This is a genomic window from Mesorhizobium sp. LSJC285A00, assembly GCF_000503155.1.
In the GTDB taxonomy this organism is placed as follows: domain Bacteria; phylum Pseudomonadota; class Alphaproteobacteria; order Rhizobiales; family Rhizobiaceae; genus Mesorhizobium.
Genome location: NZ_AYVK01000021.1, coordinates 1 through 57,671, shown reverse-complemented (window position 1 = coordinate 57,671; position 57,671 = coordinate 1). Strand labels below are relative to the sequence as shown.

Below are 57,671 nucleotides of genomic sequence, written 5' to 3'. Positions count from 1 at the left end.
ACGCTAAGTGAGCATCCTCACCCTAAACCAGCCATAGCTAATCTATATTACAAGGTCCAATTGGATGCAACTTGTGGTTGTCCTGTAACTTTAGGTTTTGCCCTCAGCAGTTGTCATTAGCGCAACCATCTGGAAACATTTCAGGAATGCCGTTCGTGGCCAAGCTCGACGAAAGTACCGAAGAAGCCCGAAAATGAAAAACGTGGCGCCGGTGGCGTTGCACGGATCACTCGGCATGGTTGCATGCGGACACGATCTTTGTTGACGCCGGACGGCGTCCCTGAAAGATCAGCCTACCTTGCCGACAAACCAGCCCAGGGCCTGCAGCGACAGCCCCTCCTCCTGCAGGACGGCACCGCCACCCAGAGCGATCGCCTCGACAGGCTGGAGATCCGGCGGCAGTGGCCAGTCGGCCGGCTTGTCGGCGAAATTGAAGACGCAGAGCAATGTCTCGTCCTCGCCCTGCCGGATGAAGGCAAGGACATCGCCCTCGGTATCGAGAAAGCGGATCGGGCCCTTGACCAGCGCCAGGTGCGCCTTGCGCAAGGCGAGCATCGTCCGGTAGCCGGCGAGCACGGACTTGTCGTCGGCGTTCTGGATATCGACCGCCCGAGCGCGGTGGCTTTCCGGCACCGGCAGCCAGGGTTTTCCCGAGGAAAAACCGGCATTGTCGGCGCCCGCCTCCCAGACCATCGGTGTGCGGCAGCCGTCCCTGCCTTTGACCCCCGGCCAGAAACGGATGCCGACGGGATCGCGCAGATCCTCGAAGGTCAGTTCCGCCTCCTCCAGCCCAAGCTCTTCGCCTTGGTAGAGACAGATCGAGCCCCGCAGGCAGGAGAGCAAAGCGATAGCGAATGTCGCCACCGCATCTGGATCGCCGCCCGGCCGCGTCCAGCGGCTGACATGGCGCACGACATCGTGGTTGGAGAATGCCCAGCAGACCCAGCCGTCGGCGACAGCTGCCTCGAAGGCCTCGACGCAGCCGCGCACATGGGCGGCTGAGAATTGCTGACCGAGCAGGTCGAAGGTGTAGCACATGTTGAGCTTGTCGCCGCCGGATGTGTAGGCGGCCAGCGTCTGCAGCGAACGGCCTTCGTCGCCGACCTCGCCGACACTGGCGCGGCCGTCATATTCGTCGAGCAAAGCGCGGAAGCGCCTGAGGAAACCGAGGTTTTCCGGTTGCGTCTTGTCGAACAGATGCTCCTGGAAGAGATAGGTGTTGGTTTCGCCGTTGGTGCCGGCGACGCTCGACGCCAGCGGCGGATTGCTGCGCAGCCAGCGGTCGTGGACATAGTAGTTGACCGTATCCAGGCGGAAGCCGTCGACGCCGCGCTCGAGCCAGAACCGCACCGTCTGCAACAACGCGTCTTGAACCTTAGGATTGTGGAAGTTGAGGTCCGGCTGCGAGGCGAGGAAATTGTGCATGTAGTATTGCCGGCGGGTCGCGTCCCACTCCCAGGCCGGGCCGCCGAAGACCGACAGCCAGTTGTTGGGCGCGTTGCCGTCCGGCCTGGTGTCGGCCCAGACATACCAGTCAGCCTTGGGATTATCCTTGCTGGCACGGCTCTCTACAAACCATTCGTGCTTGTCGGAGGAGTGCGACAACACCTGATCGATGATCACCTTCAGGCCGAGCCTGTGCGCCTCGGCAACCAGCGCGTCAAAGTCGTCGAGCGTGCCGAACATCGGATCGACCGCCTGATAGTCGGAGACGTCGTAGCCCATATCGGCCATTGGCGATTTGAAGAAGGGCGACAGCCAGACGGCGTCGACGCCGAGCGAGGCGACGTGCGCCAGCCGTGAGGTGATGCCTGAGAGGTCGCCGCTGCCGTCGCCGGTGGTGTCCTGGAAGGAGCGAGGATAGATCTGGTAGATGACGCAGCCGCGCCACCAGTCGGCGCTCTGTTCGGGTCCCGGCTGGGCATTGTCGTCGGCCATCACGGACCCTTCCTGGCGCGGGCCTTTGCGGTCCGGCGCTCGATCATGAAACTGACACTGCGGCCGGGCAGCGGCCACGCGAGGTCGACCGCTTGCGCTTCAACAGCCGGCTGCCATTCAAACCCTTGCCGCGCGGGCAGCGTGAAGACGCATTGGCGGCGATCGCCATTGACGATCACAGCCAGGCGGCCTTCCCCGCCATCGCCGAGCAGCATGACGAGGCGATGGCGCGAGCCATCGTTCCAGTCGGCTTCGCCGAGCGGCGCGCCGGTCTCGGTCAGCCAGGCGACGTCGGGCGTTTCAGAACCGGGCGGCGGCTCTCCGGTCAGGAAGCGCGTATCGGAAAGCGCCGGCACCGCGCCGCGCAGAGCTGCGAGCGCGGACACATGGGCTTCCAGCCCGACGTCGCGCCCGGCCCAGTCGAGCCAGGTGATGGCGTTGTCCTGCGCATAGGCGTTGTTGTTGCCCCCTTGCGTGCGGCCGAATTCATCGCCCGCCGTCAGCATGATGGTGCCGCGCGTGGCAAACAGAGTGGCGAGCAGCGCGAAGCGATCATGGGAACGGGCCTCGGCAATCGCCTTGTCCGAGGTTTCGCCCTCGACGCCGTTGTTCCAGGACAGGTTCTCATTGTGGCCGTCGCGGTTCTTCTCGCCATTGGCTTGGTTGTGCTTGGCTTCATAAGCGACGATATCGGCCAGCGTCATGCCATCGTGCGCGGCGATGAAGTTGACCGTGCGGCTGGCGGATTGGCCCTCCCTGCCGAACACATCGGAGGAGCCGGCGAGCCTTGTCGCCAGCGCACCGACCGTGCCGGCATCGCCGCGCCAGAAGCGCCTGACGTCGTCGCGGTAGCGGTCGTTCCATTCGAGGTAAGGCGGCCGGAAATTGCCGAGCTGATAGCCATTCGGGCCGATGTCCCAGGGCTCGGCGATCAGCACCCTGTCGGCAAGGATGGGATCGGTTGCGATGGTTTCGAGCAACGGGGCTGCCGGATCGAATGCGCCATCGACGCGACCGAGGACCGGCGCCAGGTCGAAGCGGAAACCGTCGACGCCGGCTTGGCGGACGAAATGGCGCAGCGTGTCGAGTACCATGTCACGAACGACCGGATGGTCGCAGGCGATGGTATTGCCGGTGCCGGTATCGTTGGCCAACCTGCCGTCCGGCTCGCTGCGGTAGTAGGCTTGATTGTCGAGGCCGCGCAGCGACAGCGTCGGCCCGAGCCGGTCACTTTCGCCGGTATGATTGAAGACGAGATCGAGGATGGTGCCAATGCCAACCCTGCGCAGCACCCCCACAGTATCGCGCAACTCGGCGAGGCCGCCGGGCGCCAGGCGCGGGTCGAGCGCCATGAAGGTGACTGGGTTGTAGCCCCAGGCATTGCTGAGGCCCAGCGGCGGCAAATGGCGCTCATCGACCCATGCCGTCACGGGCATCAGCTCAACGGCGGAGACGCCGATCTTCTTGAGATGTTCGACGATAGCCGGATGGGCAAGGGCTGCAATGGTGCCGCGCTGCGCTTCGGGCACGTCCGGATGCAGCCTGGTGAAGGAGCGGACGTTCAGTTCGTAGATCAGGCCGCCTGGCTGGAACAAAGGCGGCTTGGCCGGCAGCGGCTTCGGTTGAGCCCGCGCGATGGTCTTCGGCATCAGTGGCGCGGTGTCGGCGCCTTCGTTGCGCCGGGCGGCAAGCCGCCAATGATGCTGGTAGGGCCGGTCTATCTCGACGGCGTAGGGATCAGTGAGCAGCTTGTCGGGATCGAACCACAGCCCGCGCTCCGGCGCATATTCGCCGTCGGCGCGAAAGCCGTAGCGCGTACCCGCGGCAAGGCCGGCGACGAACAGCGCATGGACGCCCTCGCTTTCCGGCTGAAGTTCGAGCCGGTCGATTTCACGGGCGCCGGTGTCGTCGAAGATCGACACCCACAGGCGCCGCGCGGATGACGACCAGGCGGCGAAGCGGATGCCTTCGGGAGTGACGGTTGCGCCGAGCTGGGTCATCGGCGCATCCTCCACTCTCCCCCTTGTGGGGAGGGTCGCGAACGAAGTGAGCGGGGTGGGGGTCGGCGCGGGGAAAGCGCTTTACGAGCACCCCCAACCCGATCCGCTGCGCGGATCGACCCTCCCCACAAGGGGGAGGGTAAAGACGTCACCACCCTCAAGTAATCACGCTCGGCTTGTTGCGCCCGGTGTGGCTCTTGATCCCGGCGATATCATCGGCAGCCGCGATCAGGTCAGCGAGCGCCTCTTGCGTGTCGAGATCATGCCGCGCTCTGTCCGGCTCGTAGCGCTCGATGTAGACGCGCAGCGTAGCACCCGACGTGCCGGTGCCGGACAAACGAAACACGACACGCGAGCCGCCTTCGAACAGGATGCGGATGCCCTGGTTCTTGCTCACCGAACCGTCGACGGGATCGTGATAGGCGAAGTCGTCAGCATTGGCGATCTTCAGTCCGCGCACGCTGGTGCCGGGCAGCGAAGCGAGCTTGGCGCGCAACTCGTCGACCAAGGCGTTGGCGCGCTCGGTTTCGACCTCCTCATAGTCATGACGTGAATAGTAATTGCGGCCGTAGGTCGCCCAATGTTCGGTGACGACGTCCTTGCAGCTTTCGCCGCGCACGGCCAGGATGTTCAGCCACAACAGCACCGCCCACAGCCCGTCCTTTTCACGGACATGGTTCGAGCCCGTGCCGGCGCTTTCCTCGCCGCAGATCGTTGCCATGCCGGCATCGAGCAGATTGCCGAAGAACTTCCAACCGGTCGGCGTTTCGTAGATGCCGATGCCGAGCTTTTCGGCGACGCGGTCGGCCGCGCCGCTGGTCGGCATCGAGCGGGCGATGCCTTTGAGGCCGTCCTTGTAGCCGGGCGCCAACTGCGCATTGGCGGCAAGCATGGCCACCGAATCCGACGGGGTGACGAAAATGCCCTTGCCGATGATGAGATTGCGGTCACCGTCGCCGTCGGAAGCCGCCCCGAAATCGGGCGCATCCGGTCCCATCATCTCGTCATAGAGATGCTTGGCGTGGACCAGGTTCGGATCCGGGTGATGGCCGCCAAAATCCGGCAGCGGCTTGTAGTTGCGGCAGGTGCCATTCTCCGCGCCGAGCCGGCGCTCGAGAATTTCCTTGGCATACGGGCCGGTGACCGCATGCATGGCGTCGAAGCGCATGCGGAAGCCGTATTTGAAATTGGCGCGGATGGCGTCGAAGTCGAACAGGCTCTCCATCAATTCGGCATAGTCGGTGACCGGGTCGATAATCTCGACCGCCATGCCGCCGGCGGTCACCGTGCCGATCTTGTCGATGTCGATCTGGTCGATGTCGGCGGTCTTGAAGCTCGAAATCGTCTTGGTCTTTTCGAAGATCGCGTCGGTCAGCTTTTCCGGCGCCGGGCCGCCATTGCCGGCATTGTACTTGATGCCGAAATCCTCGTGCAGGCCGCCCGGATTGTGACTGGCCGACAGGATGATGCCGCCGAAGGTCTTGTATTTGCGGATGACATGCGACGCCGCCGGCGTCGACAATATGCCGCCCTGCCCGACCATCACCTTGCCGAAGCCGTTGGCCGCCGCCATGGCGATGGCCTTCTGGATGACCTCGCGGTTGTAGAAGCGGCCGTCGCCGCCGATCACCAGCGTCTTGCCCTCAAAGCCCTCCAGCGCGTCGAAGATCGACTGGATGAAGTTCTCGGCATAGTGCTCCTGCTGAAAGACAGGCACCTTCTTGCGCAGGCCGGACGTGCCGGGTTTCTGGTCGAGATAGGGTTTGGTGGCGACGGTCCGGATCATGCTTCAGGCAACCCTTTTCGAAAGCAGCAGGCGGTAGAGTTCAACGTATTTGTCGGCGCTCTTGTCCCAGGAGACATCGGCCTTCATACCCTGGCGCTGGATCTGTTCCCAGACGGCCGGGCTCGAATGCGCATCGACCAGCCGGCGGATGGCGTGCAGCATGGCGCCGCCATTGTTGGGCGCGAACTGGAAGCCGGTGGCGACACCGGCCGAGATCGCTGCTTCATTGGCGTCGATGATGGTGTCGGCAAGGCCGCCGGTGCGGGCGACGACCGGCACGCAGCCATAGCGCAGGCCGTAAAGCTGGGTCAGCCCGCAAGGCTCGAAGCGCGACGGGATGACGATGGCGTCGCAGCCGCCCTGCATGGCGTGGGAAAGCCCCTCGTCATAGCCGACGACGACGCCGACACGGCCGCGATGGCGGGCGGTGGCAGCCAGCAGCGCGCCTTCCAGGCCGGCGTCGCCTGAGCCAAGGATCGCCAGCCGCGCGCCGGTGGCGACGACGCCATCGACCACAGCCGCCAGTATGTCCATGCCCTTCTGCCAGGTCAGCCGGCTGACGACGCAGACGATCGGACTGTCGTCGCGCTCGAGGCTGAAGCGGTCCTCGACAACCGCCCGGTTGGGAAGGCGAGCCTTCAGCGTCGCGGCGGAGTAGGCCGACACCAGATGCTTGTCAGTCTCCGGGTTCCAGATGTCGGTGTCGATGCCGTTGACGATGCCGTAGAGGTCGGAAGAGCGCATGTTGATGAGGCCGTCGAGGCCCATGCCGAATTCCGGCGAGCGGATTTCTTGGGCATAGGTGGGGCTCACCGTGGTGATCGCCCAGGCCGCCTGCAGGCCGGCCTTGAGGAAGCCGACGCCGCCATAATATTCGACGCCGTCAAGCGCCATCGCCGCGGCCGGCAAGCCGAGCTCGCCAAAAATGCCGGCGCCGAACTGACCCTGGAAGGCAAGGTTGTGAACGGTGATCAGCGACGGTACGCCGACCGCCTTGCCGTAGCGCATGTAAGCCAGCGTCATCGCCGACTGCCAGTCATGGGCGTGCACCAGGTCGGGCTGGTAGCCGGAGATGGCGCCGCCGGCGATATCGCCGCCGACCTGGCTCAACGCTGCGAAGCGCCGCCAATTGTCGGGCCAATCGGCGCCGGCCGCATTGCCGTAAGGGCCGCCGGGACGGTCGTAGAGATGCGGCGCGTCGAGCACGAACAGGTCGAGCCCGGCGATCTTGACGGCATGGACCGAAGCCTTGCCGCCCTGCAGCAGCGGGTATTGGTAGACAGCCTTCTTTTTCTTGAAGGCGTCCATCACCTGGGGAAAGCCGGGGATGAGCGTGCGCATGGTCACGCCCTTGGCGGCCAGCGCGATCGGCAATGCACCGGTCACATCGGCAAGTCCGCCGGTCTTGATCAGCGGGAATATCTCGGGCGTGACCGACAGAACCTGCATGCGTTTATGGTATCCCGTCTTACAGCTTCAGCTTGTCGATCATGTCCTGCGTGACCAGGCAGATGCCCTTTTCCGAGACCCGGAAACGCTTGGCGTCGAGAACAGGGTCTTCGCCAACCACCAGCCCCTCCGGTATCCTTACACCGTGGTCGATGACGACGCGCTTCAACTTTGCGTTCCGGCCGACATGAACGTCGGGCAGCATGACGACCTCTTCCAGCGTCGAATAGGAGTTGATGCGCGCCCCGGTGAAGATCAAGCTGCGCTTCAGCGAAGCACCCGAGACGATGCAATCGCCTGAGACCAGCGAGGACACGGCCGAACCGCGCCGGCCATCCTCGTCATGCACGAACTTTGCCGGCGGCTTCAATTCGGCATAGGTCCAGATCGGCCAGTCACGGTCGTAGAGGTCGAGTTCGGGGGTAATGTCGGTCAGGTCGATATTGGCTTCCCAGTAGGCGTCGACCGTGCCGACATCGCGCCAATAGGCCTCGTTCTCGGCCGTCGAGCGCACGCAGGATTTGGCGAAGCGATGCGCGATCGCCTTACCGTGCTGGACGATGTAGGGGATGATGTCCTTGCCGAAGTCGCGGCTGGAGCCTGGCTCGGCCGCATCGCGGCGCAACTGTTCCATCAGGAACTTGGTCTTGAAGACATAGATGCCCATGGAGGCCAGCGCGAATTCCGGCTTGTCGGGAATGCCGGGCGGGTCGGCGGGCTTTTCGACGAAGGCGATGATGTTGTCCTTGCCGTCGACATGCATGACACCGAAGCCGGTCGCTTCCATGCGCGGCACTTCGAGGCAACCGACGGTGACGTCGGCATTGGCATCGACGTGCTGGCGCAGCATCAACTCGTAGTCCATCTTGTAGATATGGTCGCCGGCCAGGATGACCATGTATTCGGGCCCATAGGCCTCGATGATGTCGATGTTCTGGTAGACGGCGTCGGCGGTGCCTTCATACCACTGGGTTTCCGAGACACGCTGGGAGGCCGGGAGGATGTCGAAGCTTTCGTTTCGCTCCGGGCGCAGGAAGTTCCAGCCGCGCTGCAGGTGGCGGATCAGCGAATGCGCCTTGTACTGGGTGGCGACACCGAGGCGGCGAATGCCGGAATTCAGCGCATTGGACAGCGCGAAATCGATGATGCGCGTCTTGCCGCCGAAATAGACAGCCGGCTTGGCGCGGCGGTCGGTCAATTCCTTGAGCCGGCTGCCGCGGCCGCCGGCCAGCACATAGGCCATGGCATCGCGCGCCAGCGGCTGGGTTCTCTTCAAGTCTGCCATTTTTTACCCTCCCAAATTACCAGTCTGGAGCATCGCCCGGTCCGCAACGAGTCGACGGACCTAATCCGAAACGAGTTGACGGACCTAGTCCGCAACGAGTTCAAGCATGATCGTCGACAGCGGCGGCAAAAGCATCGTTGCCGAAATGCCTCCTCCTTCCGCCCTGGCTTCGACCACACCGCCATTGCCCTTGCCCGAACCACCGTAGTCCGAAGCGTCGGTGTTGATGATTTCGCGCCATTTGCCGACCTTGGGCAATGGCACGCGATAATTGTCGCGCGGCACTGGCGTGAAGTTGGAAATGACGGCGATCGGGTTGCCGCCGGGCGCGCTGCGCAGCCAGGCGAAGACCGAATTTTCCTTGTCGTCGACGATCAGCCAGGAGAAGCCGTCCGGCTCGCAGTCGCGTGCATGCAGCGCTGGGCGCGAGCGATAGAGATAGTTGAGGTCGCGCACCGTCTGCCAGACGCCGCGATGCGGGTGGAAGTCGAGCAGGTTCCAGTCGAGCGCGCGCGCCTCGCTCCACTCGCGGCGCTGGGCGAATTCCTGGCCCATGAACAACAGCTTCTTGCCGGGATACCCCCACATGAAGGCATAGAAGGCGCGCAAAGTCGCGAACTTCTGCCAGTCGTCGCCGGCCATCTTGCCGAGCAGCGTGCCCTTGCCGTGCACGACCTCGTCATGGGACAGCGGCAGCACGAAATTCTCGGAGAAAGCGTAGGTCAGGCCGAAGGTCAGGTCGTTGTGGTGATGTTTGCGGAAGATCGGCTCCTTGGCGAAATACTCCAGCGTGTCGTGCATGAAGCCCATGTTCCATTTGAAGCCGAAGCCCAGCCCGCCTTCATGCACCGGGGCCGAGACCTTCGGCCATGAGGTCGATTCCTCGGCGATGGTCATCACGCCGGGATGGTGGCCGTAGACCTCCCTGTTCATCTTCTGCAGGAAGGACACCGCTTCGAGGTTTTCGCGGCCGCCCTTCTCGTTGGGGATCCATTCGCCGGCCTTGCGCGAATAATCGAGGTAGAGCATCGAGGCCACCGCGTCGACGCGCAAACCGTCGACATGGTATTTCTCGGCCCAGAACAGCGCATTGTTGACCAGGAACGACACCACCTCGCGGCGGCCGAAATTGTAGATCGCGGTGTTCCAGTCGGGATGAAAACCCTTGCGCGGATCGGCATGCTCATAGAGCGCTGTGCCGTCGAAATTGGCCAGGCCATGCGCGTCGACCGGGAAATGCGCCGGCACCCAGTCGAGGATGACGCCGACGCCGGCGCGGTGCGCACCGTCGACGAAACGGGCGAAGCCGTCGGGGTCGCCGAAGCGCGCCGAGGGGGCATAAAGTCCGGTTGTCTGATAACCCCATGACGGGTCATAGGGATGTTCGGAGATCGGCAGGAACTCGATGTGGGTGAAGCCGGTCTCGACAGCATAGGGGATCAGCTGGTTGGCGAGTTCGTCCCATGACAGGAAGCTGCCATCATCGTGCTGCTGCCACGAACCGGCATGGACCTCGTAGATCGATATGGCTTCGCGCCGGGGATCGGCCTTTCGCCAGTAATTGCGATGCGCCTCGTCGCCCCATTCATGCGCCGGCGGCACCGCCGTCACTGAGGCTGTGGCCGGGCGCAATTCCGACTTGAAGGCGAACGGATCGGCCTTGAGCGGCAGGCGCACGCCGTCCGGGGCAATGATCTCGTATTTATAGGGGTGGCCGGCGCCGATATCGGGAATGAACAGTTCCCAGATGCCGGTGTCGCGGCGGTCCCGCATCGTATGGCGGCGACCGTCCCATTCGTTGAAGTCGCCGACCACGGAGACGCGCCTTGCATTGGGCGCCCAGACGGCGAAATTGACGCCCGACGCGCCTTCATGGTCGAGGAGATGGGCGCCGAGCTTGTCGAACAGCCTGAGGTGCGACCCTTGCGCGATATAGTAGTCGTCCATCGGGCCGAGCACCGGGCCGAAGGAATAGGGATCGGTCAGCCACCAGTCGCCGCCGGCATTTTTGGCGTGATAGCGCAGCGGCTGACGCTTCTTGATTGACAGTCTGCCTTCGAAGAAACCGGCGTCGTCGCACCGCGTGAGTTCGCCGGCGTTCTTGCCGGCCAGCGTGTATGCGGTGACGAACTCGGCATTGGGGACGAAGCAGCGGGCAACCAGGCTCTTGCCGGCATCATGCACGCCCAGGATTGCAAAAGGATCGCCATGCGTGCCTGCAACAATTGCGGCGACATCGCCGGCTGACGCCAGCCCGTCCGACCCGCTCGTCGTCGCGGTCGCGCGCGGTTTCTTCATCAGGCGGTGTCCCTCCCTGGGAACCAGTTCTTGTGCACAAGACCCATTGTCGTGGCCTCATGCAATCATATCAGGCGGGCACGTTCCAGATTTCTTTCGCATATTGGCGGATCGTGCGATCGGAAGAGAACCAGCCGACGCGGGCAACGTTGCGGATAGCGCGCGCGTACCAATCGGGGCTGTTGCGCCAGACGGCGTCGACATCGCGCTGGGCGGCGGCATAGGCGTCGAAATCCGCCGCCACCATGAACCAGTCGCTGTTGTAGAGACCGTCGACCAGCTCGCGGTAGCGATCCGGCTGGTCGGGCGAGAACACGCCCGACGATACCGCGGCGACAGCCTGCGCCAATTCAGGGGAGCCCTCGATCACGGCGCGCGGGTTGTAGCCATTGCTGCGCCGCTCGGCGACTTCCGCCGTGCTCAGGCCGAAGATGAAGATGTTGTCGTCGCCAACGCATTCCTTGATCTCGACATTGGCGCCGTCGAGCGTACCGATGGTCAAGGCGCCGTTCAGCGCGAACTTCATGTTGCCGGTGCCCGACGCCTCCATGCCGGCAGTCGAAATCTGCTCGGACAGGTCGGCGGCCGGCATCATCACCTCGGCCAGGCTGACATTGTAGTTCGGCACGAACACCACTTTCAGCAGGCCGCGCACCGACGGGTCGCTGTTGATGACCTTGGCAACGTCGTTGGCCAGTTTGATGATCAGCTTGGCATTGTGGTAGCTGGGCGCCGCTTTGCCGCCGAAGAATTTGACGCGCGGCATCCAGTCCTGTTCGGGATGCGAGCGGATCTGGTCGTAGAGCGCGATCGCTTCCAGGATGTTGAGCAACTGGCGCTTGTATTCGTGGATGCGCTTGACCTGGATGTCGAACAGCGCCGACGGGTCGAGCTTGATGCCGAGCCGGTCGGCGACCAGATTGGCGAGCTTGATCTTGTTGGAGCGCTTGACGGCGGCGAACTTGTCGCGGAAGGCGGCGTCACCGGCAAAGGCTTCGAGCCCCTTGATGGCGTCGATGTCGTCGAGGAAACGGTCCCCGATCGCCGCGCGGGCGAGCGCGGTGAGGCCTGGATTGCACTGGATCAGCCAGCGGCGTGGCGTGATTCCGTTGGTCTTGTTGTTGATGCGATCGGGATAGAGCTTGTGGAGATCGGCAAACACCGTCTCCTTCATCAGCTCGGTGTGCAACGCCGACACGCCATTGATCGAGTGCGAGCCGACAAAGGCCAGGTTACCCATGCGCACGCGGCGGTCGCCATTTTCCTGGATCAGCGAGATGCGGCTGATCTGCTCATTGGAAAACTGGTTGGTGGCGCGGGCCTCAAGCAAAACCTGCGCATTGATGGCGTAGACGATCTGCATATGGCGCGGCAAAAGCCGTTCGAACAGCGGCACCGGCCAGCTTTCCAGCGCCTCCGGTAGCAGCGTGTGGTTGGTGTAGCCGAAGGTGCGCTTGGTAATATCCCAGGCCTGGTCGAAATCCATGCCATGGACGTCCATCAGCAGGCGCATCAGCTCCGGCACGGCGATCGCCGGATGGGTGTCGTTGAGATGGATCGCCGCCTTGTCGGGCAGCGAGGCGAGATCGCCATACTGGCTGAGATGGCGCTGGACGATGTCCTGCAGCGACGCGGTGGAGAAGAAATATTCCTGCCGCAGCCGCAGTTCCTGGCCGGCCTTGTGGGAATCTGCGGGGTAAAGCACACGCGACAAGGCATCGGCCTTGTTGCTTTCGGCCAGCGCGCCGATGTGGTCGCCGGCGTTGAACTTGTCGAGCAGGATCGGATCGACCGGCATGCCGGACCAAAGCCGCAGCGTGTTGACGCGGTTGGCGCGCCAGCCGACCACCGGGGTGTCGTAGGCGACGGCCTGGACATGCTCGGTCGGCTTCCAGACGTGACGTTCGAGCCGGCCATCCTTGGAGGTGATCGATTCCACCGAGCCGCCGAAGCCGACCTCGAAGGCACGCTCCCGCCGCTCGAACTCCCAGGGGTTGCCGTGGTCGAGCCAGGTTTCGGGCAGTTCGACCTGCCAGCCATCATGGATCTCCTGGCGGAACATGCCGTTGGCGTAGCGAATGCCGTAGCCATGCGCGGGAATGTCGACGGTCGCCATGCTTTCCATGAAGCAGGCGGCGAGCCGGCCAAGACCGCCATTGCCGAGCGCTGCATCCGGTTCGAGCCCGGCGATGAGGTCGAGGTCGACGCCCAGCGACTTGAGCGCTTCTCGCATATTGTCCATCAGGCCGAGATTGGAGAAGGCATCGCGCATCAGCCGGCCGATGAGGAATTCGAGCGACAGGTAATAGACGCGCTTTTCCTGCTGGGCGTAGGCCTCCTGCGTCGCCTGCATCCAGTGATCGACGATGCGGTCGCGCACGACCTTGATCGAGGCTGTCAGCCAATCATATTGCGTGGCAACGGAGGTGCCTTTGCCGACCCGGTATTTGAGAGCCAGCAAGACTTCGTCGGCCAGCGTCTTGGGATCGGGTATTTCGAGATCGGGGGCTTTGGCTGTCATTGTTCGCGTCATACTGCCTCTCGTGATCGTGCTGCGATCATACCGGCTTTCGCTCTCAGTCCCAGCCTATCCTAGTGCATCGCAACATACGTTCAATCGATTTAGACCAGCATGCCGCCAGTTCCCCTGCGGCAATTTATCCGTCGAGCGGATCAGGCAGCGAGTGCAGCCTCCGGCGGAACCTTCGCTCCCGTCATGAAGGCGACGGCGTCGGACATGGTATATTGCTTGGGATCGATGACGCAGAGGCGACGTCCCAGCCGATGGATATGGATACGGTCGGCCACTTCGAAGACATGCGGCATGTTGTGCGAGATCAGCACGATCGGCAGGCCTCTTTTCTTGACATCGAGGATCAGTTCCAGCACGCGGCGGCTCTCCTTGACGCCGAGTGCCGCGGTCGGCTCGTCCATGATCACCACGCGGCTGCCGAAAGCGGCGGCGCGCGCCACCGCCACGCCCTGACGCTGGCCGCCCGACAGCGTTTCCACCGCCTGGCTGATGTTCTGGATGGTCATCAGGCCAAGCTCGGTCAGCTTGTCGCGGGCGCGCTTTTCCATTGCCGGCCGGTCCAGCATGCGAAGCCAGTCGCCGAGGAAGCCGGGTTTGCGGATCTCGCGGCCGAGGAACATGTTGTCGGCGATCGACAGGGCCGGCGACAAAGCCAGGTTTTGGTAGACCGTCTCGATGCCCGCCTCGCGCGCCTCCATGGGCGATTTAAAAGCGACAGCCTTGCCTTCAAGACGGATCTCGCCTTCGTCGGGCACGGCGGCGCCGGAAATCGCCTTGATCAGCGATGATTTGCCGGCGCCATTGTCTCCGATGACGGCCAGGATTTCGCCGGGGTAGAGGTCGAAGTCGGCATTGTCGAGGGCGGTGACACGGCCATAGCGCTTGATCAGGCCGCGCGCGGTGAGGATGGGTTCCACGGTCATGCCGAAACCTTTCTGATCCATTGGTCGATCGCCACGGCGCCGATGATCAGCACACCGGTGAGCAGCACCTTCCATTGCGGATCGGCGCCCAGCATGTTGAGGCCCATCGAGACGACGCCGACGATCATCGCGCCGAAAAGGGTGCCCAGAATTGAGCCGCGCCCGCCGAACAGTGAAATGCCGCCGATCACCGTCGCGGTTATCGCCTGCAGGTTGTAGTCGGTGACGGCGGCTGACGGCGAGATCGAGCCGTTGCGGCCGATGGAAACCCAGGCAGCGAAAGCGGCGATCAACCCGGCAAGGGTGTAGACCGTCATCAACACTTTCTTGGTCTGGATACCAGACAGCTTCGCCGCCTCCTGATCATCGCCAACGGCGTAGACATGGCGGCCCCAGGCGGTGTGATTGAGCACGTACCAGAGGATCAAAACGAGCACGACCGTGGCGATGACGCCCAGTGTCAGCACCGCCGTGCCGATCTTGAAACTCAGGGCAAAGAGATGCAGCAGCGGCGCCTGGGCGTCGACATCGGTATCGCGGATCGTCTCGTTGGCCGAATAGATGAAGTTCGTCGCCATGACGATGTTCCAGGTGCCGAGCGTGACGATGAACGGCGGCAGCTTCATGTAGGCGACCAGCAAACCGTTGAGCAGGCCGCAGGCTGCGCCGGCGGCAAGCCCGATGGGCACTGCGAGCACGGCCGGCATGCCGTAGCTGACCGCGCAATTGCCCATGATCACGGCTGAAATCACCATGATCACGCCGATCGACAGGTCGATGCCGGCGGTCAGGATGACCAGTGTCTGCGCGGCACCGAGGATGCCGACGATGGCGATCTGCTGCAGGATCAGCGTCAGCGTATAGGATGAGAAGAAACGCCCGCCAATGGCGATGCCGAAAATTACGATCGACAGGACCAGCACAATCAGCGGCACCGCCGCCGGCGTGGAGTGCAGGAAATGCTGGATGCGCTTGACGGCCGATTTGTGCTCGTCAAAGGCGGCAACGCTTGTGTCGCTGCTCGAGAGAACCTTCTCGAATTCCTGTGCTTGAGCCATGTTTCCTCCCCTGGGCTTCAGCTCCATGCCGAGACCCGCTCGCGCCTGTCCGGTCTGCTGCCGGGATTTTTCGCGTGACGCATCGTCCACCCGAAGCGGCCGGGGATCAAGCCCCCGGCCGTCAGCTTGTCGCTGGCTGTCAGACAGCCATCAGCCCCAGCACTTGGCGAGGCCTTCCTTGGTGTCGATCGACTTCACGCCATTGGCCGGCTTGTCGGTGACGAGGTTGACGCCGGTGTCGAAGAAGTTCTTGCCTTCGGTCGGCTTCGGCTTGGCGCCGTCCTTGGCGAAGGCGGCGATCGCCTCGATGCCGAGTGCCGCCATCTGCAGCGGGTATTGCTGCGAGGTGGCGCCAATGACGCCTTCGGTCACCGACTTCACGCCGGGGCAGCCGCCATCGACCGAGACGATCAGCACCTGGCTTTCGAGACCGACCGCCTTGAGCGCCTGGTAGGCGCCGACAGCGGCGGGCTCGTTGATGGTGTGGATGACGGTGATGGAGTTGTCCTTCTGCAGAAGGTTTTCCATCGCCTTGCGGCCGCCTTCTTCATTGCCGTTGGTGACGTCGTGGCCGACGATGCGGGCATCGTCCTCATCGCCGATCTTGTTGGGATCCTTCACGTCGATGCCGAAGCCCATCATGAAGCCCTGGTCGCGCAGCACATCCACGGTCGGCTGTGAGGGGGTCAGGTCGAGGAAACCGATCTTGGCGTCCTTGGCCTTGTCGCCGAGGGTCGCGGCTGCCCAGGCGCCGATCAGCTTGCCGGCTTCCAGATTGTCCGTCGCGAAGGTCGCGTCGGCGGCATCGATCGGGTCCAGCGGGGTATCGAGCGCGATCACCAGCAGGCCGGCGTCACGCGCCTTCTTCACCGTCGGCACAATGCCCTTGGTGTCGGACGCGGTGATCAGGATGCCCTTGGCGCCGTCGGCGATGCAGCTTTCGATCGCCGCCACCTGGCTCTCGCTATCGCCGTCGATCTTGCCGGCATAGGTCTTGAGGTCGACGCCAAGTTCCTTGGCCTTGGCGGTCGCGCCCTCCTTCATCTTGACGAAGAAGGGGTTGGTGTCGGTCTTGGTGATCAGGCAGGCGCCGACGCCGGCGGCCGATGCTGTCGAAGCAAACGCCATCAGGCCGAGGCCCGCCGCGGCGAACACGGTGGACTTCAATAAAGCTTTGGTCACGATCTTCCTCCCATGGAACCATGCGGATGCCGCCAACCGGCATCTCAAGCGCATCCACTGAAGTTCTCCCAGTGTGGACGCGCCCTCAAATGACACCAGCGGGAGCCGCCTGTCAATAATTAAATCACTCTTATTTATTATTGACAGCTTTGCGCGGTTCACTCATTCTGCCGCAAAAGCAGTAAGAATAAACCAAGGGAAGGAACAAGGGTGGAGACCGGCATTGCGAGGCACGGTTCGCCCGAGGCGGCCGCCAGCCGTCTCCACCGTGGCACCAACCAGAGCGGCATGCGCGACCACAATGAGCGGCTGGTGCTGTCGTTGGTTCGCCAGCATGGCAGCTTGGCCAAATCAGACATTGCGCGCATGACCGGGCTTTCAGCGCAGACCGTCTCGGTCATCATGCGCGAACTGGAGGAAGACAGCCTGCTGCTGCGCCAGGCGCCGTTGCGCGGCAAGATCGGCCAGCCCTCCATCCCGATGGCGCTGAACCCCGAAGGCGCCTTCTTCATCGGCCTCAAGATCGGCCGCCGCAGCGCCGAACTGGTGCTGATCGATTTCCTCGGAACTGTGCGTTCCATGCTGCAGCACTCCTACCGCTATCCGGCGCCGCGCGAGACGGTTGAGTTCGTCACCGAAGGCATGAAGACGATGCGCGCCGAACTGACACCTGCGCAGGACAAGCGCATTGCCGGGCTCGGCATCGCCATGCCGTTCGAACTGTGGAACTGGGCCGACACCGCCGGCGCGCCGCGCGACATCATGGACGAATGGCGCCATCGCGACATCCGTGCCGACATCCAGGCGCAGTGCGAATTCCCGGTCTATCTGCAGAATGACGCCACCTCCGCCTGCGGCGCCGAACTGGTGTTCGGCCAGACCGGCGGCGCGCGCGACTTCGTCTATTTCTATATCGGCGCCTTTGCCGGCGGCGGCATCGTGCTCAACGGCCGGCTGTTCGGCGGGCCAACCGGAAATGCCGGGGCGCTGGGTTCGATGCCGGTGCCGGGACCAGACGGCAAGCCGACGCAGCTCATCGACGTCGCCTCGATCGCCATGCTGGAAAAGGCGCTTAACGGACGCGGCATTGACGGCTCCTATCTCTGGACCTCGCCGCAGGAATGGGGCGAGATCGGCGCCGATCTGGACGACTGGATTGCCACCGCCTCGCAGGCGCTTGCCTACGCCATTGTCGCGGCGTCCTCGGTGATCGATTTCGAGGCCGCGGTGATCGATGGCTGGATGCCGCTCGCCGTACGCCGCCGGCTCGTCGATGCCGTCAGGCAGGCGATCGGCACCATTGACGGCGAAGGCCTGAAGCTTCCGGTGGTGCGCGAAGGCACCGTCGGCATCCATGCCCGGGCGCTGGGCGGCGCCAGCCTGCCGCTGTCCGAACGCTTCCTCATCGGTTCGACCACCATTTCCCGGAGCACCTGAATGCTGATCGGTATTCCGTCGCTGCTCGGTCCGGAGCTTCTGGCGACATTGCGCGCCATGGGCCATGGCGACGAGATCGCGCTTGTCGACGGCAACTATCCGGCGGAGGAGCAGGCAAACCGGCTGGTGCGCGCCGACGGCCATCATCTCATTCCGGTGCTCGACGCCATTTTGAGCGTGCTGCCGGTAGACGACTTCGTGCCGGAAGCGCTGTTTCGTGCCTCGGTCAAAGGCGATCCCTCGGTTGCCGATCCGGTCCACCATGAAATCGAAACGATCTGCACCAGGCGCGCGCCGGGCCGCAAGGTGGTTGCGCTGGCGGGCGCCGACTTCTATGCACGCGTCCGGTCGGCATATGCAATCGTCGCGACCAGCGAACCCCGGCTCTATGCCAACATCATCATCCGCAAGGGCGTGATCTATCCGCCGGAGAACAAGAAATCATGATCCTCTGCTGCGGCGAAGCCCTGATCGACATGCTGCCGCGCACCACGACACAGGGCGAGCCGGCCTTTGCGCCCTATGTCGGCGGCGCGGTGTTCAACACGGCGATCGCGCTTGGCCGCCTCGGCGCGCCCGCCGGCTTCTTTTCCGGCCTGTCGTCGGATCTGTTCGGCGGCCAGTTCCGCGAGGCGCTCGGCGCAAGCAAGGTCAGCTCCACCTATGCGCATACCTCCCCTCGCCCGACCACGCTCGCCTTCGTGCGGCTCACCAACGGCCAGGCGACCTACACTTTCTACGACGAGAACACCGCCGGGCGCATGCTGACGATAGAGGATCTGCCGAAACTGGGCGCCGAGATCGAAGCCATGCTGTTTGGCGCCATCAGCCTGATTTCGGACCCGGCGGGTGCTGCCTACGAAGAATTCATGAAACGCGAGCACGAACGCCGCGTCATGATGCTCGACCCCAACATCCGGCCGAACTTCATCCCCGACAAAGCCAAGCACCTCCGGCGCATCCGCTCGATGATGGCGATGGCCGACATCGTGAAGCTATCGGATGAGGATCTGCACTGGTTCGGCGAGGCCGGCTTGCATGAGGACGTCATCCGCAACTGGCTGGATCGCGGCCCGAAGCTGATCGTCGTTACCCACGGCAGCGAAGGTGCCGTCGGCTACAGCAGGGAACACAAGGTCACGGTGACGCCTGAGAAAGTCGAGGTGGTCGACACGGTCGGCGCCGGCGACACTTTCAATGCCGGCATTCTGGCCTCGCTGCACGAGCAAGGCCTGCTCACCAAGGCCGGGATCGGCGGCCTTTCGGAGGACGCCATCCGTCAGGCGCTGGCCCTCGGCGCCAAAGCGGCGGCGGTGACCGTGTCGCGGGCCGGCGCCAACCCGCCCTGGCGGCACGAAATCGCCTGATCCACGCTTAGTCCGCCGCCAGCCGCTGCAAGCAGCCGATCACTTTATGTTTCCGCGAGCCGGAAAGACGCACTGAATTAGCCGGATTAATAGGCGGCGAAGCCCGGATTTCCGGCATCTTGCGGCAATGCAGGGAAAGCCTGAAGTAACAGGCTGCGACACCTAGACAACCCGTCCCGCGGCCGGTCCGGCTTTCTAGACCGGCCCAACTCTGGTACCAGCGGCCCGGTTAAGTTGTTGTTTCTGTGCGTGTCATTGTCCCCGGGGCAGCCCGCACCACACCGTTTTGAGGCCGACATGCAGTTCATCGATCTTGGCGCGCAGCGCGAACGTATCCGCGACCGGCTGAAGGCCGCGATCGACAATGTCGTCGAGGAAGGCCGCTATATCCTCGGACCGCAAGTCACCGAATTCGAAAACAAGCTCGCAGCCTATATCGGCACCAAGCATGTCGTGGCCTGCGCCAACGGCACCGACGCGCTGCTGTTGCCGCTGTTTGCCGCCGGTATCGGCCCCGGCGACGCGGTGTTCGTGCCGAGCTTCACCTTTGCCGCCACGGCGGAAGTGGTGGCGCTTGCCAAGGCCGAACCGGTTTTCGTCGATGTGGACGCCGAGACCTACAACATCGACATCGCCAGCCTCGAGGCGGCGATCGCCATGATCAAGAAGGAAGGCCGGCTGAAGCCGAAGGCGATCATTCCCGTCGATCTGTTCGGGCTCTCCGCCGACTACGAGGCGATCATGGCGATTGCCAAGCGCGAAGGGCTGCTGGTGATCGAGGATGCGGCGCAGTCGATCGGCGGTTCGGCCGACGGCACAATGTGCGGCGCCTTCGGCCATGTCGGCTCGACCAGCTTTTATCCGGCCAAGCCGCTGGGCTGCTACGGCGATGGCGGCGCGATGTTCACCAATGACGACGCGCTGGCCGACCAGCTGCGCTCGTTTGCGTTCCACGGTAAGGGCGAGACGCAGTATGACAATGTCCGCGTCGGCATCAATTCACGCCTCGACACGATCCAGGCGGCGATCCTGATCGAGAAACTCGCCATCCTCGAAGACGAGATGGTCGCCCGCCAGGTGGTGGCCAAGCGCTACGCCGAAGGTCTCGGCGACATCGTCAAGGCGTCACGCAATCTGGGCGGTGGCCGCTCGGCCTGGGCGCAATACGCCATCGAGACGCCGAAGCGCGACGGGTTGAGGGCGCATCTCGGCGAAAAGGGCATCCCTTCGGTGATCTATTATGTGAAGCCGCTGCACGAGCAGGTCGCCTATCGCGACTATCCGCGCACGCCGACCGGGCTTGCGGTTTCGGAGGAACTGCCGAAGCGCATCCTGTGCCTGCCGATGCATCCCTATCTCAGCGAAGCCGACCAGGACCGCATCATCGAGACGATCCGCAACTACATTGGCTCGAACTCGGCGCATGTAGCGGCGGCGTAAGTTACGCCGCGTCCGCCGCCTTCCCGCTCGCAATAAAATGCGGGTTGGCGAAATCCTCGTCGTCGCTCTGTTTGCGCTTGCCATAGGTGAGCGGCTCGCCGTCCAGCGTGCGCGTCATGCCGCCGGCGGCGCGCAGTACGGCGTCGCCGGCCGCCGTGTCCCATTCCATGGTGCGGCCGAAGCGCGGATAGATGTCGGCTTCGGCTGCGGCGAGCAGGCAGAATTTCAGCGATGAGCCGACCGAGACGATCTCGGCGGCGCCGAGATCCTTGATGAAGGCTTCGGTCTCCGGGGTGTTGTGCGAGCGGCTGGCAACGACCGCCAGCGGCGTGACCGCCCTCCTAACCGAAATCCGCCGGCGGCCGACGATACGGAAGTCGCGATCGACCTCGATTGCTTCGGCCCAGCCCGGCCGTCCAGAGAAGAACCGCCCGCTGCACGGTGCGAAGACGACGCCGATCTCCGGCACGCCGTGCCTGACAAGCGCGATGTTGACGGTGAAATCGGTCCGGCGGTTGACGAATTCCTTCGTTCCATCGAGCGGATCGATCAGGAAGAAGGCGCCATCCAGATCGGGCGGCACAATGCCTTCGGCGACCTCTTCCTCGGCCACGCAGGGAATATCGGGATAGGCCGCACGCAGGCCGGCGAGGATGATCGTCTCGCTCTCGCGGTCGGCTTCCGTGACCGGCGAGGAGTCCGACTTGCTGTCGACCGCGCAGCCGGCCTTGAAGACCCGCATCACCTCGCGTCCGGCTTCGAGCGCCAGGCGCTCGAACACGTCGAGCATCACTTCGTCGTCAGATGCCGCCGCCGCTGTCATATTGGTCTTCGGCAATGTCGCGCTCATTCAGCCAGTGTTCCAGAGCCTCTACCATCTCCTCGGCCGTCTTGCCGAGTGTCTTGAGATGGATTTCGGGATTTTCGGGAGCTTCATACGGGGAATCGACGCCGGTGAAGTTCTTGATCTCGCCATTCAGCGCCCGTGCGTAAAGGCCTTTCGGGTCGCGTCGGGCGCATTCCTCGAACGGCGTATCGACGAACACTTCGACGAACTCGCCGTCGGCCATCAACTCCCTGGCCATGCGCCGCTCGGCGCTGAAGGGGGAAATGAAGGAGACGATGACGATCAGCCCGGCATCGGCCATCAGCTTTGCCACTTCGGCGACACGGCGGATGTTTTCGACCCGATCGGCGTCGGTGAAGCCGAGATCGCGGTTGAGGCCGTGGCGGACATTGTCGCCGTCGAGAATGTAGGTGTGACGCCCCGAAGCGAACAGCTTCTTCTCAAGCAGATTGGCGATGGTCGACTTGCCCGAGCCGGAAAGACCGGTGAACCAGAATACGGCGGGGCGCTGGCTCTTGAGGTCGGAGCGGCCGCGCTTGCCGACATCGAGCGACTGCCAATGGATGTTTTCGGCGCGGCGCAAGGAATGCAGGATCATGCCGGCGCCGACCGTGGCATTGGTGATGCGGTCGATCAGGATGAAGGCGCCGGTATCGCGGTTGTCGGCGAAGGTGTCGAAGGCGATCGGCGCCCGGGTCGAGATATTGCAGATGCCGACTTCGTTCATCTCGAGCGACTTCGCCGCCTCGCGAGCGAAGTCGTTGACGTTGACGCGGTATTTCAGGTCGGTGACGGTGGCGCTGGTCTGGTCGGTCTCGGTGCGCAGTATATAGGAGCGTCCCGGCAGCAGCGCTGCCTCGTCGAACCAGACGATGTTGGCGGCGAACTGGTCGGCGACCTGCGGCCGTGCCGCCGGCGACACCAGCATGTTGCCTCTGGAGACCTCGACCTCGTCATCGAGCACAAGGGTGATGGCCTGGCCGGCCACCGCCTGGGCAAGATCGCCGCCTTGCGCGACGATGCGCTTGACCCGCGAGGCCTTGCCGGATTTGGCGACCACCACCTCGTCGCCCTGCGCGACGGAGCCGGACGCGATGGTGCCGGCAAAGCCGCGGAAGTCGAGATTGGGCCGGTTGACATACTGCACCGGAAACCGGAACGGCAGTTCGACCGCGGCCTCGTCGACCGATATGGTTTCGAGATGCTCGATCAGCGACGGGCCGGAATACCACGCCGTCTTGCCGGAGCGGCTGGTGACATTGTCGCCATAGCGGGCCGACATCGGGATCGGCACGATCGTCTGGAAGCCGAGCTCGTGCGAGAACTGCCGGTAATCCTCGACGATACGGTCGAACACCGCCTGGTCGAAATCGACGAGGTCGATCTTGTTGACGGCAAGCACGATATGGCGGATGCCGAGGAGCGAAGCGATGATCGAGTGGCGCCGGGTCTGGCGCAGCACACCCTGGCGCGCATCGATCAGCACGATGGCGAGATCGGCAGTCGATGCGCCGGTCGCCATGTTGCGGGTGTACTGTTCATGGCCGGGGGTGTCGGCGACGATGAACTTGCGCTTGGGCGTGGCGAAGAAGCGGTAGGCGACGTCGATGGTGATGCCTTGCTCGCGCTCGGCCTCGAGGCCGTCGACCAGAAGCGCGAAGTCGATGTCGTCGCCAGTGGTGCCGTGCTTGCGGGAATCGCGCTCGAGTGCGGCGAGCTGGTCCTCGAAGATCTGCTTTGTGTCGGACAAAAGACGGCCGATCAGCGTCGACTTGCCGTCGTCGACCGAGCCGCAGGTGAGGAAGCGCAGCAGCGACTTCTTCTCCTGCGCCGCCATGTATTCGCGCACGCCGTCGGTGGGAGCGAGGCTCTTGGCCAGGATATGGCGCATGCTCAGAAATATCCCTCGCGCTTCTTCTTTTCCATCGAGCCGGCTTCATCGCGGTCGATGAGGCGGCCCTGGCGCTCGGAGGTGCGCGCCGTCAGCATCTCGCCGACGATGGCTTCGAGCGTGTCGGCGTCGGATTCGATGGCGCCGGTCAGCGGATAACAGCCGAGCGTGCGGAAACGCACCAGACGGTTCTCCATCGTCTCACCGGGGCGCAATTGCATGCGATCGTCATCCTTCATGATCAGCATGCCGTCGCGTTCGACCACCGGCCGCTCCTTGGCGAAATAGAGCGGCACGATCGGGATGTTTTCCTGCAGAATGTACTGCCAGATATCGAGCTCGGTCCAGTTCGACAGCGGAAACACGCGGATCGATTCGCCCGGCGCGATGCGGGTGTTGAAGATCTTCCACATCTCCGGCCGCTGGTTCTTCGGGTCCCAGACATGCTGGGCGTTGCGGAAGGAAAAGATGCGCTCCTTGGCGCGCGACTTCTCCTCGTCGCGCCGAGCCCCGCCGAAGGCAGCGTCAAAGCCGTATTTGTCGAGCGCCTGGCGCAACGCCACCGTCTTCATGACATGGGTGTGGGTGTTCGAGCCATGGTCAAAGGGGTTGATACCGTCGCGCACGCCGTCTTCATTGACGTGGACCAGCAGGTCGAAGCCGAGCTTCTGCGCCATCTGGTCGCGAAAGGCGATCATCTCGCGGAACTTCCAGGTGGTGTCGACATGCAGGAAGGGGAAAGGCGGCTTGGCCGGATAGAAGGCCTTCATCGCCAGATGCATCAGCACGGAGGAATCCTTGCCGACGGAATAGAGCATCACCGGCTTGGAGAAGGAGGCGGCAACCTCACGGAAGATGTGGATGGACTCGGCCTCGAGCCGCTGCAGGTGCGTAAGCGCGATGTTCATGGACTGTGAGCGTTCTCTCGTGCAATCCAGACCTTGCATCAGATGGATCGGGCGTCCTTTTCAGCCGCCCGGTTCAAGCTTCACTGCTGGACACTATCGGTTCGTGCCGGCGTTCTAGCAGATCGCCACCTGATATAACAACGCTGGAAAGGCCGGCGGCCACACCGATCGGCAACGAATTTTCCATGAAAAGCCTAGAATCCGAAAATTCCTGCCCGACGGAGCGATAGCATTCAAAGGCCGGGAAAAATCTTGCCTGGACCGAAAGAAACGCCGGCCCGACCTCGTCGCACTTTCGAAAACCGCACCCAGCCGCTATACCGGCTCCTGAACCTGCGCCGGGCGGCATGCCGCAAATGCCGCCGCCAAACATCGTCCGTCGCCAAGCGACCCAGCGCATTGTGAACCAGAGCATTGACCCCGATTTCCGCCATCAAGCAGCACGTTTCGCCGTCACGGATCAACATCACCTTCTCCATTCTGTGCTTCTTTTTCCCGCCGGTGCTGGGATCGGCGGTCAGCTTTTTGTTCAATGGCGGCGGCCTGTGGTCGGTGCTTCTGCTTGCGCTGAAAAGACGGCGTTTCAACATCGACCGGCCGATGACCGCGATGACGGTGGCCATCTATGCCTATTGCGCAGCCAGCGTGCTCGCCTCCATCGTCAACAATTCGATCGCCAGGGATGCGCCGCATCTGGCAGGGCTGATCACCTTCCTGTTTTTCCCTGTCTCATACGCGACCTGGAGCATTACCGAGAAAACCACGCTGACGCGCATCGTCGTGCTGGCGAGCGCCGCCGCCTGTTTTGGCGCCCTGCTGCTGGCGGTCGTGCAATATCACGGGCTGGGCATACGGGCCGAAGGCGGCGCCGGCAATCCGATCGTGTTCGCGACCGTCGCCTGCCTCAGCATGATGATGTGCCTGGCAGGCGCCTTATCGGGTGTCGAAAAGAACAGGGCGTTGCTGGCCTGCGCGACACTGGCCGGCGCGGTCGCCATTGTCTGTTCGGGGTCGCGGATCATCTGGCTGGCGATGCTGGTGGCCGGCATCGCGGTCCTGCTGATCAACCGTCGCAAGCTCAACAACAGAAACGCCATTCGGCTTTTGCTGATTGCGGGCGCGATCGGCATCGTCATCGCGGTCATTGGTCTCCCCATCATTTCCGAGCGCGCGGCCTTCCTGTTCAGCGACTGGGATGCGCTCGCCACGAAGGGCGACCACACGACCGCGCTCGGCTTGCGCGCAGCACTTTGGCAGATTGGGCTGAGCGCCTTCCACGACATGCCGATTTTCGGTCACGGCATTGCTGCAAGCCGTGAGCTGATAAAGGATGGATTCCACAATCAGTTCCACATGCCGTCCACGGGCTTCAGCCATTTTCACAATGGCTTCCTGACTGCATTGGTGGAGGCCGGGCTGCTTGGAGCCGTAACGCTCGCGGCTGTGTTCTTCGTTGCCGCGAGAAACGCGGCCATCGTGCTGCGCACCAGCACGGACGCGATCGAGCGGTTCGGCGCCACGATGATTGTCGTCACTGCGATCACCTACCTCATCGGCGGCCTGACCGGCATCCTGATCGGCCACGACATCCTCGATGCCACACTGATGGTGTTCCTGGTGTCCGGGACATATCTTGCATCGGGCCGGCAACAAATGCTGCCGGAACAACAGGCCCCGGCGCCCCAGGCAAGCCGGCCGTGAAAGTGCTGGTCACAGGCGCGACGGGTTTCATCGGCAGGCAGGTCGTCAACCAGCTGCGCGAAGCCGGGTTCGGGGTGCGCATGGCATCGCGCCACCCGGAACGGCTCGATCCCGTGAGCGATGCGGTTTTGTTGCCGGACTTCGACGCACCGGCTCAGGCATACCAGGCGCTGATGCGAGATATCACCCATGTCGTCCACTGTGCGGCGCTCAACAATGACCGCAAGGCGAGCGAAGCCGACTTCATGGCAGCCAACGCGACACTGACCGCGCAGCTGGCGCGCGCGGCCGCCTCGCGGACAAGCGGGCGCTTCATCTATCTGTCGTCGATCCGGGCAGTAGCCGGTCCCGGTTTCAGCGGAACGATCAGCGAGGCGACGCTCCCTGCCCCGCAATGCGCCTACGGGCGCTCGAAACGCGAAGGCGAGATCAAGACACTGGAAGCCTATGCGTCCAGGCCCTCCGATGCCACGGCGCTGCGCCTGCCGCCGGTCTATGGCGAAGGCATGAAGGGAAACCTGCGTGGAATGATGCGGGCTGCCGCCATTGCCTTACCATTGCCCTTAGGCGCTTTCACCGCAGTTCGTTCGCTGATATCGCGCGACGCGGTGGCTGGCGCCGTGGCGCATCTTTTGACTCGCCCCACGCCACCGCGCCCGACCTATGTCCTGGGCGATGCTTCCCCCGTTGCGATGTTCGAAATCTTGACTGCATTCAGGCACGGATACGACGTTCCGACCCGGCTCGTTCCTGTGCCGGCCTGGCCATTCAGGCTGTTCGCCACACTGCTTGGCAGAAAAGCAGCGTACGACGCTTCCATGGCGACACAGATTTGCGACCCGTCACTGCTGATCTCGGAAGGCTGGATGCCGGAAACCGACACGCTCGGCCGGATTGAGGAACTTGCACGACAGGCCCGTCAGGTCCGGTAGATTGTGCCAAGCAGGATTTTGACGTCGAGGCCGATCGAGGCTCCCCTGAGATATTCGGCATCCGTTTCGGCGCAGAGTTTCGGATCCGACATGTCGATGCCTTTCATCTGTGCCAGCCCGGTAATGCCCGGAAGTGCGGCAAGCACACCCAATTGCCTGCGGCGTTCGATCAATTCGGTTTGCGTGGGCAGGCATGGACGCGGCCCAACCAGGCTCATCTCGCCCTTGAGCACGTTCCAGAGCTGCGGCAGCTCGTCGATCTTGAATTTCCGCAGCACCTTGCCGACGGCAGTGACGGAAATTGCCGGCGCCTGATGCGAGGGCAGAGACGGCGTTCCCACAACCATCGTGCGCAGCTTGTGGCAGGCAAACGGCACCCCGTGCTGGCCGACACGGGTTTGAGAGAAGAGTGCCGGTCCAGGCGACGTCGTCCTGATTGCCAGCATGGCAAGCAGGACGAAAGGCGAGGCCAGTGGCAGCAGCAGCGCCGCCACCGCCAGGTCGAAAGCTCGCTTGGGTTCCCTCATGGCCGTGTCTGCATGCTCTAGATCCGCCGCCAGATGAAGGCCAGATAGAGCCCAAGCGTCCCAGCCAGCGTCTGCCGGTAGACGCCGCTTTTCCTGAGAAGGCGCAGGCGTCGCAGGATACCGCCCTTTCGTGCCCTGATGAACAGGCCGAGACAGGCGGCGGCATCCCTCGAGAGGATGTCGCGATTGACCGCCAGGCCGCTCAGATTGTGATCGGTCCAGACGGCGAACTCGCCCCTGAACAGGCGCCCCAGCCGCGACAGCCTCGCCTTCCACGACACGTTGGCGCCGACCAAGTTTGCCTCATGCTGGCGGTAGCGCACCAGCGGTCGCGGGTCATAGCGGACAATGCCGCCGGCAGCCGTGACGATCAGATAGGTCCACCAGTCATGGCTGACGAACTCGGTCCGTGCCGATGCCTTTGCCAGCAACTTTCGCGCGGCGCGGTTGATCATCATCGTGTTGCCGCCGGCAATGCTTTGCACAAGCGCATTGCGAAATGCGGGTGGATGCTGGAACAGCGGCGAATACCCTTGCGCTGCTCCGGTTTCGGACATGGTCGCGGTTCTGGAGCAAAACAGCAGCGGCGTTCCGGCGTCGTGCCCTTGCATCCAGGCAATGGCGCTCTCCAGCCTGTCCGGCTCCCAGATGTCGTCCTGGTCGCAGAAGGCGTAGTAGTCGGCCTCGATGCGCGGATCGATGATCATCGCGCGGAAATTGGCGGCAAAGCCTTGGCGAGGACCATTCGACAGGGTCAACCGGCCCTTGGACCAGCGGCTCTGCCAGGCGCCGATAATGGCCGAAGTGCCGTCTGTCGAACCGTCGTCGGAAACCCAGAGGTCGACAACAGGATGCGATTGCGCAGCCAGCGACGCGAGCTGCTCGTCAAGGAAAGCCGCGCCATCTTTCGTGCCCAGCAGCACGGCCACGCGCTGATCTTGTCTGCTCACTGGTTCAAAATCATCTGCAAACGCCTGGGAACGGCCATCGGATCGGTTTCAATAGCCAATCCCGGTCGATCAGGACAGGCTCTTTGTTTTGACGCAATCCCGGACAGAAAACCGCTCCACACTTTTCTTGGAATTGCTCTAACCAGCTTGCCCGACTGTTTTCGCAACGGTTTCCCGGCGTGCCTCACTTGGAGGCTCTTCCGCCTGATAGAGGCCGGCCATGACGGCGAGCGCCGAGGCCTTGTCCTGATCGCGCATGGCCGCCTGCAGCAATGTCAGCGCCGCCTGGACCTTGGGCCATCCCACGACATCGGTCCTGAGGCCGAAGATCTTGGGGATATCCAGCGCGACGATCTCCTCATTGCCGCCATGCAGCACTTCGTGAAGCTTCTCGCCCGGCCTGATCCCGGTGAAACGGATCGGAATGTCGGTGTAGGGGCTTTTGCCGGCCATGCGGATCATGGTTTCAGCGACTTCGAGGATCGGCACCGGCTTGCCCATGTCGAGCATGTAGATGGCGTAGTCGTCCTTGCCCTGGCGCCGCTCGGCGTCGGCCGCCGACATGATGACGAGGTCGACGGCTTCGGCCACCGTCATGAAGTAGCGGGTCATGCGGCGATCGGTGATGGTGACCGGACCGCCGGCCTCGATCTGCGCCTGGAAGATGGTGGCGACCGAGCCATTGGAGCCGAAGACATTGCCGAACCGCACGGCGATGAACTTGGTGCCGGAGCGACGGCCGCTGGCCCCGGTGGCGTGCGTTTCGTGCAGCGAAGAGACGATCTGCTCGGCGGCGCGTTTCGTCATACCGAGCACCGAGGTCGGATCGACCGCCTTATCGCTGGAAATCAGCAGGAACTGCGGCACCCCGCATTTGGCGGCAACCTCGGCGCAGACGAGGGTGCCCAAAATGTTGGTCTGGATCGCCGATTCCCAATTTTCCTCGAGCAGCGGCACATGTTTGAGCGCGGCGGCATGGAAGATGATGTCGGGCTTGAAATCGCTGACGACGCGGGTGATCTGGCGCCGGTCTGTGACATCGACGATGCGGCTCTTGAGCCGGACATGGTCCTTTTCGTCAACCTGCTGGTCGAGCTGGAAAATACCGAACTCCGAGATATCGGCGACCAGAACCGCCTCGGCGCCAAGTTCCAGCGACCGCTTGACCAGGATGCGACCGATTGAGCCGGCGCCGCCGGTGACCAGGACGCGCTTGCCACCGATAAAGCCGCCGATCCGCTCAATATCGGAAGCAACTGTGGGGCGGCGCAGGATGGTTTCCATCTCGACAGCGTCGAGTACCAGCTTTCCGCCTTGGCCGAGCTCCGAAACGCCGGAGAATTGGACGACGGCGATACCGCTGTGACGGGCGACACGGACCAGTTCCGAATATTCCTCGATCTCGCGTTCGGTGCCATTGCCGAAAATCAGCATGTCGAGGCTTTTGGTGCCTCTTGCATATTCTTCGAGGACCTCGACCAGGCGGGGCCGCACGGCTACCACCGGAACGCCCTGGATCTGCGTGCCCAACGGCGCGCCGTTCTCGATGGCCATGATGCCGGCGATGGAATATTCGGCCGGCTCGGCCGTGCGTGTGAAGCGGATGATGACGTCTGCTTCGCCAAGCCTGCCGACGAACAGCGCTTGTTTGATCGCCGCATTGTTTGCGTTGCGGCTCAGGATTCGCCAGCTCGCCCCGTCGCGCAGGAACCGGTAATAGAGCCGAGGCGCCGATATGATGGTGAAGGAGACGAGGAAAAAGACGATGAACTGGCGCTCGTTGAGGCCGGTCACCGGCTGAAACGATCGAACCGCCAGCGAGACGACATAGAGCGTGACGGTCAGGATGGCGCAGCTCTTCAGGATGTTGAAGAAGTCCGGCGTGGAGGCGAAACGCCACACGGTGTTGTAGAGGCCGCAATAGCGAAACAGCATATGGCTGAGAAAAACAATACTTGCCCAGCACGCCAGGCCGGCCGTGGAGAGCGCGTCGAATGAAAGTCTCGACTGAGAAAGCCCCAGACTCAGCGCCACCGCGACCAGGACCATGACCAGATCCTGGATCATTATAATGGCGCGCCGCATCTTCGGCCGAAGTCCGGACACGACCTCTACATAGGATGTCATTGGGTAGTACTGAACTCCAGGCGCAAGGACTTGGACACTAACGTAGTGCGAGAGCGACGGAAACCCGTCACCGATCACCTGTTTAGAGTGCCAATCCCCAGCCCCGCCGCTTTGTATCGCATAGCGTGGAGTCGGGGACGCCGCCAGATATTTTTTTCGCTTGTGGGCATGGGATGAGATATCCCGGCCACACAAGGGTTGAACTAGAAGGGACAGAGCAGGTAGTAGCCTACGTGAGAGATAAGGGCAAAATCTGCAAACGAGATGAACGTACCTAAAACTATCTGGACATTGTGGCTGCAAGGCATCGACACCGCGCCACCGATCGTGAAGGCGTGTGTGACGTCCTGGCAGAGAATGAACCCCGGTTGGACGATTCAGATCCTAGCCAAGGGGGCTCTGGCGGACTTTTTGCCCGACGTAAACGATCCAAGTTCGATCCTTTCTAGATCGTTTTCCGATGCAACCTACAGCGATATCGTGCGCATCGAACTCCTGTGCCGTTATGGGGGAGTTTGGGTCGATGCTACTTGTTATTGCCTGCAGCCTCTCGATGAGTGGCTTGGTGGCTTAATGTCAGAGAGCTTCTTTGCCTTCGAGCGGCCCGCCCCTACCCGAATGCTATCTTCGTGGTTTCTCGCGGCCAGCCAGTCGTCCTACTTAGCTCACGAGTGGCGCCGGTTAGTCTACCAACATTGGGAAAACCGATCAGATGATCCGGACTATTTCTGGTTCCATCATCTGTTTGGCGTAGCTTATCAACATAACAGAAAGTTTCGCAGGTTGTGGGATGCTGTGCCGAAGATATCGGCTGATGGGCCGCACTTATTTGCGCCCTATGAGACTCGATTACTTGGTGCGGCTTCGGAATTGGATCGAGAGGTCATATCTTTTGCCAAGCTTCCAATACTAAAACTTACGCACAAAATCAACCATAGCGCCGTGCGCGACGGAAGTGTGTACCAATTTCTTTGCGACTTCGACAGGAACCTCTCCAGTACTGTGGTCCAACATTCGATCGGCCGACATACTTCGGTCGTTAGCACGGAGGCCAACGAGTCGCCGATTCTTTTGTGCTGGTATGGCTCACTGAAAGATAATGGGACCATCGGAGACTTGTATGCCGTACAGAGTGTTGCTGCGCGTCTGAAAGCTTTAGGGTTGAATTTTAGGCATTTAACCGCCGGTGCCGCGTTTGAGATTCCCGGCGAGAGGGTGACGCTGGACGAACTCGACGGGAGTGACTACGCCACGTTGGTTTTCGTTTGCGGTCCGATGATCAAGGGTCATCCGATCGTAGACACAATAATTCGTCGGTTTCCATCGATCGGAAAAATCGGGGTCAGTATTAGCCTGTTTGGCCGAAGTCATATCAACTACGTCCAGCCGTTCGACGCTGCGTTGGCGCGAGAAGGAGGCGATCGGCGCTTTGAGGACGTCGCCATTCTCGCACCTTGGCGAGTCGCTCCCAAGCGCGTGCGTGGATCAAATGAGCCGCTTGTTGTCGGCTTGGCGCTTCGCGGTGAGCAGGGTGAGTATGGCCCTCTAAGTTCACTCCACGATCGCACAAGCGCCCTCATTGCGCATGTGCTCGGTGGCCTGGCCGAAAGTTATCAGGTGAAAACGGTTGAGATAGAGCACCACTTGACCCGTTCAGGCCGTGCACCTGCTGAAATTGAGGCTCTATACTTGTCTTGCGATCTCGTGCTCACATCCCGTTTTCATGGCGCAATCCTGGCGATGCGCAATGAGGTTCCTTTCATCGCGATCGACCAAATTCGCGGAGGTGGAAAGTTGACAAGTCTACTTTCTACCTCTGGATGGCCATTTGTTTATCGGATTGAGCACGCAAAGGAAGATGAGGTGACCCGCGCTGCCCTAGACCTCATTGAAGGGGGCAAACGCGATCTGCTACTGGACGTTGTCGAACGCACCAAATTCAAAGCAGCCGAAACGCTCAGCGCTCTGGAAACTCTGCTGAAGACAAAGCCACCTGCGGTGTTGCGTCCAGGTTTGCGTAGCCGATTGCAGCAAGGTCTGGCTCGCTGGCGACGCGTATGAGAACGCCTTCAATGATCTTGTGAAGCATACACAACTCGTCGTTCACCAGACCTCGTACGCCAGCACTTGCGAGATAGGTTCCCGGCAACATGATACAGTTAAAAGTAAAACCTACTGTCGTCGCCGCGCCGGAACTGACAAACCGAGTTCTTTCTCTTTTTACTCGGTGCGTGTCTGAACCTCCCAACACTAGGCCTGTTACGCTTTTGAACAGGAACTCGAAGCCGACCTCCCTTGCGTCAGAAGAAAAGTCAACTTTGTATTCGAAAACATACCGCTTTCCCATTTGCAACACGTTCACCTCCTCGCCGCTGAGAGTCAGAACGCGAAGATCCCGAATGCGGGCGCCTCGTTCTTCAAGGTAAACTGTGGACTTCGACTTGAGGTTGGGATCGTAATAGTCTGCGTACTGGCTAGGGGTGTCGTTCGGTTCGGCCTCGATAGGTGACGCGACGACCGCATCAGAGACCTCTGCAGCAGGAGATTTCGCTGCCCATTTAGGATCGGGAGCGGCAGGCTTGTCTTCGAAATTGCCATCAGCTGCCGCCTGGGCAGTCGGCGAATCAGCTCTAGGCGCCATAATCCCGATGCGGATTTCTTTCGCCGCCTCTATGCTGGCGTTAACCAGCCGCTGATATTGCGCCACCACCGCTTTTGGCCGTCCTTCTAGGATGAGTTCACCCGCATCCACGAGCAGCGCGCGCGTGCACAGCTGGACGATGGTCGACGCGGCGTGGCTGACAAACAGAATGGTTCCGCCCTTGTCCTTAATGTCCTCGATGCGGGCAAAACATTTGCGCTGAAACGCCTCATCCCCCACTGACAGCGCTTCGTCCACCACCAGTATGTCGGGGTCGACATTGATAGCCGTGGCAAAGGCCAGCCGCACATACATGCCCGACGAGTAGGTTTTTACCGGCTGATCTATGAAAGGTCCAATATCGGCGAAACGCGCAATGTCGTCGAAACGCCACTCCATCTCCTTGCGTGGCACACCGAGAATCGAGGCGTTGAGGAAGACGTTTTCACGGCCGGTGAACTCCGGATTGAAGCCGGCGCCAAGTTCAAGCAACGCGGCGATCCGGCCATTGACCTCGACCGAGCCACTGGTCGGCTGCAACGTGCCGCAGATGATCTGCAACAGCGTCGACTTGCCGGAGCCATTGCGGCCGATGATGCCAACTGTTTCGCCACGGCCAATGTCGAAGGAAATGCCGGACAAGGCCGCGAAGTCGCGAAAGTAGCGGCGCGGTGGGCGGCCCACCAGACGCTCGAGCCGAGGCACAATCATCTGCTTGAAGCGATCTTCCGGCCGCTCGAACATGACATAGTGTTTCGACACGTCGCGCACGCGGATTGCAATGTCTGACGCACGGCCAACCGTCTCAACTTCGGTCTTGTCAGAGGACATCGGCAAAGCCTCTGCGAGTCTTCTGGAAAAATTGATAGCCCAAAAACGCCATCACAATCGCTATGATCGAGTAGGAGCCGAGCGCCATCCAGTTCGGCTGTACGCCGAAGAGGACCACGTTGCGGAAATTCTCGACCGGGATTGCGAGCGGGTTGAGCGAGAGCCAGGGCTGCAGCCAGGTCGGTAGCGACGCTCTCTGGAAGAAGACAGGCGACAGGAACATGGTCGCGGTCATGAGAGGAGCGACGATCTGGCTCATATCGCGAAAATAGACGCCGATCGATGCCAACGCCCACGCGATACCGAGGACCATCACAATGAGAGGCGCCAGAACCACAGGTGCCAGCACTATCGTGAGCGGAACATGGCCAAAAACCACATAGGCGAAGACCAGCAGAACCAGAAGGCTGACGGCTGCATGAAACAATGCGGCGCCCGCTGAAACCACCGGCAGGATCTGGATCGGGAAGACGATCTTCTTGACGTAGTTGGCGTTGCCCACAATCAGCCCGGGCGCCAGCGAAACCACCTCCGAAAAGAACTGAAAGACGATCAGCCCGCAAAACAGGATGACAGCAAACTCGCCTGTGGAATGGGTCGCGCTCTGTTGATCAGGCATGGTCCAGCGTGATTTCATCACCACACCGAACACGAAGGTATAAACCGCCAGCATGAGCAAGGGATTGAGCAACGACCACAACAAGCCGAAAGTAGAGCCACGATAGCGACCTACTACCTCGCGGCTGGTGAGAGTCAAGATTAGTGTCATGGAACGCGTCATCTCTTCCTAGCAATCAAAAAGGTCCCCGAAGCTAATTCAAATTGTTTACTCTCATTTAACTCTTGGACATACGGTTGTTTCATATCCTTAACTGCAAAGCTCATAAGTTCTTTTATAGTCAACTTTTCAAAGAATTCCTTCGTTTTGGCCGACAAGCCATTTGCCCAAGAGTTAAAAAACCAACTCGCAACCCAAACGGGGTGAAAATAAAATGGAACTGTGTGACTTAGAACTTCCATGTCGCGGTCGAAAAGATTGCGAAGACCGTCCTTCGTCATATTATAATAATGATGTGGATACCCGTGGTACGGCTGCAGGAATGGGACGTGGACGAACATCTCCCCCCCAGGCTTAAGCACGCGGGCCATTTCACGAGCAGCCGCGAATGGGTCTCGCACATGCTCCAGTACCGCATTAGAGATCACGAAATCGAAAGATCCGTCACGAAACGGTATCTTTTCGAGAATAGCCAAGACGTCGGTGGTCGCGTATGGGACAATCTCTAGGTTTACCACGTTGTTATAATATACTGGCCTGAATCCAGCTCCCGCGTCGAGGAACAACTTGTCCTCATCCTTCTCTATTTTGTCTTTTATCATATCGATGTAGTCGTGCTGAGATACGGATTCCGTCGGCACAACTCCGGCTATTTCTGCGAGTTCATCCGGCAAACAATTGTACCCACCGGTAGGAAGCCTAGGAGGCACCTCGCTCCACTGAAGTAAGTTCACGATGCGAGAGAGCTTCCGTTTCCTCGCCTCGACAATTGTGGCCACCCGAACAATCTGACGGTTTTCTGTATGGCCAATAATCTCGAAATGATATCTCCCACTCTTCAGCCGCCCCTCTCTGACCGCGACAGCGACATCCGCATTGGCTTGCAGGTAGCCCTGCTCGTCAAAATTTTCAAATGTGGCCGGAATGGAGGTTTCAAGCATTCTGTGACGCCTTAATGGCTTGTGTTACAACACGGGTACGTCGTTCTTGATCGATGAATGTAGGTGGATATCCACCCCTCTGAGGGGGACACTGGATGCAGTGAAACCTTGACTGCGCACGACCCAGCAAAACACCCTTTCGATCGCGTGCGCGAGCGTGCCATCCTGCTGACCGTTTTCAGCTTCGAACGCGATGCTCGCCTCGGGTATGTTCTTCAGTGGCGCAAGCGCCCGCGGCGCGAACCAGAACATCGAGCCGGCAAAAAAGCCGAGTTCCAAATCCGCTTCCGCCTGGAGAGCCGCCATCTCTTCGAGCAGCCGGCGGACTGTACCGCGATTTGCGCCCCAGAACTGGTCATCGGCCAGGTAATAGCGGTGCGGGCCGACGATGCCAACCTCGCCCGACTTAATCAACTCAATGGACCGCAACACCGTCAATGAATCGCCGGCGACCGAGCCGTAGAGCTTATCCCTCCAAAGAATCCCGTTGGCGCTATAGGCGCTTTTCTTCGAATGAATCTTCAGAACAGCTTCATATCGGTCGAGGGCACCACTACGATAGACCGAGACAAACGGCCCTATATCCCGACCTCTGTTTTCCGAGTGATATACAGAAACGCTCTGTGCCAAATCGGAGAATTTCGAAAAAATCTCATTGTAGAACCCCTCGAACGAGGTTGTTACATAAACGTCAAAGGGAATAACGATATTTTTTAGTAGTTTGTAGACGTCAGAAATCATATCGATATAGTGCAAATGCACGATTACCGCTACATTGACTTCTCCGACCTTCGTTCGGCGCCAGCGTGCGAGCTTGGTCACAGGGATGGGGCCGGCTTGGGACTTAAGGATAGAAAGGTTGTCACTCCCGCGCGCATAGCTGGCGCGACTGCGGCTAAGCATTTCTTCTATTTCGTCCAGGCGCTCCCTTTCATAAACGTCGTCGACAAAGGCCAGATCGATCTGATGAGGGTTCTCCCTTAAAACCTCAAGCTTCACATACCCCAGTTCGCGGGCGACCAGGTCGGCAAGATGGTGAACAGGGTTGAATTGGAGCTTCAACGAGGTTGCGTCAGAAAGAGATGCCGGAGGATCGGCAGATTCCTTTCCCTCGCTGGTATTCCAACGCTGGTTCGCATGCTGAAGCTGCTCAGGCGTCGGCTGCAGAAGTGTCGTAACTTTTGCACCACTGTTTCGAAGCGCGGCGGACAGGCCGAGCTCGAACTTGAATATTGTCTCTAATTTTGAGCTGGTGGGCGCGACGCTCGCAAGAAATCCTTCGAACCAAGGTGCCCGCAGCACCTTGGTCCCCAACAAAAGTAAATACGATTGTACATGCCACGAGAATTGGTACGATTCAGTCGAACCAACCACATCGTACTCCGGTGTTAATTCAAGCATCCTCGACAAGGTCCTGTCGAAAATCGCAGACGAAAGAACACCAAAACTTGAGTTTATCAGAAGCGCGTTTTCGAGCTGCCAATTCCGGAGCGCATAATCCAAACCAACCTTGTAGCTGGAGAAATCGTATCCAAAATTCGGTCGCCTTATCAGGACGATGTCTTTTGGGATTCTCTCTACGACATCTTCCTCAATTTTACTTGTCGTTACCAAAACGATTCGGTCGAATCTCTTCGCAAGACAGGATAGTAGTTCGATGAAATTAGCTTCGACGCCGTCATTGACGTCGAAATGAGCCACAATTGCTACGTCATCCATTGTCTATCTGCCTGGCGAGCAGTACGTGCTTGTAAAGGAAGCTGGCGACAGAATGCAGTGGCGGCCATCTTCGCAGCAGCTTTGATGCATTCACGGCCATCCGGCTCGGAGGGGCAATCGCTGCCAGGGTTTCCCTGGAGATTGGCGCGCCCGAAATTGGCTGATGCTCCGCCGGAGCCACGAGCCGATCGAACAATCGCGACCGTGCGGCCTGCATTTCTACGGGCTCCCTTGCTGCGTCGAAATATTTCCCGCGGAGTGTTTCCTCCAGATAAGAGAGCCCCCACCGCCGGTCCGGCTCGAGGTAACAGCCCTCGCCCCACTCATTCCATGCGTTGATGAATACGATGCGGCTTTCCGGATCAGGATGATTTTGTCTGGCCTGAAAGCGTAGGAAACGGAGCCATTCGCCATAGAGTTCCGGGGTCGAATTGAGCACGATTGTCGGATTGTTTTGCCGCCGGGCAGTATTATCCCATCCCGGTATGACGCCCCTGAACATATTGAAGGACGGCTTCGGTCGATTGGCGCTTTGGGCAATTATTTTCCTGTAGTCGACCACACCACCCGAAAAATTCGGATTCGTGAAAAGCGGGTATTCCGAGGGATGGTTCTGAGGCCCGTTGAATTTGTGCGGAGGGAATTCGACAAGGGAGTCAGCCCCCACTTCTTGGGGGGTCAATATATCGTAAAAGTCGACGACGCTGATGTGTAAGCCGGGGAATCCGCTGGCAACCACATGATCTCGCCAAATGGAAAACCAGCGTCGTGGGTCCGGAATGTCCTTGGCTCTATAGACCACCAACAGCGGCATACCGCCGATTTTTATGTATCGCTCGTCTTTGAAGTAACCGATCATCGTCTCGATAAAGGCTTTGGCGTCCTCCTCTGCGTACTTCTGCTCCAGCAGAATGTTCCTCGTGTCCCCATCCCAAGCACGGGTCCAATTTTCGTTGGCCCAGCAGAGGCAAAACTTGAAATCAATGTCAGATTCCAGGAACAAATCGACCGGCTTTTCCAGCACTCTTCGGCCGCTAAACCAATAGTGATAGAAACAGAAAGCGTGCAGTCCATAAAGTTTGGCGAATTCGACTTGCTCTCGCATCGTGTCCAGATGCGAGAGATCGTAATATCCTAGCTCACGAGGTATCCTCGGCTGGTCATGACCATAGAAATTCGGAGTCGCACGGGCGACATTCGTCCATTCCGTGAAGCCAGGTCCCCACCATTCTGAGTTTTCGTCAATTCTGTGGAATTGAGGGAGGTAGAAAGCAATCAACTTTGTGTCGTCGGTACAGATGCTTACTTCTTCCTGCTCATCCGGCATCCTTGAGAGGGCCAGAAACGAGGCGGAATCGGCACCGGCGTCGGCACTTACCTCTGTCGGATGGTGCTCCAATACTTCTTCCGATGCCGCTGAATCGCGCTCCTTTTCTTCCGTCAGCTCTAGCTGCGTTTTCTCCAGAATTTCTTTCAACCTGACATTGTCGTCCAAAGCCACCAACAACTCGGAACCGAGTTTTTGATTCTCTTCCCTGTTCCTCTCGATAAGCTTCGCTGCCGCAGCGCGCTCTTCCGCAACGCTTTGATGATATCCTGCTATATCTGCGTCTTTCTGCTGGAGTTGGCCTGCAAGCTGTGACGCGTTGGTCGCGTGCTCATCCACCGCGCGCTGCAAGATCCCAATTGTCTCGGATAGAATCTGTTGTCTAGCTTGTAGCTCAGGGAAAAACGCTTCGCCAAAGATTGGAGCGACGCTGTCGAATTCAGCTTTGACGCGATCAAGTATAGCCATGGCCTCGGCGCCATTGGCGTCCGTTTCCAGATCCCTTAGTGCCGAATAAGTGTCCTTTACCCATCCGGCGATTCGCTCGTCAGCGAAGAGTGCGCCATCGCTCGCCGTATGATGCTGATGGTCACTCGAAATATAGGCGTCAACCTCAGATGCCGCCTTCTCGATCGCGCGAGGCCATGCAACCGAAAGCGCTGCCGTGATCTTGTCCAGCGTCGGCCGCCAACTCCGCATCATCGCCTCATAGGAGACGAACACACGTGGTGCGCCGCGTGTCGAGCGCTCGGCCTCCAATTCATGGCGAAGCCAAAGCAGGGCACCGAAGCCCGGCGTCGAGCGATCCCGTTTGCCTAGCGATGCAACGACCGCGAGCGGATTGCGACTTGCGAGAACGTATTGCAGGTCGATGTTCATGGACTTGAAAATGCTGGCGTAGAGCGGCACAAAACGCGAGATGCGTGGCTCCTTGAGCACCAGCAGAGGAGCATCGCCATATTCCTCGTCGATGAGGCGAGCGATTTCGACTCTGTAGAATTGAGCGCGCGCCTTCGACAAATCGCCGAGATCGAAACTACGCCAATCGTCCCACCTGCTGTCCGCCTCGGCGAGCATCTGGTCGTGCAGCGCGATCAGCTTCAAGGGTTCCCAGTGGCCCGTCGGATTGGTCGAATTGGCGCCGAGCAAATCATTTGGCAACTTCGCGCCGAGCAAGCTGATTGCCCTGGTCAGCGCGCTCGTGCCCGAGCGGTGCATGCCGAGCACCATGATGCAGGTACGTTTCGCGGGCTTGGCAGCCTTGGCGCGCTTCTTCGGCGCCGGTTGATCGATCCCCTGAGGGTCGGGCGTCGCGTCATGCAATTGCTCAGGTGACGGATGCTTGTTCATGCACTCAATGCCTGTTTTGTCTTGCTCCCCGCCAGCCTGCGCACCACCTTTTCCGCCGACTCCTGCCACACCGGGGCCGTCCATTCAAACGCCGACGCGAACTTTTCGCTCGACAGCCGTGAATTGGGGGGTCGCCGTGCCTTGGTCGGATAGTCGCTGGTCGCGATGTCGCGTATGCGCGCGTGCGGTCCACCCTGCGTCCGGCTCGTCTCCACTATATGACGGGCAAAGCCGCTCCAGTTGATCTCGCCGGTACCGGCAAGATGATAAATGCCGTAGCCGTCAAAGTCGCCGCGCAACACCGCCGCCGCATGCAGGATCGCGTCGGCAATATCAAGTGCGGATGTCGGATTTCCCCATTGGTCGGCGACCACGGCGATCTCGTCGCGGTCGCCGGCCAGCCGCAGCATGGTTTTCACGAAATTCTTGCCGAACGGGCTGTAGACCCAGGCGGTGCGCAGGATCAGATGGCGCGGATTGACGGCGGCCACGGCCAGCTCGCCGGCAAGCTTGGAGGCGCCGTAGACGCCGAGCGGTGCGGTGGCGTCGGTCTCGACATAGGCGCCGTCCTTGGTGCCATCGAAGACGTAGTCGGTCGACAGATGGATTACGGGCACGCCGAGCTTCGCGGCCGCCTCGGCGACCTTGCCGGCGCCGACGGCGTTCACAGCGAAGGCAAGATCGGGCTCGTCCTCGGCCTGGTCGACGGCGGTGTAGGCGGCAGCCGACACCACGATATCCGGCCGCGCTGCCGCGAGTGCGTCGAACACCGTATCGGGCCGGGCCAGATCGAGCACTGGGCGGCCGAGGGTGACGACCTCGATGCCATCGCGCCTCTGCCCGGCCTCCAGCAGGCTGGCAGCGACCTGACCGTCGCGTCCGGTGACAACCAGCCTCACGCCGCGCCCTTCCTGCCTTCAACCTGGCCGCGCGACCGGACTTGCCCCAGCCGCTCGCCGGCGTAGCGCTGCTCGCGGATCGGTCCCCACCACCATTTGTTGTCGAGGAACCAGTCGACGGTCCTTGCAAGGCCGCTGTCGAAACTCTCCGCCGGCGCCCAACCGAGATCCCGGCCGATCTTGGAGGCATCGATTGCATAGCGGCGGTCGTGGCCGGGCCGATCGGTGACGAAGCTGATCAAATCGCGGTAGCTCCTGCCGCCGCTGCGCGGACGCCTGATGTCGAGCAGGCCGCAGATCGTCTCGACGACGCCAAGGTTGGTACGCTCGGAATTGCCGCCGACATTGTAACTTTCGCCGGGCTGGCCCTTTGTGGCGACCAGTTCCAGAGCACGGGCGTGATCCTCTACGAACAGCCAGTCGCGCACATTGGCGCCAGCGCCGTAGACCGGCAGCGGCTTTTCGTCGAGCGCGTTGAGGATGACCAGCGGGATCAGCTTTTCGGGGAAGTGATAAGGCCCGTAATTGTTCGAACAGTTGGAGAGCACGACCGGCAGGCCGTACGTCTCGTGCCAGGCCCGCACCAGATGGTCGGATGCGGCCTTGGAGGCGGAATAGGGCGAGGATGGCGCGTAAGGCGTCTCCTCCACGAACATGCCGCCATCGAAGGGCAGATCGCCGAACACCTCGTCGGTCGAGACATGGTGGAAGCGGAAGCGCGCCTTCCTGTCCTCGTCAAGGCCGCGCCAATATTCGAGCGCCGAATTCAGCACCCGGTAGGTGCCGACGATGTTGGTCTCGATGAAGGCGCCGGGTCCGTCGATCGAGCGGTCGACATGGCTTTCGGCGGCGAGGTTCATGACGACGTCGATCTCGTCGCGGTGGAGGATGTCGAGAACCGCCCGCTCGTCACAGATGTCGGCCTGCGCAAATTTGTAGTTGTGTGCATTCTCGATGGTGCGCAGCGAGGCCAGATTGCCGGCATAGGTGAGCTTGTCGAGATTGGTCACATGGTAGGCGGGATTGGCGCACAAATGCCGGCACACGGCCGAGCCGATGAAGCCGGCACCGCCTGTCACCAGAAAATTCATGGCGCTCTCCTCACATCGTCGCGCGTCATGCGAACACCTCGGCCTCAGCAAGCGCCGACGCCTTGAGGTCCTTGGCCGAGAGCTCGAAGGCGCCGGCCGGCGACGGCCAATCGATGCCGATATCAGGATCGTCGAAACGGATCGATCGATCATGCGCCGGCGAATAGGTGTCGGTGACCTTATACAGAACCTCGGTGTCCGGCACGAGCGTGACGAAACCGTGCGCGAAACCCTTCGGCACGAGGATCTGGTTGCCTCTCTCGGCCGATATTTCGAGCGCGACCCATTTTCCGAAGGTTTTCGAGCTGCGGCGGATGTCGACCGCCACGTCGAGAATGCGGCCTCTGATTACGCGCAGCAGCTTGTCCTGCGCGTGTGGAGGCAGTTGATAGTGAAGCCCCCGCACGACACCTGCGGCAGCCGAATAGGAATGATTGTCCTGGACGAAACGCAGATCGATGCCGGCCTCGGCAAAGGCCTCGGCATTCCAGGTTTCGATGAAATAACCGCGCGCATCGCCGTGCCGCTTCGGCACGATTTCCAGCACGCCGTCCAAACCGAGCTGCCTGACTTCCAGCACCCTATGTCTCCGTCAGCTCGGTGACACGCCGGCGCAGATAGGCGGCGTATTCGTTCTTGCCCAGGCGCGTGGCGCGCTCAAGCACCTTGTCGGCGGTCAGCCAGCCCTGCTCGAAAGCGATTTCTTCAGGACAGGCGACCTTGATCCCTTGGCGGTGCTCGATCGTGCGCACGAAGGAAGAGGCTTCATGCAGGCTGTCATGCGTGCCGGTGTCGAGCCAGGCATAGCCGCGGCCGAGCTGATGCACGTGCAATTTCCCGCGCTCGAGATAGACGTTGTTGACCGCCGTGATCTCGAGTTCGCCACGCGCCGAGGGCTTGATCGTCGACGCGATGTCGACGACCTCATTGTCGTAGAAATAGAGGCCGGTGACCGCCCAGTTGGACTTCGGCTCCCGGGGCTTCTCCTCGATCGTCAAAGCCGTGCCGCTGAGCTTGTCGAACGACACCACGCCGTAGCGCTGCGGGTCCTCGACATGGTACGCGAACACCGACGCGCCGCTTTGGCGCTGCGCAGCAGTGCGGCAGAGCTGCGACAGGCCCTCGCCGAAATAGATGTTGTCGCCGAGAATCATCGACACATTATCCTTGCCGATGAAGTCGCGGCCGATGATGAAGGCCTCGGCAAGCCCGTTGGGCTGCGCCTGCTCGGCATAGGAGAATTCGACCCCGAATTCCGAACCGTCGCCCAGCAACTCCCGAAACACCGGCAAGTCGCGAGGTGTCGAAATGACCAAAATCTGGCGGATGCCGGCGAGCATCAAGACGCTCAGCGGATAAAAAATCATCGGCTTGTCGTATATCGGCAGAATCTGCTTAGAGATCGCTAATGTAAGCGGATACAGACGCGTGCCGCTGCCTCCTGCAAGGATGATTCCTTTCAACAAGCTCTCCTTGAATTACCGGCCCCCGCCTCGAAATCAAGTTGCCCGTGCTTAGGTTTCGCGCAATGGCTTGTCAATTCAATCTCGGCCGTGGATCGGCGCCAGAATTGCTCTGCATCTGCCCCCTCGCGGCAATTTGACCGACCAGCACAGGCTGACGCTGCAATAGATGCGGCGATTTGGCAAACCGGCGTCCCGCCATCCTTTTGGATGCACAACAATAAAAAAGCCGGCGGGCCTTTGGCCCGCCGGCTCATTGTGTCGTCCGGTTTCAGGGCTGCTTGGGCAGCAGCGACCATATCGCCGGCACCAGGCTGGCGGCGAGCGCAACCTTGATCAAATCCCCGAGGACGAACGGCAAAACGCCGAACTGCCACGCCTTTTCCACGCCGATGAGGGTGGCCAGCCAGGCAAAGCCCATGGCCATCATGACGATTTCGGCGACCAGCATGGCGTTGAACAGCTTGATCGGGTGGCGGTCCCAGCCGCGGTCGGCGGCCCAGCCGACAATGGCTGCCATGACGACGAAGCCGGCGAGATAACCGCCGGTGCCGCCGATCATGTAGGCGATGCCGATGCCCTTTTCAGGCGTGCTCTGGAAGACCGGGAAGCCCATGGCGCCTTCGGCCATGTAGAGAAGCAGGGTAGCGACGCCAAGCCGCAGGCCAAATGCGGTGGCGATGAGCAGGACGGCCAGCGTCTGCATCGAGATGTCGACCGGCCCGAGCACGACTTTCGTCTTGGCCGACAGGGTCAAAAGCAGCGTTCCGGCGATCGCGAGCAAAAGCTGGGTTGCCAGGCGCTGCGCGCCCTCCTGGGGCAAAGCGAGAGAAACAAGCGGGCGCATCGTCGTTGCAAGTGCCATGGTCTTCCCCAATCCGGATTGCCGCAGATCGCGGCCTTGCGTTTTTCTATATTGGCTTCCGTGCTATGCGGCAATCAGTTTTGCCGTCTTCCTGAACAGAGGTTCAACGACACCGCCATGGCGCTCAAATTCGACACCAGCTTCGATCCCGCCTATGGCCGGGGCGTCACCGTCGCGCTCGAGGTCTTGCGCGTCACCGCCAAAAACCCCAGCCCATTCACCTTTCACGGCACCAACAGCTACATTGTCGGCCGCGACACACTGGCGGTGATCGACCCGGGTCCGGATGATGAAGCGCATTTCCAGACGTTGCTGAAGGTGATCGCAAACCGGCCGGTGAGCCATATTTTCGTCAGTCACACGCATCGCGACCATTCTCCGCTGGCCGCCCGGCTGAAAGCGCGCACCGGCGCTATTGTACTGGCCGAAGGCCCGCACCGCCCGGCAAGGCCGCTGCGGATCGGCGAGATCAATCCGCTCGACGCCAGCGCCGACACCGGTTTCGTGCCGGATGTCACTTTGCCCGACGATACGCTGGTCGAGGGCGATGGCTGGACGATCCGGACGGTGCTGACGCCGGGCCACACCGCCAATCACGCGGCATTTGCGCTCGAAGGCACCGGCATCCTGTTTTCAGCCGATCATGTGATGGCGTGGGCGACATCGATCGTGGCGCCGCCGGACGGAGCGATGGCCGACTACATGGCCTCGCTCGACAGGCTGATCGCGCGCGGCGATCGCCTGCTGCTGCCCGGCCATGGCGGCCCGGTGACCGCGCCGCGCAGCTTCATGCGCGGCCTCAAGACCCATCGCAAGATGCGCGAACGGGCGATCCTCGAGCGGATCCGCGACAGCGACCGGACGATCCCGGACATGGTCAAGGCTATCTACCGGGACACCGACCCACGCCTGCATGGCGCCGCCGGCCTGTCGGTGCTTGCCCATCTCGAAGACTTGGTGGCGCGCGGCCTGGTTGCTACCCAGGGTGACCCGGCCATCGACGGCGTTTTTGTGCCGGTGGGGTAGAGAGCTACTCAGCCGGCGCGGCACCCACCTGGCCCGCAACTTCCTGATCAAGTTCGGCGAGGAACCCGACGATACGCGCGGCATTGTCGCCGAGGTCGTAGCGGCCGTAGCGGGAGGCCGAGCGCATGTCGACGACGATGGTGTCGCCATCATTGCTGACCCGGATGGCGACGTCGGCGGGCAGGCCGACGACGAAGCTCCGGGCAACGGCCGATATCGTCACCTCGTCCTGACCGTCCGTCACCGGATATGGCGCGGTAAGTTGCCAATCGCGGCGGTCGAGCACGGTTTCAACGGCGTCGACGACGGTTTCGAACGGCAGATTGTAGCTGTGCCCGGTGACCAGCGGATAGGCGTCGGCCTGCAGGCGCGCTTCGCCAGGCGTTGGTGGCGCGAGCACGTTCATGTCCTTGGTGCGGTCGCTGGTGTCGAGCACCGGCGGATTGTCGAGGTCCGTCGAGATGTCCCTCAGGGGCGGCGTGGTCGCCGCCAAATAGGTGGCAAAGCCGTAGGGCGTCAGCACCAGCAGCGCCAGCAGGGCGCCGACCGAGAGGTCGCGGCCGCCACGGTCGCCGAAATGCCACAGCCTGGACAGAGCGAGACCGGCAAACAGCAAAGCGAATGCGGCAAGCAGGGCGACGATCGCCAGCACCCACAGGAAGGCCGGCGTTTCCACCAGTTCGAAATGATGGCCGGCCAGCACGGTCAGCAGCAGGACCACGGCAAAAGCGCCCGTGCGCCGCGACCAGCCGGCCGCCATCGATGTCTGCCGCTCGTCAATTTCCATTGTCTTCAGCACCGCCCCAACCCGCACAGACGCTTAGAGCAAAGGATGCTCAAATTGAACATCCCCTGCCCTAACGTTTTTGCGGCCGGTAGCTTGAAGGTCAAGGAAACGCACGGTCCCGGTCAATCCGACGGCAGGCGGTAGTCGCTGAACTGCTTGCGCAAGGTGATCTTCTGGATCTTGCCGGTGGCGGTGTGCGGGATTTCACTAATGAAAGCGACGTCGTCGGGCATCCACCATTTCGCCACCTTGCCGTCCATGAACGCCAGTATATCGGCCTTGCTCGGCTCCTTGCCGGGCTTGGCGACCACGACCAGCAAGGGCCGCTCGCCCCATTTCGAATGATGGACGCCGATCGCCGCGGCCTCGGCGACATCGGGATGGCCGACGGCGAGGTTCTCCAGGTCGATGGTCGATATCCACTCGCCGCCCGACTTGATGACGTCCTTGGCGCGATCGGTGATCTGCATGTAGCCGCCGGACTCGATATGGGCGACATCGCCAGTGTCGAACCAGCCGTCCTTGTCGAACTGCTCGGCGCCGACGCCGCCATAATAGGCGCTGGCGACGGCTGGACCGCGCACCTTCAGCCGGCCGAAGGTCTTGCCGTCCCAAGGCAGTTCCTTGTCGTCGTCATCCGTCACCTTCATCTCGACCCCGAAGGGCGGGTAGCCCTGCTTGCCCTGGATATCGAGCCGGTCCTCGCCCTCGAGCGCTTGATACTGCGGCTTCATGGTGCACAGCGTGCCGAGCGGCGACATTTCGGTCATGCCCCAGGCATGGATGACTTCGACACCGTAATTGTCCTGGAATTTCCTGATGATGGCGCGCGGGCAGGACGAGCCGCCGATGACGACTTTGCTGAGATAGGGAAGCTTCTTGCCGGTGTCTTCCAGATGCTGCAGCAGCATCATCCAGACGGTCGGCACGGCGGCGCTGAAGGTCACCTTCTCGGTGTCGAGCAGCTCGTAGATCGAGGCGCCGTCCATCTTGCAACCGGGCATGACCAGCTTGGCGCCGATCATCGGCGCGCTCTGGCCAAGGCCCCAGGCATTGGCATGAAACATCGGCACGACGGGGAGGATCGTGTCCCGCGCGGAGAGGCCCATGGCGTCGGGCATGGCAGCAATCATGGCATGCAGCACATTCGAGCGGTGGCTGTAGAGCACACCTTTGGGATCGCCCGTCGTGCCGGAGGTGTAGCACATGCCGGCTGCGGTGTTTTCGCCGAAAACCTTCCAGGCGAAGTCGCCATCGGCCTCGTTCAACCAGTCCTCATAGGCAACCACATTCGACAGCGTCGTTTCAGGCAGATGCGCCTTGTCGGTCAGGACGATCACCTTTTTCAGCGATTTGACCGCGCCGGCGATCTTTTCCAGCAGCGGCATGAAGGTCAGGTCGACGAAGATCCCTCTATCCTGCGCATTGTTCATGATCCAGACGATCTGCTCGGGGAACAAACGCGGGTTGAGCGTATGGTAGATGGCGCCGATGCCCATGATGCCGTACCAGGCCTCTATGTGGCGCGCCGTGTTCCAGGCCAGGGTCGCGATGCGGTCGCCGAGCACAAAGCCATCGCGCTCCAACCGTTGAGCGACCTTGAGCGCGCGGCGATGAACTTCAGCATAGGTGGTGCGAACGACAGGACCTTCGATCGAGCGCGAGACGATCTCGCGCGTCCCGTGCTGCCGCTCGGCATTGTCGATCAGCTTGTGGCAGAGCAGCGGCCATTCCTGCATCAGTCCGAGCATCTGGTTCCTCCCATTGCTTCCTCGTTTTTCCCGTCTTTTGTTCCATTGTGGGACGAACGGACGGATTGTCCAGCCATGACGTCTCCAACCGTTAACGGCTGAAGCAAGCAGTGATCGAAAGGCGGGGAAAACCGCCACAATCCGGCCATCGTCGACGTTAAGGTTCGTTAACGGGGTAGGGGTGCGGATTGGCGACTGAAAGAGGTTCGCATGGACACGCAGCTCGACGGCAAGCAGATCGACGGCAAGCAGATCGATTACAGGCAGATCGACGACAGGCAGCTGGATGACAGCGAGGCCCAAGACGTGCAGTTGGACGATATTCAACTCGACGACAAAGAGCTTGAAGACACGCTTGCCGCAAGTCTGGCCGATCTCGTGCCGGAGGCCAAAAAGGTCTCCGAAGACGAATTTGTCGAGGTGGTCGGCGGCGCCCTTGAAGCGGTCGGCGGCACGCTGCTGTTCAAAATGTGCGTCCAGAACGAAGGCGAAGGCCAGCATGTCGCCGCCGCATCGATCGGCGATGGCGGCAATCGCCAGTTCCTGCTGCTCACCTTGCCGACAGGCGGCGGCCCACTGAAGGTCGAGACGACGTCAAGAAGCACCAACCCGGTAGCCGGTATTGCCGCGGCCTATGCCGGCCTCATGGACGTGTTCAAGACCGCAGCCTGAGCATTCCACGCGGGATCGTTTTTAGTGATCGGAAGGCCAGCTCTGGGCTACTGGCGAAGGCTTGCGCAACGGGTTCTCCAGACACATTTTAGAGACATGGGAAGCATCCCGCACGCTCTCAATCGGACTGTGCTCCCAATCGAACAAGGAGAACCCCGCATGGACCAGATCGCCAACCCCGCCCCCGGCTTTCAGAGCAATCCCGGCAAGGTCATCACCGTCGAACCCTATCGCGGTACCGTGGTCGTGCGTGCCGGCGATACGGTGATCGCCTCATCGACGCGGGCGAAGCTTCTGTCCGAACCGCCCTACCGCCAGGCATTCTACATCCCCTTCGAAGACATCGACTTCACCCAGCTCGGCAAAACCACCCTGTCGACCCACTGCCCCTACAAGGGCGACGCCAGCTACTGGAGCGTGCTGCCGGCCAGCGAGACCGGCAAGGACGCAATGTGGGGCTATGAGCAGCCGTTCGACGAAATGGCTGAGATTCGCGACCACGGCGCCTTCTATCCCGACAGGGTGACGATCGAAGCAGCACCGGCCTGAGCAAGCGACTCAAGCCGCCGTTGCTCGCTTCGTCATCCCAGGGTCTTCGCGACGGAGCTTCGCTCCTGTTTCATCCTGGGATGACGAAGCTCAGAGGCCTCGGCTAATCTCAAACGTCGGCGACGTCAGTCCAAAGGCGGTGAAACTGCCTGCCGCCGCCTGATCCTAATCAGTCGTCCCGTCGTTGCCGACACCGTCGGCGTCATCCAGCCGCACGAACATCAGCCCCTTGGCCTTCAGCGCGAGCAGACCTTGCACGACGCCCTCGCCGGCGGCGTGGGTCGGCTGGTTGATGTGGGCGATGATGACATCGCCATCCTTGGCGGCGGCGATGCGCCGGGCGGTTTCTTTTGCGCCGAGCAACGAGCCGCCATCGCCGTTGATCGAAAAGCCGGCGACCTTGAAGCCAAGCTTGCGGATCATGGCGATAGCCGACGGGCTGTATTCGGCGGTCGCGCCGCGAAACCATTTCGGCGCCGGCTCGCCGGTGCCAGCGAGAGCGGCAGCGCCCGATTCGACTTCGGCCTGCACCGCTTCCGGGCTGCCGGCGCTGCGGATGCCATAGATCTTGCGCGGCGTGTCGACGGCCGGGATGTGATGGCCGCCATGGTTTTCCAGTTCGAACAGGTCCGGATGCGCGCGCATGATCTCGACGGCGGCGGCGTTGCGCTTCAGCCAGATACCGGTGACGAAGATCGTCGCCGGAATCCGGTTCTCCACCAGCGCCGACAGGATCCTCGTATCGGTCTGGCCGCCGCAGGCGTCGAGCGTAAGCGCGACGCGGCCGACACTGCTACCGTCCTCAGCCTTCAGATGCAGCGCCGGCTCGACAAGCGGCGCGGCCTGGGCCGAGGACACGGCCACGATAGATAGCGCCAAGGCGCAAAACAGCTTTTGCAAGGGATGCCTGTCTTGTCTGAGAATCGGCGCTGTCATAGCCGCATCCCAGGACCCGCAACAAGGCGGAAATCGGGATAGTGGCCGTGAGAAAGCTGATATCCCGACAATGTGACCGCCGCGCACCGTCAGACGGCGTGTTCCAGTTCCACATGCGTGCGTGACAGGACTTCGCGCACGGCCGCGACGACCGGTTCGACCTCGAGGCGCCAGACGCAGCAGGCCTTGCTGGGATCGAGCGGATTGCACAGGCTGCCCGCCACGCAATTGCACGGCATGGATGGCTGCAAGGCGAGGCTGGGCACGCCGACCGGTCCCCAGACGGCCGGGCTGGTCAGGCCGAAAAGGCCGACAACCGGCGTTCCGGCCGCTGCTGCCATGTGCATGGGGCCGCTCTCATTGCCGACAAACAGCCGCGCCTGCTGCAACACCGCCAGCAGCGTTTCCAGCGACAGCGCGCCGACGAGGTTGACGATCGACGCGGCACTGGCGAGGATCTGCTCGGCCGGCTTGCGCTCGTCAGGGCCGCCGACGAGTACGAAATCCAGTCCGGTTTCGCGCGAAATCGTGTCGATCACGGCGGCAAAGCGTTCATGCTGCCAGCGCCGGCCGTGAAAACTTGCGCCGGCATGCACCGCGATAAAGCCGTTTGGCCGCAAATGGTGTTTGTCCAGCAATGCCTGGGCCCTCGCCGTCTCCATCGGCAATGGCCGAATCGACGGCACCCGCACGCGCAGGCCGACGCCGAGCGGCTCGAGCGGCGAAAGGTAGCGGTAGAGATAGTGACGTTCGCCAAAACCGAACGGCTCGGCAAAGACATTGGCGGGCTGGCGCTCATGCCAGCGCAGCGGCCTTTCCGGAGGATTGTAGCCGATGCGGGTGCTGGCGTTGAGGAACCTGACGATGAGCCGCGATGTCTTTGAATCGGTGAGGTCGATGGTCAGGTCGAAACGGAATTGGCGCAGCTTGCTGATCATAGAATAGAGCTCGCGCCCACGCTCCAGCGGGGTGCCGCGCATGGCGGCGCGGCGGAAGCTGACGACCTCGGCGGCGATGCCGTGCGCGGTGACGAAACTGGCGAGGCGCGCCTCGCAGAGAAAGACGATCCTGACACCGGGATATTCGAGCTGCAGGTTCTTGGCGAGCGTGGAGGACAGAACAATATCGCCGATGAACTTGGTCTGGATAATCAGGATCGAGCGGAAGGGTCTGGGCGAAATCTGTAACATCTTTTTCTCGGCACCGGGCGGGTTGGGGGGCCGTGAAATTGGGAAGAAACGATGTCGGGATTGCGTGTTGGGGCGCGCACATCAGCGTGAATTTGCTTACAAAATCGTAAGCTTAGCGCCAAACGGCCACCCACGGGTGGCCGTTTCATCGATACCGAAAGGACTGTGTCGAAATCAGGATGCCGCGGCGCTCTTTTTGGGGCGCGGCACTGCTGTTTTGGCAATCTGCACCGCGGCTTGGGCTGCGGCCAATCTCGCGATCGGCACGCGGTAGGGAGAGCACGAGACATAGTCGAGGCCGACCTCTTCGCAGAAGCGGATCGAGGCCGGATCGCCGCCATGTTCACCGCATATGCCGAGCTTGATGTCGGGCCGTGTCGCCCTGCCCTTTTGCGCAGCCATGCGCACCAGTTCGCCGACGCCCTCGATGTCGAGCGAGACGAACGGGTCCTGCTCGATGATGCCTTTCTGCCGATAGGTCTCGAGGAAGGACGCCGCATCGTCGCGCGAGATGCCGAAAGTGGTCTGGGTGAGGTCGTTGGTGCCGAAGGAGAAGAACTCGGCCGTAGCAGCGATGACGTGGGCGCGGATCGCCGCGCGCGGAAGCTCGATCATCGTGCCGGTGAGATAGTCGATCTTGACGCCGGTCTCGTCCATGACAGCCTTGGCGACCGCATCGATGCGCGCCTTGACGTAGTCGAGCTCCTTCACCAGGCCGACCAGCGGCACCATGATCTCGGGAACGACCAGCGCGCCGGCTTTCTTGCCGGCCTCGACGGCTGCCTCGAAAATGGCGCGCGCCTGCATCTCGGCAATCTCGGGATAGGAGACGGCGAGGCGGCAGCCGCGATGGCCGAGCATCGGGTTGAACTCGTGCAGGGCTTCGGTGCGCTGCCTGAGCTTGTCGAGCGAGACGTTCATGGCGGCGGCGACCTCCGCCACCTCCGCTTCCGTCTTGGGCAGGAATTCGTGCAGCGGCGGATCGAGCAGCCGGATCGTCACCGGCAGGCCGGCCATGATCTCGAACAGTTCGAGGAAATCCGAGCGCTGCATCGGCAACAGCTTGGCAAGCGCGGTGCGGCGGTCCTTCTCGGTATCGGCCAGGATCATCTCGCGCATGGCGACGATACGCTCGCCGTCGAAGAACATGTGCTCGGTGCGGCAGAGGCCGATGCCTTCGGCGCCGAAGGAGCGCGCCATGCGCGCATCGAGCGGCGTCTCGGCATTGGTGCGCACCTTCATGCGGCGCACCGCATCGGCCCATTCCATGATGGCGGCGAAATCGCCCGACAGTTCCGGCTGCAGCATCGACACGGCGCCCTTCAGCACCTGGCCGTTGCTACCATCGATGGTGATGATGTCGCCCTTGCGGAAGGTCTGGCCCATCGACATCAGCGTGCCGGCCTTGTAGTCGACACGCAGCGAGCCGGCGCCCGAAACGCAAGGCTTGCCCATGCCGCGCGCGACCACGGCGGCGTGGCTGGTCATGCCGCCGCGCGTGGTCAGGATGCCTTCTGAAGCATGCATGCCGTGAATGTCTTCGGGGCTGGTTTCGATGCGCACCAGGATTGCCTTGCGACCTTGCGTCTTCAGATCCTCGGCATCGGCGGACGAGAAGACGATCTCGCCGGTCGCGGCGCCCGGAGAAGCCGGCAGGCCGACGCCGATGACATCGCGCGCGGCCTTGGGGTCGATGGTAGGATGCAACAGCTGATCGAGCGAGGCGGGATCGATGCGGGCGACCGCCTCCTCCGTCGTGATCAGCTTGTCGCGCGCCATTTCGACGGCAATCTTCAGCGCCGCCTTGGCGGTGCGCTTGCCGGAACGCGTCTGCAGCATCCACAATTTGCCGCGCTCGATGGTGAATTCGAGATCCTGCATGTCGCGGTAGTGCTGTTCCAGGCGGTCGGAGATGTCGACGAAGGACCGGAACGCGTCCGGCATCAGTTTCTGCAGCGACGGCTTGTCGGAGCCGGCGGCGATGCGCGCCGCCTCGGTGATGTTTTGCGGCGTGCGGATGCCGGCCACGACATCCTCGCCCTGCGCGTTCACCAGGAATTCGCCATAGAGCATCTTTTCGCCGGTCGAGGGGTTGCGCGTGAAGGCGACGCCGGTGGCCGACGTCTCGCCCATGTTGCCGAATACCATGGCCTGGACATTGACCGCCGTGCCCCAGCTTTCCGGGATGTCGTGCAGGCGCCGGTAGGTGATGGCGCGGTTGTTCATCCAGCTGGAAAACACCGCGCCGATCGCCCCCCACAGCTGCTCGTGCGGGTCCTGCGGAAACGGCTTGTCGAGTTCCTCCTCGACCTTGGCCTTGTAAAGGGCGATGACGCTCTGCCATTCCTGCGCTGTCAGTTCGGTGTCGAGCTCGTGGCCGAGGCTCGCCTTCTGGTCCTCCAGGATTTCCTCGAACACTTCGTGGTCGAGACCCATGACGACATCGGAATACATCTGAATGAAGCGGCGGTAGCTGTCATAGGCAAAGCGGGCATCGCCGGAATCGGCTGCCAACGCCTCGACCGTCTCGTCATTGAGGCCGAGATTGAGCACGGTGTCCATCATGCCCGGCATCGAGGCCCTGGCCCCGGAGCGGACCGAGACCAGAAGCAGCTTCGACGGATCGCCGAAACGGCGCCCCGTCAGCTGCCCGATATGGTCCAGCGCCTTGACGACATCGGCCTGCAACGCGGCCGGATAGCTGTTGCCGTTGGCGTAATAGGCGTTGCAGACTTCGGTGGTGAGGGTGAAGCCCGGCGGCACGGGCAGGCCAAGACTGCACATCTCGGCCAGATTGGCGCCTTTGCCGCCGAGAAGGTTGCGGTCGCCCGCACGTCCCTCCGCGGCGCCATCGCCGAAGGTGTAGACCCATTTGGTCATGCTCGCCCTCCAAGTCCTCGGAAGATAGAACACCGGGGCCAAGACCCGGTTCCCCCGCGTTCCGACCCGAGCGTTATTATGCTGCAGTGCGAAAGGCAAGGTGTGGCAGCGAAGCCCGGCGACTACAATCGATTAAGCAAAAGCTGCGTCGAAAAGACTTGCCGGATCGCTGCCCAGGATATAGAACATATAGGGAACAAGTTGGGAGCAGCGTGATGAAACTCAACGGAAAACTCGACTATCTCGAACTGCCCGCGACCGGCGCGACGCTGGACAGCGTCAAGGCTTTCTACAGCGCCGCCTTCTCGTGGTCGTTCACCGATTACGGGCCGACCTATTCGGCCTTCGGCGAAGGGCTCGATGGCGGCTTCCAGGCCGATGCAGCGGAGGCGCCGGCGAAACCATTGCCGGTGCTCTATTCGCAGGATCTGGAAGCAACCCTCGACGTTGTCGAAAGCGCCGGCGGCACGATCGTCAAGCCGATATTCTCGTTCCCGGGCGGCAGGCGGTTCCATTTCACCGATCCCGCCGGCAACGAGTTGGCGGTCTGGGGCGAATAGCGCTTCCCCGCGCGAAGCGGTGGGTCAGTTTTGCATAGTGGCCAACTCGGCATTGAGCTTTCGTGCCGCTCGTCCTATAAGGCCGCGCGCAACGGGCAAAGCTCGTTTGCTGGGGCGTCGCCAAGTGGTAAGGCATCGGTTTTTGGTACCGACATTCCCAGGTTCGAATCCTGGCGCCCCAGCCAAATCACATGCCTTTGGAATCAATGATTTACCGACCTTATCGATGGCTCCCGTCAGGAGCTATCTGACTCCCACGCGACCCCGACTCCGTTGAGAGAGCCGGGGCCGTGCGGAGAGGATCAGTAATCGTTGTCGTCCTGGATGACGACGGGATGATGCCGATGATGTCGATAATAGCGATGATGGCTGCGCTCGATCGAGCCGGTCACGATGACCGTATCCCGGCGATGATGTCTGCGGCCGTGGTCGTAGAAGGCAACCGTGCCGTGTCTGCGGTGATGAAGGCGTTGACCCTGGTCATTGATGACCTTTACGCTCCTGTGATGATGTCGATGGTGGGTCGTGATGACCACGTCAGCTTCGGCTGCCGGAGCTATCGTCGGCATGGCAATGAACAGCGCCAAGGCGCTCACGATCATTGTTTTCATTGTAATATCTCCACCTGCTAATTATCCCTTCGCGGGGATAACCGCGTCCCATCCCTTTGGTTCCGAGTAGCGTCGTCGGTCCACGGGCGCGATCAGTGACGGCTGCTCCCGTGCAACACGGCGTATCGAAAGAAGAAGTTGCGACAGCAGCTCCTGTTGGCAACTTCTGGTAAAGGCGCTCTTTCAAGCCGACCACCAGGGTTACGCCACTCGACAAAGGAGCGCTGCACAGGACCCTTCTATGTCGTCGCGTTCGATCTCCTGATCTGTGACGGGAAACACCCGTCTTGCGAGGAAGACCGTCGGCACAATTTGTGAGATTTACGAGACCAATCAGGCCATCTTAGATCGCCTAAGTCGGGCCGTCTCAGATCCCGTAAGAAAGTGCAAGGTAAACCACCGGCGCCAAGATCAGCAGAACCGCGATTCCGATAACCACTGCGATTGCCAGGCGCTCTGTTCGCCTGACAAGCTCAGCGACCTTGTCGTCGTCAGCCGATGGTATGAGGTCAAGAACGGAAGAAACCTCCGCAGGACTGTCGTTGTCGTTTGCGGGTCGGGTTGCGCCGTCACGCACAGATCTCTGGACAAAGGTCACTGTTAGCCTCGCTATTGAAACGCACGCCGTTGGCGGTATCACGACAATCGGGTGCCCGCTAACCTCTCAGGAATGGCGGGCACCCGATTGACCACCGATGAAGGGACTCATGCTCGGCAGCCCGGTTCCAATGTATCGGGAGGGCATAGGTTGCCCGCCTTCAGGCCTATGGCTCCGACGTCAGGACTTCAGTCATACCCTGTTCGGACCTTGGTCTGGCAATCGACGAAGCGATGGCCGCCATTTTGTTTCGATGCAGAAAATGCGGGAACATTAGTAGGCTCTTACGAGTTCACTCCCAGCAACTAGTTCGGGAGAGATACGGTGAACAACATAATCTGGCTCATCGGAGCAGTCGTTATCGTGATTGCGATACTGAGCTTCCTGGGCTTCCGATAAACGTGGCAGCTGAATTGCGGTCGGAGCCTATTGCCATCTGCGCCTTGTAGGCATCGCTTTCGCGTTAGCCGGGCGCTTTGCATGTGGGCTTTGGCGTTCGCTCTCAGGTGGCGCTTAAATTCCTTCTCTTCGAACCTTACAGAATGCGCGTCGCAAGCAGGTCGCAAGGGCGACGGTCCTATTGCAACAGTCGGATCGACGCCATCGCCGACGAAATCAACAAAGCATGCTGCGTCAGCTCGCCTCGCGCATCGCCTCGGCGGCCTGCAGATCGACCGAGACCAGTTGGCTGACGCCCTGCTCGGCCATGGTCACGCCGAACAGGCGGTTCATGCGCGCCATCGTGATCGGGTTGTGGGTGATGATGACGAAGCGCGTCTCGGTGGTCGCGGCCATTTCGTCCATAAGGTTGCAGAAGCGTTCGACATTGTGATCGTCGAGCGGCGCGTCGACTTCGTCGAGCACGCAGATCGGCGCCGGATTGGTCAGGAACACGGCAAAGATCAGCGACATCGCCGTCAGCGCCTGCTCGCCGCCGGACAGCAGCGTCATGGTCTGCGGCTTCTTGCCGGGCGGACGTGCCAGGATTTCGAGCCCGGCTTCGAGCGGGTCGTCGGATTCGATCAGCTGCAGTTCGGCCGTGCCGCCACCGAACAGATGCGAGAACAGCCGCTGGAAATGGCCGTTGACCACCTCGAAAGCGGCAAGCAGCCGTTCGCGGCCTTCGCGGTTCAGGCTCTGGATCGCTTGCCTGAGCTTGCGGATCGCCTCGATGATGTCCTCGCGCTCGGAGACGATGGTCTCCAGCCGGTCCGACAATTCCTTCTGCTCTTCCTCGGCGCGCAGATTGACGGCGCCGAGCCGCTCGCGCTCAACCTTCAGCCGGTCGAGCTGGCGCTCGATGTCGGCCATTTCCGGCATCGGGCTGTCGGCTTCCAGGCCGGTATGGCGGATGACCAAATGCGGCGGCGTGTTCAGCGTTTCCTGGATGCGCGCCTCGACCTCGAGCCGGCGCTCGTCGGCGGCGGTCAATCGCTCTTCGGCGCGGACGCGGGTTTCGCGGGAATCGGCCAGCGACTGGATCGCCGCGGTGGCGGCCTTGTCCAGCTCGCCCTGCTTGGTCTCGGCCTCCTGCAAGCGGTCGGCGGCCGCCTTGCGCAAGGTCTCTGCCTCGGTCAGCTGCGACAGCAGCGCGCGGCGCCTGGCGTCGATCTCGTCGGGGGCGTCG

General features: G+C 61.6%; 44 protein-coding genes and 1 tRNA gene. 12 read left to right on the top strand and 33 right to left on the bottom strand.

The genetic code is table 11. The features are described 5' to 3' along the window. Window positions 1–288: 288 nt before the first annotated feature. From X726_RS151245 to X726_RS151290, 10 genes are all read right to left on the bottom strand, one after another. The gene (locus X726_RS151245; RefSeq protein ID WP_023670733.1) at window positions 289–1,938 is read right to left on the bottom strand and encodes an alpha-glucosidase family protein; all 1,650 of its coding nucleotides are present in this window, start codon (window positions 1,936–1,938) and stop codon (window positions 289–291) included. Next, the gene (gene glgX, locus X726_RS151250; protein WP_023670732.1) at window positions 1,938–3,938 is read right to left on the bottom strand and encodes a glycogen debranching protein GlgX; all 2,001 of its coding nucleotides are present in this window, start codon (window positions 3,936–3,938) and stop codon (window positions 1,938–1,940) included. Before glgX ends, X726_RS151245 begins: the two co-directional genes overlap by 1 nt. 157 nt (window positions 3,939–4,095) lie before the next feature. Further along, the gene (locus X726_RS151255; RefSeq protein ID WP_023670731.1) at window positions 4,096–5,724 is read right to left on the bottom strand and encodes an alpha-D-glucose phosphate-specific phosphoglucomutase; all 1,629 of its coding nucleotides are present in this window, start codon (window positions 5,722–5,724) and stop codon (window positions 4,096–4,098) included. A 3-nt stretch (window positions 5,725–5,727) separates the two neighbouring features. Beyond that, a complete protein-coding gene (gene glgA / locus X726_RS151260; protein WP_023670730.1) occupies window positions 5,728–7,173 on the bottom strand; it encodes a glycogen synthase GlgA in 1,446 nt (481 codons plus the stop codon). Window positions 7,174–7,192: 19 nt separating this feature from the next. Beyond that, window positions 7,193–8,458, bottom strand: coding sequence for a glucose-1-phosphate adenylyltransferase (glgC, locus tag X726_RS151265; protein WP_023670729.1), 1,266 nt, complete (start codon window positions 8,456–8,458; stop codon window positions 7,193–7,195). Between the two features lie 84 nt (window positions 8,459–8,542). Further along, on the bottom strand, window positions 8,543–10,756 hold the full coding sequence (gene glgB / locus X726_RS151270; RefSeq protein ID WP_023670728.1) for a 1,4-alpha-glucan branching protein GlgB: 2,214 nt from the start codon (window positions 10,754–10,756) through the stop codon (window positions 8,543–8,545). Between the two features lie 70 nt (window positions 10,757–10,826). After that, a complete protein-coding gene (locus X726_RS151275; protein ID WP_023670727.1) occupies window positions 10,827–13,289 on the bottom strand; it encodes a glycogen/starch/alpha-glucan phosphorylase in 2,463 nt (820 codons plus the stop codon). A 140-nt stretch (window positions 13,290–13,429) separates the two neighbouring features. Further along, window positions 13,430–14,212, bottom strand: a complete 783-nt coding sequence (locus X726_RS151280; protein WP_023670726.1) for an ATP-binding cassette domain-containing protein — start codon at window positions 14,210–14,212, stop codon at window positions 13,430–13,432. Beyond that, window positions 14,209–15,270: an ABC transporter permease gene (locus X726_RS151285; protein ID WP_023670725.1), complete on the bottom strand. Its 1,062-nt coding sequence runs from the start codon at window positions 15,268–15,270 to the stop codon at window positions 14,209–14,211. Before X726_RS151285 ends, X726_RS151280 begins: the two co-directional genes overlap by 4 nt. A gap of 150 nt (window positions 15,271–15,420) precedes the next feature. After that, the gene (locus X726_RS151290) at window positions 15,421–16,437 is read right to left on the bottom strand and encodes a sugar ABC transporter substrate-binding protein (RefSeq protein WP_023670724.1); all 1,017 of its coding nucleotides are present in this window, start codon (window positions 16,435–16,437) and stop codon (window positions 15,421–15,423) included. 225 nt (window positions 16,438–16,662) lie between these two features. Between X726_RS151290 and X726_RS151295 the strand changes: the two genes are divergently transcribed. The 4 genes from X726_RS151295 to X726_RS151310 all read left to right on the top strand — a co-directional run bounded on the left by X726_RS151295 (window position 16,663) and on the right by X726_RS151310 (window position 20,696). Then, window positions 16,663–17,889 carry an ROK family transcriptional regulator gene (locus tag X726_RS151295; protein WP_023670723.1) on the top strand — a complete coding sequence of 409 codons (1,227 nt, stop codon included), beginning with the start codon at window positions 16,663–16,665 and terminating at the stop codon, window positions 17,887–17,889. After that, window positions 17,890–18,336 (top strand): RbsD/FucU domain-containing protein, encoded by a 447-nt coding sequence (locus X726_RS151300; RefSeq protein WP_023670722.1) that lies wholly within the window; start codon window positions 17,890–17,892, stop codon window positions 18,334–18,336. Continuing rightward, on the top strand, window positions 18,333–19,256 hold the full coding sequence (locus tag X726_RS151305; RefSeq protein WP_023670721.1) for a carbohydrate kinase: 924 nt from the start codon (window positions 18,333–18,335) through the stop codon (window positions 19,254–19,256). The genes X726_RS151300 and X726_RS151305 overlap by 4 nt, the downstream gene beginning before the upstream one ends. Window positions 19,257–19,553: 297 nt before the next feature. Continuing rightward, on the top strand, window positions 19,554–20,696 hold the full coding sequence (locus X726_RS151310; protein WP_023670720.1) for a DegT/DnrJ/EryC1/StrS aminotransferase family protein: 1,143 nt from the start codon (window positions 19,554–19,556) through the stop codon (window positions 20,694–20,696). Between the two features lies 1 nt (window position 20,697). On the opposite strand, the gene cysQ is transcribed toward X726_RS151310, so the two are convergent. Genes cysQ through cysD form a run of 3 tightly spaced genes read right to left on the bottom strand, consistent with a single transcriptional unit; the run spans window position 20,698 to window position 24,342 of the window. Next, window positions 20,698–21,486 (bottom strand): 3'(2'),5'-bisphosphate nucleotidase CysQ, encoded by a 789-nt coding sequence (gene cysQ, locus X726_RS151315; protein WP_031215047.1) that lies wholly within the window; start codon window positions 21,484–21,486, stop codon window positions 20,698–20,700. A 10-nt stretch (window positions 21,487–21,496) separates the two neighbouring features. Further along, a complete protein-coding gene (gene cysN, locus X726_RS151320) occupies window positions 21,497–23,434 on the bottom strand; it encodes a sulfate adenylyltransferase subunit CysN (protein ID WP_023670718.1) in 1,938 nt (645 codons plus the stop codon). A gap of 2 nt (window positions 23,435–23,436) precedes the next feature. After that, a complete protein-coding gene (gene cysD, locus X726_RS151325; protein ID WP_023670717.1) occupies window positions 23,437–24,342 on the bottom strand; it encodes a sulfate adenylyltransferase subunit CysD in 906 nt (301 codons plus the stop codon). A 414-nt stretch (window positions 24,343–24,756) separates the two neighbouring features. On the opposite strand from cysD, the gene X726_RS151330 reads away from it, so the two are divergent. Continuing rightward, the gene (locus X726_RS151330) at window positions 24,757–26,043 is read left to right on the top strand and encodes an O-antigen ligase (RefSeq protein WP_031215046.1); all 1,287 of its coding nucleotides are present in this window, start codon (window positions 24,757–24,759) and stop codon (window positions 26,041–26,043) included. Next, the gene (locus tag X726_RS151335; protein WP_023670715.1) at window positions 26,040–26,975 is read left to right on the top strand and encodes an NAD-dependent epimerase/dehydratase family protein; all 936 of its coding nucleotides are present in this window, start codon (window positions 26,040–26,042) and stop codon (window positions 26,973–26,975) included. Before X726_RS151330 ends, X726_RS151335 begins: the two co-directional genes overlap by 4 nt. On the opposite strand, the gene X726_RS151340 is transcribed toward X726_RS151335, so the two are convergent. The 3 genes from X726_RS151340 to X726_RS151350 form a co-directional block, all read right to left on the bottom strand. Continuing rightward, on the bottom strand, window positions 26,963–27,502 hold the full coding sequence (locus tag X726_RS151340; RefSeq protein ID WP_023670714.1) for a sugar transferase: 540 nt from the start codon (window positions 27,500–27,502) through the stop codon (window positions 26,963–26,965). The genes X726_RS151335 and X726_RS151340 overlap by 13 nt on opposite strands. Before the next feature lie 17 nt (window positions 27,503–27,519). Further along, complete coding sequence (locus X726_RS151345) at window positions 27,520–28,452, bottom strand: glycosyltransferase family 2 protein (RefSeq protein WP_023670713.1); 933 nt, start codon at window positions 28,450–28,452, stop codon at window positions 27,520–27,522. A 138-nt stretch (window positions 28,453–28,590) separates the two neighbouring features. Further along, the gene (locus tag X726_RS151350; RefSeq protein WP_031197112.1) at window positions 28,591–30,579 is read right to left on the bottom strand and encodes a nucleoside-diphosphate sugar epimerase/dehydratase; all 1,989 of its coding nucleotides are present in this window, start codon (window positions 30,577–30,579) and stop codon (window positions 28,591–28,593) included. Window positions 30,580–30,819: 240 nt separating this feature from the next. Between X726_RS151350 and X726_RS1000000169135 the strand changes: the two genes are divergently transcribed. After that, window positions 30,820–32,640: a capsular polysaccharide synthesis protein gene (locus tag X726_RS1000000169135; RefSeq protein WP_280940457.1), complete on the top strand. Its 1,821-nt coding sequence runs from the start codon at window positions 30,820–30,822 to the stop codon at window positions 32,638–32,640. On the opposite strand, the gene X726_RS151355 is transcribed toward X726_RS1000000169135, so the two are convergent. From X726_RS151355 to X726_RS151395, 10 genes are all read right to left on the bottom strand, one after another. Further along, window positions 32,537–34,051, bottom strand: coding sequence for an ABC transporter ATP-binding protein (locus tag X726_RS151355; RefSeq protein ID WP_023670710.1), 1,515 nt, complete (start codon window positions 34,049–34,051; stop codon window positions 32,537–32,539). The genes X726_RS1000000169135 and X726_RS151355 overlap by 104 nt on opposite strands. After that, window positions 34,041–34,808: an ABC transporter permease gene (locus X726_RS151360; RefSeq protein ID WP_245272131.1), complete on the bottom strand. Its 768-nt coding sequence runs from the start codon at window positions 34,806–34,808 to the stop codon at window positions 34,041–34,043. Before X726_RS151360 ends, X726_RS151355 begins: the two co-directional genes overlap by 11 nt. A 20-nt stretch (window positions 34,809–34,828) precedes the next feature. Next, window positions 34,829–35,770 (bottom strand): class I SAM-dependent methyltransferase, encoded by a 942-nt coding sequence (locus X726_RS151365; RefSeq protein ID WP_023670708.1) that lies wholly within the window; start codon window positions 35,768–35,770, stop codon window positions 34,829–34,831. A 24-nt stretch (window positions 35,771–35,794) separates the two neighbouring features. Then, on the bottom strand, window positions 35,795–37,489 hold the full coding sequence (locus tag X726_RS151370; protein ID WP_023670707.1) for a rhamnan synthesis F family protein: 1,695 nt from the start codon (window positions 37,487–37,489) through the stop codon (window positions 35,795–35,797). Continuing rightward, window positions 37,482–40,166 carry a glycoside hydrolase family 99-like domain-containing protein gene (locus tag X726_RS1000000171150; protein ID WP_023670706.1) on the bottom strand — a complete coding sequence of 895 codons (2,685 nt, stop codon included), beginning with the start codon at window positions 40,164–40,166 and terminating at the stop codon, window positions 37,482–37,484. The genes X726_RS151370 and X726_RS1000000171150 overlap by 8 nt, the downstream gene beginning before the upstream one ends. Next, a complete protein-coding gene (gene rfbD / locus X726_RS151375) occupies window positions 40,163–41,065 on the bottom strand; it encodes a dTDP-4-dehydrorhamnose reductase (RefSeq protein WP_023670705.1) in 903 nt (300 codons plus the stop codon). The genes X726_RS1000000171150 and rfbD overlap by 4 nt, the downstream gene beginning before the upstream one ends. Beyond that, on the bottom strand, window positions 41,062–42,156 hold the full coding sequence (gene rfbB / locus X726_RS151380; RefSeq protein WP_023670704.1) for a dTDP-glucose 4,6-dehydratase: 1,095 nt from the start codon (window positions 42,154–42,156) through the stop codon (window positions 41,062–41,064). The genes rfbD and rfbB overlap by 4 nt, the downstream gene beginning before the upstream one ends. Window positions 42,157–42,181: 25 nt before the next feature. Continuing rightward, window positions 42,182–42,736 (bottom strand): dTDP-4-dehydrorhamnose 3,5-epimerase, encoded by a 555-nt coding sequence (gene rfbC, locus X726_RS151385; protein WP_023670703.1) that lies wholly within the window; start codon window positions 42,734–42,736, stop codon window positions 42,182–42,184. Between the two features lies 1 nt (window position 42,737). Continuing rightward, window positions 42,738–43,619, bottom strand: a complete 882-nt coding sequence (gene rfbA / locus X726_RS151390) for a glucose-1-phosphate thymidylyltransferase RfbA (RefSeq protein ID WP_023670702.1) — start codon at window positions 43,617–43,619, stop codon at window positions 42,738–42,740. A 271-nt stretch (window positions 43,620–43,890) separates the two neighbouring features. Further along, window positions 43,891–44,484, bottom strand: a complete 594-nt coding sequence (locus X726_RS151395; RefSeq protein ID WP_023670701.1) for a biotin transporter BioY — start codon at window positions 44,482–44,484, stop codon at window positions 43,891–43,893. Window positions 44,485–44,601: 117 nt separating this feature from the next. Here X726_RS151395 and X726_RS151400 point away from each other — a divergent pair, with 117 nt between their 5' ends. Continuing rightward, window positions 44,602–45,510: an MBL fold metallo-hydrolase gene (locus tag X726_RS151400; RefSeq protein ID WP_023670700.1), complete on the top strand. Its 909-nt coding sequence runs from the start codon at window positions 44,602–44,604 to the stop codon at window positions 45,508–45,510. Window positions 45,511–45,514: 4 nt separating this feature from the next. Here X726_RS151400 and X726_RS151405 read toward each other — a convergent pair whose 3' ends face one another. Both X726_RS151405 and X726_RS151410 read right to left on the bottom strand, forming a co-directional pair. Continuing rightward, window positions 45,515–46,297, bottom strand: coding sequence for a DUF1499 domain-containing protein (locus tag X726_RS151405; RefSeq protein ID WP_023670699.1), 783 nt, complete (start codon window positions 46,295–46,297; stop codon window positions 45,515–45,517). Between the two features lie 122 nt (window positions 46,298–46,419). Continuing rightward, complete coding sequence (locus tag X726_RS151410) at window positions 46,420–48,048, bottom strand: fatty-acid--CoA ligase (protein ID WP_023670698.1); 1,629 nt, start codon at window positions 48,046–48,048, stop codon at window positions 46,420–46,422. A gap of 312 nt (window positions 48,049–48,360) precedes the next feature. Here X726_RS151410 and X726_RS151415 point away from each other — a divergent pair, with 312 nt between their 5' ends. Next, window positions 48,361–48,720: a hypothetical protein gene (locus X726_RS151415; protein WP_023670697.1), complete on the top strand. Its 360-nt coding sequence runs from the start codon at window positions 48,361–48,363 to the stop codon at window positions 48,718–48,720. 159 nt (window positions 48,721–48,879) lie between these two features. After that, complete coding sequence (locus X726_RS151420; RefSeq protein WP_023670696.1) at window positions 48,880–49,269, top strand: DUF427 domain-containing protein; 390 nt, start codon at window positions 48,880–48,882, stop codon at window positions 49,267–49,269. Between the two features lie 165 nt (window positions 49,270–49,434). Here the strand turns inward: X726_RS151420 and X726_RS151425 are convergent, their stop codons facing one another. The 3 genes from X726_RS151425 to ppdK form a co-directional block, all read right to left on the bottom strand. After that, complete coding sequence (locus tag X726_RS151425) at window positions 49,435–50,205, bottom strand: polysaccharide deacetylase family protein (RefSeq protein ID WP_050485822.1); 771 nt, start codon at window positions 50,203–50,205, stop codon at window positions 49,435–49,437. Window positions 50,206–50,294: 89 nt separating this feature from the next. After that, complete coding sequence (locus tag X726_RS151430; RefSeq protein ID WP_023670694.1) at window positions 50,295–51,395, bottom strand: glycosyltransferase family 9 protein; 1,101 nt, start codon at window positions 51,393–51,395, stop codon at window positions 50,295–50,297. Between the two features lie 174 nt (window positions 51,396–51,569). Next, entirely contained in the window at window positions 51,570–54,275 is a 2,706-nt protein-coding gene (gene ppdK / locus X726_RS151435; RefSeq protein WP_023670693.1) for a pyruvate, phosphate dikinase, read from the bottom strand. A 215-nt stretch (window positions 54,276–54,490) separates the two neighbouring features. Between ppdK and X726_RS151440 the strand changes: the two genes are divergently transcribed. Beyond that, entirely contained in the window at window positions 54,491–54,835 is a 345-nt protein-coding gene (locus tag X726_RS151440; RefSeq protein WP_023670692.1) for a VOC family protein, read from the top strand. A 110-nt stretch (window positions 54,836–54,945) separates the two neighbouring features. Continuing rightward, window positions 54,946–55,020 (top strand) — tRNA-Gln (locus tag X726_RS151445). 117 nt (window positions 55,021–55,137) lie between these two features. On the opposite strand, the gene X726_RS151450 is transcribed toward X726_RS151445, so the two are convergent. Further along, entirely contained in the window at window positions 55,138–55,446 is a 309-nt protein-coding gene (locus X726_RS151450) for a hypothetical protein (RefSeq protein ID WP_023670691.1), read from the bottom strand. A 1,231-nt stretch (window positions 55,447–56,677) separates the two neighbouring features. Next, the coding region (locus X726_RS151460; protein ID WP_023670689.1) for an AAA family ATPase at window positions 56,678–57,671 on the bottom strand (994 nt) is incomplete at its 5' end.

What these genes read in the sequence shown, in the direction of transcription:
- X726_RS151245 (WP_023670733.1), bottom strand. Translation starts at nt 1,938, where the DNA reads ATGGCCGACGACAATGCCCAGCCGGGACCCGAACAGAGCGCCGACTGG.
- glgX (WP_023670732.1), bottom strand. Translation starts at nt 3,938, where the DNA reads ATGACCCAGCTCGGCGCAACCGTCACTCCCGAAGGCATCCGCTTCGCC.
- X726_RS151255 (WP_023670731.1), bottom strand. Translation starts at nt 5,724, where the DNA reads ATGATCCGGACCGTCGCCACCAAACCCTATCTCGACCAGAAACCCGGC.
- glgA (WP_023670730.1), bottom strand. Translation starts at nt 7,173, where the DNA reads ATGCAGGTTCTGTCGGTCACGCCCGAGATATTCCCGCTGATCAAGACC.
- glgC (WP_023670729.1), bottom strand. Translation starts at nt 8,458, where the DNA reads ATGGCAGACTTGAAGAGAACCCAGCCGCTGGCGCGCGATGCCATGGCC.
- glgB (WP_023670728.1), bottom strand. Translation starts at nt 10,756, where the DNA reads ATGAAGAAACCGCGCGCGACCGCGACGACGAGCGGGTCGGACGGGCTG.
- X726_RS151275 (WP_023670727.1), bottom strand. Translation starts at nt 13,289, where the DNA reads ATGACGCGAACAATGACAGCCAAAGCCCCCGATCTCGAAATACCCGAT.
- X726_RS151280 (WP_023670726.1), bottom strand. Translation starts at nt 14,212, where the DNA reads ATGACCGTGGAACCCATCCTCACCGCGCGCGGCCTGATCAAGCGCTAT.
- X726_RS151285 (WP_023670725.1), bottom strand. Translation starts at nt 15,270, where the DNA reads ATGGCTCAAGCACAGGAATTCGAGAAGGTTCTCTCGAGCAGCGACACA.
- X726_RS151300 (WP_023670722.1), top strand. Translation starts at nt 17,890, where the DNA reads ATGCTGATCGGTATTCCGTCGCTGCTCGGTCCGGAGCTTCTGGCGACA.
- X726_RS151305 (WP_023670721.1), top strand. Translation starts at nt 18,333, where the DNA reads ATGATCCTCTGCTGCGGCGAAGCCCTGATCGACATGCTGCCGCGCACC.
- X726_RS151310 (WP_023670720.1), top strand. Translation starts at nt 19,554, where the DNA reads ATGCAGTTCATCGATCTTGGCGCGCAGCGCGAACGTATCCGCGACCGG.
- cysQ (WP_031215047.1), bottom strand. Translation starts at nt 21,486, where the DNA reads ATGCTCGACGTGTTCGAGCGCCTGGCGCTCGAAGCCGGACGCGAGGTG.
- cysN (WP_023670718.1), bottom strand. Translation starts at nt 23,434, where the DNA reads ATGCGCCATATCCTGGCCAAGAGCCTCGCTCCCACCGACGGCGTGCGC.
- cysD (WP_023670717.1), bottom strand. Translation starts at nt 24,342, where the DNA reads ATGAACATCGCGCTTACGCACCTGCAGCGGCTCGAGGCCGAGTCCATC.
- X726_RS151340 (WP_023670714.1), bottom strand. Translation starts at nt 27,502, where the DNA reads ATGAGGGAACCCAAGCGAGCTTTCGACCTGGCGGTGGCGGCGCTGCTG.
- X726_RS151350 (WP_031197112.1), bottom strand. Translation starts at nt 30,579, where the DNA reads ATGACATCCTATGTAGAGGTCGTGTCCGGACTTCGGCCGAAGATGCGG.
- X726_RS151355 (WP_023670710.1), bottom strand. Translation starts at nt 34,051, where the DNA reads ATGTCCTCTGACAAGACCGAAGTTGAGACGGTTGGCCGTGCGTCAGAC.
- X726_RS151365 (WP_023670708.1), bottom strand. Translation starts at nt 35,770, where the DNA reads ATGCTTGAAACCTCCATTCCGGCCACATTTGAAAATTTTGACGAGCAG.
- X726_RS151370 (WP_023670707.1), bottom strand. Translation starts at nt 37,489, where the DNA reads ATGGATGACGTAGCAATTGTGGCTCATTTCGACGTCAATGACGGCGTC.
- X726_RS1000000171150 (WP_023670706.1), bottom strand. Translation starts at nt 40,166, where the DNA reads ATGAACAAGCATCCGTCACCTGAGCAATTGCATGACGCGACGCCCGAC.
- rfbB (WP_023670704.1), bottom strand. Translation starts at nt 42,156, where the DNA reads ATGAATTTTCTGGTGACAGGCGGTGCCGGCTTCATCGGCTCGGCCGTG.
- X726_RS151395 (WP_023670701.1), bottom strand. Translation starts at nt 44,484, where the DNA reads ATGGCACTTGCAACGACGATGCGCCCGCTTGTTTCTCTCGCTTTGCCC.
- X726_RS151400 (WP_023670700.1), top strand. Translation starts at nt 44,602, where the DNA reads ATGGCGCTCAAATTCGACACCAGCTTCGATCCCGCCTATGGCCGGGGC.
- X726_RS151405 (WP_023670699.1), bottom strand. Translation starts at nt 46,297, where the DNA reads ATGGAAATTGACGAGCGGCAGACATCGATGGCGGCCGGCTGGTCGCGG.
- X726_RS151410 (WP_023670698.1), bottom strand. Translation starts at nt 48,048, where the DNA reads ATGCTCGGACTGATGCAGGAATGGCCGCTGCTCTGCCACAAGCTGATC.
- X726_RS151420 (WP_023670696.1), top strand. Translation starts at nt 48,880, where the DNA reads ATGGACCAGATCGCCAACCCCGCCCCCGGCTTTCAGAGCAATCCCGGC.
- X726_RS151425 (WP_050485822.1), bottom strand. Translation starts at nt 50,205, where the DNA reads ATGACAGCGCCGATTCTCAGACAAGACAGGCATCCCTTGCAAAAGCTG.
- X726_RS151430 (WP_023670694.1), bottom strand. Translation starts at nt 51,395, where the DNA reads ATGTTACAGATTTCGCCCAGACCCTTCCGCTCGATCCTGATTATCCAG.
- ppdK (WP_023670693.1), bottom strand. Translation starts at nt 54,275, where the DNA reads ATGACCAAATGGGTCTACACCTTCGGCGATGGCGCCGCGGAGGGACGT.
- X726_RS151440 (WP_023670692.1), top strand. Translation starts at nt 54,491, where the DNA reads ATGAAACTCAACGGAAAACTCGACTATCTCGAACTGCCCGCGACCGGC.
- X726_RS151450 (WP_023670691.1), bottom strand. Translation starts at nt 55,446, where the DNA reads ATGAAAACAATGATCGTGAGCGCCTTGGCGCTGTTCATTGCCATGCCG.